The sequence below is a fragment of the Micromonospora sp. NPDC048830 genome (assembly GCF_043198215.1).
Taxonomy (GTDB): Bacteria; Actinomycetota; Actinomycetes; order Mycobacteriales; family Micromonosporaceae; genus Micromonospora.
In genome coordinates this window covers 1-57671 of the sequence record NZ_JBICUP010000012.1, presented here as the reverse complement: position 1 = coordinate 57671, position 57671 = coordinate 1, and the positions used below count along the sequence as shown (strand labels likewise).

Below are 57671 nucleotides of genomic sequence, written 5' to 3'. Positions count from 1 at the left end.
CTGCTCGACGACGCGTACGAGCGGCTGCGGTCGAGCATGGGGCCGGCGAACCCGGAGACCATGTTCAGCCGGCTGAGCCGCAGCGCCAACCTGATGCTCCAGGGGCGGGCGGAGCTGGCCCGGGCGGAGCTGGCCGAGGTCGAGCAGGCGCTCGCCCAGGTGTTCGGCCGCGAGCACCCGTACACGCTGGTCTGCCGGGTCAACATGGGCGTGGCCTGGTGGGACGCCGGGAACACGGGCCCGGCGTACGAGCTCACCGCGGCCGCGGCCGGGGCGCTGCGGGCGGCCCTGGGTGACCGGCACCCGTTCACCCTGGCCGCGGCCAACAACGAGGCGGTCTTCACCGCGCTCGGCGGCGACCCGGCCGCCGGCCGGGACCAGTTACGGGCCGTCGTCGACGGGCTGATCGACGTGTTCGGCCCGGACCACCCGGACACGCTGCGCAGCCGGGGCAACCTGGAGATCGCCGACCAGGCGGCGTCCGGGGGGTTGGTCAGCATCGGCTGGACGCGCGTCGCCGACCGGCTCGCCGACCGGGTCGGCCAGGAACACCCGAGCGTCGTCCTGCTGCGCGCCGGCCGGTACGTGCGTCGCGTCCTCGATCCGCACCCCTACTGACCGGGACGGGCGCCGATGAGCAGGTTCCCGCTCACCGGCGCCTCCGCTCCGGTGAGCCAGCGCAGGATGCGCGGCAGTTGCTGCATGGCGTCGAAGTGGGCCGCGCCGGGCTGCACCTCGATCTCGGCGCCGGGGATGCGGGCGGCCAGCCACTGGCCGTGGCTGGCCGGGGCGAAGGTGTCCTCCGCACCGTGCCACAGCCGCACCGGCGTCACCCGGGTGTCGATCGCGCCGAGGTCGAACTTCCAGCTCCGCCGCAGCGCCAGCACGTCGTCGATCCACCCGTACGGCCCGGCCCGCAGCGCCTCCTGGTAGGTGTCGAAGATGATCCCCCGCAGCGCGGCGTCGTTGATGGCCCGGCGATCCGGCAGGCCCATCTGCGTCATCAGGTCGCGCAGCAGGAACCGGGGATCCTCCGCGGCCCGGGCGGCCCGCTGGCGGATCTCCTCGATCACGGCGTCGGTGTCGGGGCTGCCGGCACCGAACCCGCGCACGTTGTCGTTGTTCATGCCGTCGAACCAGTCCAGTTCCATGGCGTCCGACGGGGCGAGGCTGACCAGCACCGCCACCCGGCTGATCCGACCCCGCAGCCGCTCGTCGGCGGCGCAGGCGAGCGCGTGCGGGCCGCCGCCGGAGCGGCCGGCCACGGCGAACCGGGTCAGCCCCAGATCGTCGGCGATCGTCTCGACGTCCCGGGCGGCGTCCGCCACGTCCCGGCCCTCGAAGCGCTCGGAGTCGCCGTATCCGGGACGGTCGTAGGTGACGAGCCGGACACCCATCCGGTACAGCACGATGCCGCGGGGCTTCGGCCCCCGCCGGCTGCCGGGCGTGCCGTGCATCAGGAAGACGGGGAACCCGTCGGGAGCACCGGTCACCTCGTACGCCACCCGCTTGCTGTCCGCGCGGTGGGCGAATCGCGGCCCTGGCCTGCCGTCTCGGGTCACTCCAGCCTGCCTTCCGGTGCCGTAACCAGCCGATACGCGTAACTCGGCATAGAGCGAAGGCGATGGTTCGGTGGCTCCGCCCAATGATTCGAGCCTAACGGTCCGGACCGGGGCGCCGCTATGCGGCGTCGGGACAAGCGGCCGATTCCTGTCGGAAAAGACACCCGCGGTGGTGGTGAGGGTGCAACTTCCACCGGTCCGGGTTCACGATAGTGATAATTTCCGGCCGGCGGCGGTGCGGTCGGCCGTGGGACAATCCGCCTATGGCCGACCAGCCGTTCACCGATGCCGGGTTCGCCTTCCTGCGCCATGTTCGTTTCGGTGAGCTGCCGGCACGGGTGAGGCCCGACGAGACCGTGGAACTGGTCGAGACCGAGCCCCGCCGAGGCCGACCGGAGCCGGCCGGCGGCGAGGAACAGGCGCTGGCTCTTCACGCGGGCGGCTGAACCAGCGGCTCGCCGCCCCGGCGTTTCGTCCGCAATGGACCGAGCGGCCAGGGTCGGGAGGCACTTCGCGTCGTACGACTGGCGGGTTTCCCCCTTCCGTAGCAAGATCTTCGCGCATAGGCTCTCGGCGACCGTGGGTCGGATGGACCCGCGGCGGCCGAGCGGCTCCACCCGCCGCCGCCGAACTGCACCCCCCTCGGCGGCGCACCGGCTGCCTCGGCCACGTCATCGGGCACAGGAGGCAACCGCTCGTGTCGTTACCACAACCAGCCGGGCGTCGGCGCCCGGCGAGGAAACTGTTCACCGCGACGGTGCTGACAGCACTGGCGGTGGCCACCGTCCCCGGTTCGGGCGCCGCGCAGGCCGCCACCGAGCCGGCCCACACCAATCTGTACCTCGTCCAGCTCGCCGACGCGCCGGTCGCCTCGTACGCCGGCGGCGTCGCCGGGCTGGCGGCCACGAAGCCGGCCCGCGGCGGCAAGGTGGATCTCGACTCCTCGTCGACGCGCGCCTACCGCGGCCACCTCGCCGCCAGGAAGGGCGACGTCCGGCGCAAGGGCGGCGTGAGCGCCACCCAGACCGTCCGCGACTTCGACGTGACCTTCAACGGCTTCGCGGCCAACCTCACCGAGGCGCAGGCCGGCAAGCTGCGGCACACCGCCGGCGTGCTCAACGTGTGGAAGAACGAGATCCGCCAGGCGGACACCGTCGGCACGCCGCAGATGCTCGGCCTCGAGGGCCGCAAGGGCGTCTGGGAGAAGCAGTTCAAGGGCGACGAGCACGCCGGTGAGGGCGTCATCGTCGGCATCATCGACAGCGGCATCTGGCCGGACAACCCGAGCTTCGCCGCGCTGCCCGAGCCGCGGCCGGACGCCGCGACCGTCGCCGGCAAGTGGCGGGGCGTCTGCGACCAGGGCGTCACCGGCACCGTCAGCTGCAACAACAAGCTGATCGGCGCCCGTTACTACAACGCGAGCGGGCTCGGCGACCGGTGGCCCGGCGAGTTCAAGTCGCCGCGCGACTACAACGGCCACGGCTCGCACACCGCGTCCACCTCGGCCGGCAACCACGGCGTGGCCGCCACCATCAACGGCCTGTCGGTCGGCGAGCTGTCCGGCATGGCGCCGGCCGCCCGGATCGCCGCCTACAAGGCGCTGTGGCACCAGCCGGGCGGCGGCGCGAGCGGCGGCACCGTCGACCTGGTCGCCGCGGTCGACGACGCGGTCGCCGACGGCGTCGACGTCATCAACTACTCCATCTCCGGCTCGCAGACCTCCTTCGTGGACCCGGTGGAGCTGGCGTTCCTGAGCGCCGCCGACGCCGGCGTCTTCGTCGCCGCGTCCGCCGGCAACAGCGGCCCGGGGGCGAGCACCGTCGCCCACAACTCGCCCTGGATCACCACGGTCGCCGCGAGCACCCACGACCGCGCCTCCACCAAGACCGCGACCCTGGGCAACGGCGCGAGCTACACCGGCGTCGGCGTCGGCGCGGCGGTCCCCGCCACCGGCCTGGTCGACGCGGCCACCGCCGGCAGGTCGGGCGTTCCGGCCGGCGACGCGGAGCTGTGCCTGCTGAACTCGCTCGACCCGGCCAAGGTGACCGGCAAGATCGTGCTGTGCAAGCGCGGCGTCAACGCCCGCACGGAGAAGAGCCTGACCGTCCGCGACGCCGGCGGCGTCGGCATGATCCAGTACAACGACCCGGACAACTCGCTCAACGCCGACTTCCACTTCGTACCGTCGGTGCACGTGGACCGGGCCGCCGGCCTGGCCATCAAGGCGTACGCGGCGACGGCCGGCGCCACCGCGTCCCTGTCCGCCGGCGTCGCGGTGACCGCCCGCGCGCCGGAGATGGCGGCGTTCTCGTCGGCCGGCCCCGCCCGGGCGGGCAACGGCAACCTGCTCAAGCCGGACATCACCGCCCCGGGCGTCGACGTCATCGCGGCGGTCGCGCCGCCGGGCAACAACAACAACCGGTGGGACGCGCTCTCCGGCACGTCGATGTCCAGCCCGCACATCGCCGGCCTGGCCGCGCTGCTGATCGGCAAGAACCCCACATGGTCGCCGATCTGGGTCAAGTCGGCCCTGATGACCACCGCCGGGCAGACGGACAACAGCGGCGCGCCGATCCAGCGCGCCGGCCGCGCCGCGAACCCGCTGGACTTCGGCGCCGGGCACGTGCGGCCGGCCGCCTCGTTCAAGCCGGGCCTGGTGTACGACAGCGGGTACGCCGACTGGGTCCGGTTCCTCTGCGGCACCGGCCAGGTGTCCGGGCAGGCCTGCGCCACGTACGGCACTCTCGACCCGAGCGACCTGAACTACCCGTCGATCAGCGTCGGCGCCCTGCCGGGCCGGCAGACGGTGACCCGTACCGTGACCAACATCGGCAAGGAGGACGGCGAGTACACCGCGAAGGTGGAGGCGCCCGCCGGCTACACCGCGACCGTCTCCCCGTCCCGGATCAAGGTCAAGAAGGGGCAATCGGCGACCTTCACGGTGACCCTCACCCGCACCACCGCGGCGCTGGGCCAGTGGTCGTTCGGCTCGCTGACCTGGGTGCCGGAGGACCGCGACGAGTTCACCGACGTCCGCAGCCCGATCGCGGTGCGTGCCACGGCCGTCTCCGCGCCGGCCTCGATCAACGGCACCGGCGGCACCGGCACGGCGGCGCTGAAGGTGCGCCCCGGCTTCACCGGCACGCTGACCGCGAACGTCAGCGGCGCCGTCCCGGCGCACGTCACCGCGCTCGACCTGGTCGGCACCAACACCTCGTTCAACACGGCCGCGCCGGCCACCGGCCCGGCGGCCGGCAGGATCGACGTGGCCGTGCCGGCCGGCAGCAAGCTGGTCCGGTTCGCCACCTCCGACGCGGACTACGCGGCCGGGACGGACATCGACCTGTTCGCCTACGACGCGGCGGGCCGGCTGGTCGGCACCAGCGCCGGCGGCACCGCCGAGGAGACGATCACCCTCACCGCGGCCGGCACGTACGCCGTGTACGTGGTGCAGTTCGCGCTCCCGGCGGGCCAGACCCAGGCGACCGTCAGGCACTACGACTGGGTGCTCGGCCCGGCCGCCGGCAACCTGACCGCGACGCCGGCGAGTCAGTCGGTGACGACCGGCGTCGACGCGACGGTGACGCTCGACTGGACCGGCCTCACCGCCGGCACCCGCTACCTCGGGCTGGTCGCGCTTGGCGACGGCACCGCTGAGATCGCCCGGACGGTCGTCTCGCTGCGGCCCTGACCGTCCCCGGAACCTGGCCGGCAGCCCCCGCATCGCGGAGACTGCCGGCCAGGCCCTTTCACGGGGCTACCCGATCGGCCGCCGGTCCGGTCAGCGGATCGCGGCCAGGATGCCGTCCCAGAGGCGGACCCGCACGTCCAGCGCGTCGATGATGGTCGCGCCGCACTGCTCCCACTTGGCCTCGTCGTCCTGGCACAGGTCGGCGAGCATCTGCATGGCCATCGGGGTGTGCTCCTCGCCGTCCACCTCGATGTGCCGGGCCAGGTAGTCCACGAAGGTGTCCAGCTTGCCGCCGGCGTTGGCGTTGACCTTCACGACCTGCTCGAACATGTCCGGGATGAGGTCCTCGCGGCCGAACGCGAACGCGGCCGCCTGGCAGTGCACGGGTGCGGAGGTGATGAACCGCCAGGTGGTGTCGACGAACTCCACGGACGGCGCCGGGACGCCCGCGGCGACCAGCGCCTCCGACACCCCCGTGCCACCGCGCAGCAGGCCGATGAAGGCGTCGACGGCGGTCCGATCGGCGCCCGCCTCGGTCATGCCCTCCAGGTACAGCTCGAAGTGGCTGATGAAGCCGCCGCGCAGCTCGTCGCTCTCCTCGACCAGCGTGATGTCGTTGATCAGCCGGCGGCTGCCGGTCGGCCCGGTCGGCACCCACGGCAGCTCGACGCAGGTGAGCTGGCGCTGGAGGGACTTCAGCAGCGACATGAAGTCCCAGACCGCGTAGACGTGGTGGGTCATGAACGTGGTGATCGCCTCGTGCGAGTCCAGCGCCGCGTACAGCGGGTGGGTGACCACCCGGTCGCGGGCCGGGGTGATGCGCCTCTTGAGCCGCTCGATGCCGGGGTGCGTGTCGCCCCAGTCGTACCGTGACATGTGCTCTCCCTCGGTTCGTCGTCGCTCCTGCCACCGGGCCCCACCCGCCGTCGGGCGGGCCCGGTGGCCAGGTCGTGATGGGTGTGGCGGGCCCGCCGGTAGGCGGGCTCAGGCCGCCGCGGGCGCGTCGGCGAGCAGCCCCGCGTGGCGGGTCCGCAGCTCGCGCTTGAGCACCTTGCCGGTGGGGCCGAGCGGGAGGTCCGCCGGCTCCCGGGCGATGACCACCGCCGCCAGCCGGGCCAGCCCGGCCGTGGCCAGCTCCTTGTTGGCCTTCTCGAGGATCGCCGCCTCGCTCCAGTCCTCGGCGTCGGCCTGGAGCTGGACCACCGCGATCGGCGCCTGGCCGCCGTCGGGCGCCGGCACGCCCACCACCGAGCAGTCGCGGACGACGTCCGCGCAGTCGGCGATCAGCACCTCCTCCAGGGGCAGGCTGTAGACCGGCCCGGCGCTGGTGTCGATGACGTCCACCGTGCGGTCCAGGTGGTAGAAGTTGCCGTCCGCGTCGCGGCGGGCCACGTCGCCGGTCAGCCAGTAGCCGTTCAGCTCGAAGCTGCTGGTCAGCCGCGAGTTCTTCCAGTACCCCGGGGTCCGCGACGGGGTGATCACGCCGAGCAGGCCGACGGTCCCGTCCGGCACCTCCTCGCCGCTCTCGTCGAGTACGGCCGCCCTGATGACCGCCTCCTGCGGCCTGCCCACGCAGCGGTCGTTGCGCGGCGTCTCCGGGGTGGTCAGCCCGCCGAACAGGGCCATGCCCATCTCGGACGAGCCGAGCCCGTCGACGAACTGGGAGCCGGGCAGCGACTCGCCGGCCGACTGGTCCGGCGGGAGCAGCCACGCGGCGACCAGCCCGGCCGGGCGCTCGCCCAGCCGGACCAGCCGGCGGATGTGGCCGTAGTGCGCCGAGTCGCCGGTGTTGAACCAGGAGTGCACCTTCGCCGCGCCCCTGACCGGCAGCTCGCCGGTGGCCAGCTCCACGAACGTGCGCGGGAACGAGGCCAGCATGGTCGGCTGGAACGCCTCCATGACCGGCTCGACCACCACCCGGCGCCAGTCCGACATCACCACGGTCGGCAGGCCGAGCAGGACCGCGGTGAGGAAGTAGCTGAGCCCACCGGCGTGGGTGTGCGGCATCAGCGACATCAGCCGGTCGTACGGCTCGGCCGGGAAGCGCACCATGCGGGGCTGCTTGCCGTCCCAGAAGCTGCGGTGGCCGAGGATCGTCGACTTCGGGGTGCCGGTGGTGCCGCTGGAATGGATCAGCGCGCACACGTCGTCGGGCGCGTGCTGGTACGGGTACTTCTGCGGTGGCAGGGGCGCGCCGGCCGCGTCGAACGCCTGCACCTCGGCGGTCAGCGCGAGGAACCGGGGCCGCCGGGCCGGGTCCGCCCGGTACGCGGAGGCCAGCCGGGTGGTGTCGTCGGCGACGATGCCGACCACGCCCACGTGGTCCAGGTAACGCTTCAGCACGTCCGGGCGCATCGCGTCGTTGACCATCGCGGGGATCGCGCCGAGCGCGGTCAGCGCCAGGTAGTGCAGCAGCGGCTCCAGGCCCTCGGCCACCACGATGCCGACCGGCTCGCCGGGGCGCACCCCGTTGGCCCAGTACCACTTGGCGTACCGGTCCCGCAGGTCGGCCAGGTCCTGCAGGCTGTATCCGCGCAGCACCACCTCGCCCCGGTGGTCGGTGCCGTGGGTGTGGACGAACGGCACGCTCCGGTTGGGGTTCATCCGTACCGCGTAGTCGAGGAAGTTGCCGGCGCCGAGGCCCGGCTCGGTCATGAACCGCTGCCGCACGGGCAACGGCGCGAGGGACGTGACGGTCATCGTGTTCTCCCAACGGCTGGAACGGACAGGATCTGGTTGGCCACCCGGTGGCCGGCGCGGATGGCGCCCTCCATGAGCCCGAAGAACTCCGTGCTCGTCTCGGTGCCGGCCCAGTGCACCCGGTGGTGCGCGGCGATCAGGTGCGGGCCGTTGCGGACCCAGTCGCCGGGCCCGGCCAGCGCCGCGTAGCAGCCGCGGCTGTACGGCGCGGACACCCAGTCGGTCACGTGCACGCCGATGGGCGCCGGCAGGTCGGGGAAGAGCGCCGCCACCTGGTCCACCGCCTCGGCCCGCTGGGCGGCGGGGTCGAGCGCGGCGAAGCGGAGCGCCTCGGCGCCGGTGACGAATCCGGTTAGCACGCCCACCGCGCCGTCGGCGGGGGAGTCGTCGACCGTGGACAGCAGCGGGCCGCGGGCGCTGACGGACCAGCCGGACAGGCCGGCGTCCCGCCACAGCGGCGCGGCGTAGACCAGGTGGACCTTGACCGCGCAGCCGGGCCGGGTCCGCCGCCCGGCCCGGGGCGCCGGCAGGCCGGGCCGGTACTCGATGGCGTCGGCGAGCAGCGGCGGCACCGCCACCACGACCGCGTCGCCCCGGTACGCGGCGTCGTCGGTGTGGACCACCGCGGCGTCGGAGTCCTGGTGGATGGCCTGGACCGGGCTGCGCGGCCGCAGCCGGTCGCCGAGGCCCGCGGCGAGCGCCTCGCAGAGCTGGTGCGCGCCGCAGTCCACCCGGTCCTGCTGCGCGCCGCCCTCGAACGCGTTGAGGTAGTTCAGCCCGCCGCCGGAGCGCAGGTAGAACGCCATGTGCAGGACGGAGACGGCGGCCGGGTCGGCGGCCATCATCTCGCCGAGGAACAGCGGGAAGAACAGCCGGGCGTCCGGGTGCCGCAGCGTCCGCTCCGCCCACTCGGCCGCGGTGAGCGCGTCCAGGTCCGCCGCGCCCGGCGTCAGCCACGGCGCGTCCGGCCGGACCCGGGCGGTCACCGCGTCCAGCTCGTCGAACAGCTCACCGAGCGCGACCGCGTTCAGCGGCGGGAAACGCCCGTCGCGGGTCCGCGTCCCGCCGCCCAGCGAGAAGCGGCTGGCGCCGAGCATGGTGGTCGACGTGGTCTTCAGGCCGAGCCGGTCCAGCATGGCGTGCAGCGCGGTGTGCCGGTCGCCGAGGTAGGCGGCCCCGGCGTCCACCCAGCTGCCCGGCGCCACCTCGATGCCGCGGGTCCGGCCGCCGACCCGGTCCCGGGCCTCCAGCACGGTCACGTCGGCGCCCGCGGCGGCCAGGTCGGCCGCGGCGGTCAGCCCGGACAGGCCGGCCCCGACGACGATGACCCTCATCGGCCCGCACCCGCGATCGTCCGCGCGAGCCCGGCCGGGGTGGGCGCGAGCAGGAAGTCGTCGATGGTCAGCTCCACCCCGGTCTCCCGGGCGATGGCGCTGAGCACCCGGGTGGCCAGCAGTGAGTCCCCGCCCTGGTCGAAGAAGTCGGTCTCCGGACCCACCTGCGGTGCGTCCAGGACCCGGCTGAAGATGCGCTCGACGGTGTCGACGGTCATGTCATGCTCTCCCTGGTTCGGCGGCGGTCGATCTTGCCGCTGGGCGTGTGTACGAGGCCCGGGACGACGCGGATCCGGCTCGGCACCAGGTGCGCGGGAACCCGGCCGCGCAGGTGCTCGGCGATGCCGGCGGCCAGCCCGGCGGTGTCGGTCGGGGAGCGGGGCACCACCCAGGCGGCCAGCACGGTGTGGTCGGCGACCGCGAGCCCGGTCACCATCACCGCGGCGACGCCGGGATGGCCGGCGATGTGCGCCTCCACCTCGGCCGGGTGCACCCGGATCCCCCGGATCTTGATCTCGTCGTCGGTCCGGCCCTCGTGCCGCAGGACGCCGGCCGCGTCGCGGCTGACCCGGTCGCCGCTGCGGAAGAACCGCCGGCCGTCCACCGTGGTGAAGCGTTCCGCGGTGGCCTCGGGAAGGCCCCGGTACCCGGCGGCGAGCGACGGCCCGCCGACGAGCAGCTCGCCGTCGGCGGTGACGTGCTCGACCACGTGCGGCAGCGGCCGCCCGATCGGCACCGGCGACGCCGGTTCCCGCAGTTCGACCGCGTGCGTGATCAGCGTCGTCTCGGTGCAGCCGTACGTGTTGAGCAGCCGGGCGTGACCGGTGCGCAGCGCGAACCAGTCGGCCAGGCGGGCGGGGTTGGCCGCCTCCCCGCCGATCACCACCAGGCGGACGCTCGCCGGCAGCGCCGCGTCCTCCTCGGCCAGGTAGGTGACCAGCTCGTGCCAGAACGCGGTCGGCAGGTCCAGCACGGTGATCCCCTGCCGCTCGACGGCGCGCAGGAAGCGCGGGAACGAGCCGGTGTACGCCTCGTCGTCGAAGACCAGCCGGGCGCCGCCGGTGAGGGCCGGCAGGATCTCCTCGAAGCAGGTGTCCCAGTTGAGCGAGGCGAACTGGAGGACGCGGTCGGTGGGGGTGATGCCGAACAGCGCCCGCAGGGCGTCGACGGTCGCCGCGATGGCGTTCCTGGGCGTCAGCACGGGCTTGGGCTCGCCCGTGGAGCCCGAGGTGAACAGCACGTACGCGAGGTCGTCCGCCGGCTGGTTCCCGTACAGGCGCCGGGGCACCGGGTCCGCCGGCTGCGGCGGCAGGTCGAGGAGGACGCCGCAGCCGGCGGCGGTCAGCATCGCGTCCCGGCGCTCGGCGGGGAACCTCGGGTCGACCGGGCAGTACGCCCCGCCGGCCGCCCAGGCGCCCAGCAGGCCGACGACCGTCGTGGGCGTGTGGGTCGCCTCGACGGCCACGACGCCGGGGCGCGGGCCGAGCCGCCGGGCCGTCGCCAGGGCCGCTGCCTCCAGCTCCGCGTACGTCACGTGGTGTCCGTTGTGGACGAGAGCGGGACGGTCGGCGTACCGGCCGGCGGCGACCCGGAACCGGTCGAGGACTCCGGCGCTCCAGTGCGGGTCGCGGCCGAGGAAGGCCAGGAGCCGCTGGGCCTGGGATGCCTCGGCGCCGGCCGGCAGCGGCGGCGCGAACGTGGCGCCGGGGCGGTGCCGGCGTGGCCCGTGGGGCACGTCCCGCGCCGCGATGTCCCGGACGGCGGCCAGCACGTCCTCGTCGAAGGAGAACGGCTGGCCGGTGGCGACCGCCAGGTCCCAGCCGTGCACCAGGTAGTCGAGCAGGTGGAAGCCCACCGCCTGCCCGCCCGGGTACGTCACGGCGTCGTTGAGCTGCGGCAGCCAGAACTCCCGGTCGGGCACGCCGCCGGCGTTGAACGCGGCGACCGCGAGGTGCGCGGAGGCGGCGTAGTCGGCGCGCGGGTCGGGCCCGATGGGCGACGTCCACGGCGACCGGTCGGCGGTCTCGCCGCCGGCCGCCGCCGCGAAGCCCCGGTTCTCCCGGATCATGTGGGCGAGCAGGTCCCGGACGGTCCAGCCGGCGCAGGGCGTCGGGGCGTCCCACTGGTCGTCGCGGATCGCGGCGACGATCTCCACGCTGCGGCGCATCGTCCGCCGGTGCAGCTCCAACATGGTCAGCCCTCCACCCACGAGCGGGTCATCGCCGCGACCGCCCGGCCGTCGGGCGCGACGAGCTTGTGCCGCGCGTACTGCTCGCCCCACTGGCTCGTCATCACCCGGAACGGCGGGTCCGGGTCGTCGAGCGTCTGCACGACCACCTCGGCGACCTCACCGGCGGTCTGCGCGCCGGGCCACCGGCCGCGCGCCACCCAGTCCAGGTACCGCTCCAGCACCTCGGCGTACGGGCCGGCCTCGGCGAGCAGCGACTCCCGGGTCACCCCGGAGTTCGCGCCGAACGAGGTGTTCAGCACCGGGCCGGGCGCGACGAGGACGACGGTGACCCCCATGGCGGCCGCGGTGGGCGCCAGGCTCTCCAGGAACCCCTCGACCGCGAACTTGGCCGCCGAGTACGCCTCGTTGAACGGCTGGCCGACGATGCCCCGGGTACTGCCGATCGTCACGACCCGGCCCCGGCTGGCCCGCAGGTGCGGCAGCGCCGCCCGGGTGGTGGCGACCACGCCGAGGAAGTTGACCTCGATGTTCGCCCGGTACGTCGCCATCGGGCAGGTCTCGATCGTGGCGAACGTGTTGGCGATGCCCGCGTTGTTGACCAGCACGTCGAGCCGCCCGTGGTCGGCGACCACCCCGGTCACGCAGTCCGCGATGGACGCCTCGTCGGTGACGTCCAGGCGCCGGACGTCCAGCGCGACGCCCGCCTCGTCGGCGGCGGCCCGCAGCCCGTCGGCCCGTCGGGGGTCGCGGACGGTCGCCACGACGGTGTATCCGGCCCGCGCGGCGGCGACCGCGGTCTCCTGACCCAGCCCCGAGGACGCTCCGGTGACCAGCAGCACCCGGCTCATGACGGGCTCCCCACCGGCGCGCCGGCGGCCTCGGCGGCGGCCCGCTCCCGGTCCAGCCGGGCCTGCGTCGGCGCCAGCGGGATCCAGGCGACCAGGGCCCCGATGAGCGTCGCGCCGACCATGGTGGTCCGGGCGGCGTCCAGGATGCCGAGGCGCGGCACGAACAGCTCGACGATCACCCCGCCCAGCAGCGCCGAGACCGGGATGATGCCCCACGTCACGGTGCGGAAGTAGGCGTGCGAGACGGCCTGGTCGGCCGGGTCGACCCGGGCCTGGCGGATCGCCGCCGTGCTGACGTTGTACCAGACCATGAACAGGCCGTAGAGGGACAACGTCGCGCCCAGCACGACCGGCGCGGGCAGCGCCGGCGCGGCCAGGACGCCCAGGCCGACCAGGCTGTGCAGGAAGGCGGACCAGGGCATCAGCCGGGCCGCCCCGACGAGCCGGCTCACCCGCGGCGCGACGACCGCGCCGATCACGGCGGCCACCGCGGCCACCGACATCACCGTGCCGAGCGCGCCCACGGACATGCCCAGCCCCCGGTACGCGAGGATCGGCATCACCGTGACGAACACCGGGCCGCCCACGTTCAGCAGGGTGGTGCCGAGCACGGTGCCGCGCAGGACCGGATCGTTCCAGTTCAACCGCGCGCCCGCCTTGAGCCGGGTCCACATCGGGTCCCTGCGGGCCGGCGCGCCGCCGTACGGGCGCATCGCGCGGATGCTGCCCGCGGAGAACAGGTAGGTGGCGGCGTCCACCAGCAGCGATGCCACGCCCATGAGCTGGTACAGGCCGCCGGCCAGGGCCGGCCCGACGACCTCGGAGGCCGTGCGGCTGCCCTCCATGTTCGCGTACGCCTTGACCCGGCCCTCGCCGGGCACGATCGCCGCGATGGTGGCGGTGTAGCCGATGTTGAAGAACACCGACGTCGCGTTCGCGACCGCCACGCAGACGAACACCAGCGGGATCGACAGCGCGTCCAGCCAGTAGGCGATCGGCAGCACCGCGATCACCGCGCACCGGATCAGGTCGCACCAGATCAGCGTCCGCCGCAGCGTCCACCGGTCCACGAGCACGCCGGCGACCAGGCTGAGCAGCGGGATCGCCAGGTACTGGGCCATGCCCACCAGGCCGACCTGGAACGGGGAGGCGTGCAGCAGGAGGATCATGACCGTCGGCACGACGAAGACGTTGATCTTGTCGCCGATGTTGCTGACGCTCTGCCCGAGCCACAGCCGGTTGAAGTCCCGGCCGAGTCCGCGGCCCTCCGCGGCCGGGGCGGCCGCCGGGGCGGTCAGGCCGGCGCTCACGGCTCGTACCGCTCGACGAGGTCGGGCACCTTGCCGGTGCGCTCGTTGTGCACCAGCGCGTCCACCAGCCGCACCACCAGCGCGTCGGGGTCGCGGTGGAACATCGTGTTGGGGCCGCCGATCTCGGTGCCGAGGATGTGCTCGCGGACCCGCCCCGCCAGGTCCGGCGCCGCGTCCCGGCGCGGCACGATGAGGACCTCCATCAGGCTCGGCCGGTCCGCGTACTCGGTGATCACGAGCTGGACCTGTGCCACGCCGGGCTGGCCGGTGATCGTGCCGATCAGGGCGTCGACGTTGACGAAGTGGACGCCGCGGAACTTCACCTCGCCGTTGCGGCGGCCGAGGACGCGCAGCGCCCGGCTGGGCACCCCGCAGGTGCAGCGCACCCACTCGCCGGCGTCGCCGGTCTGGTAGCGCAGCGCCGGGTTCAGGCCGTGCGGCTTGAGCGAGGTGACGTCGATGAGCTGGTCCGGGCCGACGTGCACCAACTGGGACGGCAGTGGGTGCCAGACGTCGACGGCGCACTGCGGCGTGTTGGTGCCCACGACCCACGTCTCCGTGCTGCCGTACAGGCCCCAGCGGCGCGCGTTCGGCGCGACCGCCGGCAGGTCGTCGTCCAGGCCCGGGTTCCAGCCCTCGCCGAGCCAGAGCACGGCGCGCAGGTCGGGCAGCTTCAGGCCGACGGCCCGGGCGTGGGCGAAGATCGGCCGCAGCACGCTGGGCGTGCCGCCGATCGCGGTGACCCGGCGGTCGGCGAACAGTTCCAGCCAGAAGTCGTACTCGCCCTTGGTGATCGAGCCCAGCCCGAGCCCGGTGCAGCCGGCCAGGTCGGCGTACGCGGCCATCAGGTAGTGGGCGCCCCACAGCTTGCCCGCGCCCCACCCGTTGACGAACACGTCGTCCGGGCCGAGCGCCTTCCACTGCTCGAACACCTCGTCCATGTACAGGCCGGTCGGCGCGTAGCCGAGCTTCGGCATGCCGGTGCTGCCGCCGCTCTGGAACGTCCAGGTGGCGCCCTGCAGCGCCCGCGGCCGCAGGTGCTCCAGCGCCACGTTCATGTCGTCCTTGCGCATGACCGGCACGTGCACCAGGTCCCCGAGGCTGTCCAGGGCCAGCACGTCGGCGTACCGCTCGGCCAGCGCGGGCACCGACCGCAGCTGGGCCAGCATGCGCCGGGCCGTGTCCTGGGCGAGGGGCATGGCGGAGAAGAAGTCAGACATCGCTGGGCGCTCCCTGTGCTCGGGCTCCGTGTCGGGCGTGCGCCTCCCGGTAGGCCAGGAAGCGCGCCCTGATCAGGTCTCGCTGCGCCCGGACGACCTCCGGCGAGGTCGGGTCCGGGCAGATGATGCCGCCGTCCAGCTCGATCTCGGACAGCCAGAAGCGTTCCCCGTCGTGCAGGAAGTCCGCGCAGACGTACGGGGCCGGCACCTTCCGGGCGAGGTACGCGACGGCCGGCGCCAGCTCCGGCGGCATGGGCGTGTAGTACAGGCGGGCGCCGGTGGAGTACTGCGGGTAGAGGGCGCCGTCGCCCGGGGCGCGGACGAGCGTGGTGTGCGGCTCGCCGTCGATCAGGTGCACCCGGTAGTCGATCGTGCGTCGACCCAGGTCCGGCTGGAAGACCAGCGTGGTGTCGCCGCCCTGCGCCAGGCTGAGCAGGCCCCGCACCTCGTGGGTGTCGCGGGCCTGGTTGATGCCGCGGGAGGCGCACCAACCGGCGGGCTTGACGATCGCCGGGTAGGTCAGGTCGTCGAGGGTGCTCAGGAACTCGTCGAACAGCAGGTCCCGGCCCGCCGAGATGCGCGCGGTGGGGATGGGCGGCACCGGGCAGTCCCTGAGGAACAGCAGGGTCGCCAGCTTGTCGCTGCCGATCACGGCCATGCTGGGCGGGGCCGGCAGGTAGAAGCCGGCGTGCTCCAGCACCGCGTAGAGGGTGAACTGGTTGAACACGTCGACGGACTGGTACGGCAGGGTGTACGGCGAGGTGACGAAGAGGGTCTCGTCGGGGGTGACCCACTCGCCGTTGACGAACACCCTGGGGTGGCGCGGGTCGAGCGCGTCCACGGTGACCGCCTCGGGGGCGGTGCGCTCCCAGGTGAGGTCGAGCTCCTTGGCGACCTCCTGGTAGGTGTGCCAGAAGGCCGCGTTCCACTTGGCGGAGGTTCGGGTGGACTCCCGGTCGGGAAAGATCCAGCACATTCGCTGCAACATGGCGCCGAGCGTGCCGGCGGGCGGTGCGGATTCGCTGCGTGTCGGCTGCGCGTCCGCTGCGGCCCGGCGCCGCCCCACCCGCCGGGCAGCGGTGCGCGCGGCGTTCCCGCGGAGAGCTTTCGCAGCGGATCTGAAGCGCGCCCGGTCAGGCTGGCCGCCGAATACCCCTACCTTTCGGAAGCGGTGAGAGATGGCAGTCCAGCCGAACGTGGTCATCGTCGACGCGTATGCGCCGACCCGCCGGCTCGCGCCGGAGTTCCACCGGGCCGGCTACGAGGTGGTGCGGGTGCAGAGCACGCCCGAGCCGCCGCTGGTCTACGCCAGCAGCTTCGACCTCTCGCCGTACGCGGCGAACATCGTGCACACCGGGGACCTGTCGGCCACGGTGGACACCGTCGCCGCGTACCGGCCGGCCGCGGTCGTCGCCGGCGGCGAGCTGGGCGTGGAGCTGGCCGACCAGCTCAGCGAGGCGCTCGGCCTGCTCACCAACGGCACCGCCCTCAGCCCCGCGCGGCGGGACAAGTACCGCCAGATCGAGACCGTCCGGGCCGCCGGCCTGCGCGCGGCCCACCAGCTCCTCGTCCGGGACGCCGACCAGCTCGCCCGGTGGCACCGGGAGCTGGGCGGCCGGGTGGTGGTCAAGCCGATCCGCAGCGCGGCCGGCGACGGCGTCTCGTTCTGCGCCACCCCCGAGGAGTCGGTGGCCGGGTACCGGGCGGCGCTCGGGGCGGAGAACGTCTTCTCCGCCCGCAACGAGGCGGTCGTGGCGCAGGAGTACCTCGTCGGCCCGGAGTACGTGGTGGACACGGTGAGCCGGGACGGGCAGCACCACGTCACCGACATCTGGAAGTACGAGAAGCTCACCGCCAACGGCATCCTTGACCTGACCACGGGGCTGCGCCTGCTGCCCCGGCACGGCGAGGCGCAGGAGGCGCTGGTCCCGTACGCGTTCGAGGTGCTGGACGCGCTGGGCATCGCGCACGGCGCCGCCCACCTGGAGATCAAGCTGACCCCGGACGGCCCGTGCCTGGTCGAGGTCGGCGCGCGCATGGCGGGCCTGGACATGCCGCACTACAGCCGGGAGTGCGCCAGCGAGGCCCAGCTGGAGTGGATCGTCGACGCGTACGTGCGCCCGGAGCGGTTCGCCGCCCGCTGGAAGGAGTCGTACCGGCTGCGCCGCCACTTCGTCAGCGCGATGACCGTCTCGCCGGCCGACGGGCGGCTGCGTGGCTACCCGCTGCTGCCGGTGGTCGAGCAGCTGGAGAGCCTGGTCGAGATCCGGCCGGTGGTCGCCCCCGGCGGGCGGCTGCGCCGCACCGTCGACGACATGACCTGCCCGCTGATCGTCAACCTGCGCCACGAGGTCGCCGAGGTGGTCGAGCGGGACTTCGGCACCGTCCGGTACCTGGACGGCCCGTCCTTCTACGACGTGGAGGAATGATGGGCGACCGGCCGCACGTCGTCGTCATCCACCGTTGGCGGGCCCGGTACGCCGAGTACGCCCGGTACGTCGACCACCGCCGTACGGCGGTCACCTACGTCAGCACGGAGGTGGGCGCCTCCGCCGTCCCCGCCGACGCCGCCGGCGTCGCCCTGGTGCCGGCCACGGACGACCTGCCCTCGGTCGCGGACCGGGTCAAGCAGTTGGCGGTCGAGCACGGGCAGCCCTCGGCGATCGTGGCGCTGAAGGAGGACGACCTGCTGGTCGCGGCCCAGCTGCGGCGGGAGTGGGGCTGCCCGGGCCCGCGCCCGGAGCAGGTGCTGCCGTTCCGGGACAAGCTCGCGATGACGCGGGCGGTCGCGGGCGCGGGCCTGGCGGTTCCGGCGTTCGTCGCCGCGCGGGACGCCGACGAGATCCGGGCGTTCGCGGACCGACACGGCTGGCCGGTGGTCGTGAAGCCGCGGCTGGGCAGCTCCAGCGCCGGCGTGGCCCGGCTGGACGGCCCGGCGGACGCCGAGCGCGTGGAGTTCGCCGGCGAGACGCTGATGGTGCAGGCGTTCGACCCCCGGCAGATCTACCACGTCGACGGGTACTTCGACGGCGCGCGCCTCGGCCCGTACCGGGCGTCCCGGTACGTCAACGACTGCCTCGGCTTCCGCACCGGCACCGCGCTCGGTTCGGTCGAGGAGGACGATCCGGACCTGGTGGCCGCGATCGGCGCGTTCACGGCCCGGGTGATGGCGGCGCTGACCGGCGACCCGTCCGTGTTCCACCTGGAGGTGTTCGTCGACCCGCGGCGGCGGGAGTGCGCGTTCCTGGAGGTGGGGGCGCGGGTCGGCGGGGCGGAGATCCCGTTCCTGTGGCGGGAGGTGCACGGCTACGACCTGATGGAGACGGCGTTCCGGCTCCAGCTCGGCCGGCACCCCCGCCCGTGGCCGGCCGCCGCCGGCGTCCCGCGCGGCGAGGTGGCCGGCTGGCTGCTCGCGCCCGCGCCGGCCGCCCGCCCGTGCCGGATCACCGAGGCCACCTCGATGCTCGGCCGCGACCCCGGCCCGTACGCCGAGGCGCTGCTGCGGCCCGGCGAGGTGCTGCCCGCCGCGGACGCCTACTACGAGCACGTCGGCGGTCGGTTCCGCTTCCGCGGTGCGTGTTCCGCCGACGTGGCGGCGGCCATCGCGGTCACCGCCCGGGACTTCCGGGTCGCCGCCGAGCCGCTCTGACCCGCGTCGCTCCGGCCCGAGCCGCTCTGGCCCGCGTCGCTCCGGCCCGCGTCGCTCCGGCCCGCGTCGCTCCGGCCCGCGTCGCTCCGGCCCGTGTCGTTCCGATCCGTGTCGCCCCCGCCGCCCGGCTGAGGGATCGAGGCCCGCCGGACGACCGCCTCGCGCAGGTCGAGCAGGGCGCGGGCCAGCGCGCGGTCCGCCGGGGTGACCCGGGGCGCGTCCAGGCCCTCGGTGAGCCGGCGGAGGAACTCCTCGCCCGGGCGGGCCCGCCGGGCCAGCCAGCCCTGGGCGAACGGGCGACCCAGGGTCGCCCCGGCGAGGATCAGCGACTGCGCGAGGCGTTCCTGCCCGCGCTCGTCCGCTCCGGAGCGGGTCAGCAGCTCCGCGTAGCAGTACAGGGCGACCGCGCAGGCCAGCGGCTCGCGGCTGGGGTCGAGCAGGCCCAGGCCCCGCTCGACCAGCAGTCGCGCCTCGGCCGGCCGGCCCTGCCCGGTCAGCGCCGCGCCGAGGCCGATCATCGCGATCGGTGCCAACCGGTCCCGGCCCGGCTCGAGCAGCTCGACCGCGAGGGCCAGGTGGCCGCCGGCCTCGTCCAGCCGGGCGGACTCGCGCAGCAGGGCCAGGCCCAGCCGGGCATGCGCCGCACCGGTCGCGCGGGGGTCGTCCAGCCGCCGGGCCGCCGCCAGCGCGAGCGCGCAGCAGTCCGCGGGCAGCCGCACCCCGGCCGCCTGGGCCAGCGCCACGAACTGCGCGGTCAGGGCCGGGTCGCCGCGGCCGGCCAGCCAGCGGGCGACGGCCGGCAGGTGCGTCGACTCGGCGGCCAGGAAGGCGGCCGGATCGCCGTCGCGGAACGGCAGCCACTCGGCCGGCCCGGCGACCGGCGGGCCCGGCCGGTCCGGGTCGACCAGCCGGGCGGCGTGGTCCAGGGTGGCCAGGTACCAGCGGATGGTCCGCTCCTCGACCACCGGCCGGTCGGTCAGCTGCGCGGCGCGATGGCGGGCGTACCGGCCGATCAGCTCGTGGAACCCGTACCGGTCGGGGCCGGTCTCCAGCACCAGGTTCGCCGAGATCAGCTCGTCGAGCAGCCGGCGGGCCCGGATCACGGAGGTGCCCGCCGCGGCGGCCGCCAGGTGCAGGCTGACCGACCCGGCCGGGCTGCCGGCCGCCTCGCCCGGGACGGTTGTCTCCATCGGAATCAGGCCGAGCTGGTCGAACAGGCGGGCGGCGGCCGGGTCCACGCCCGCGTGCGTCTCGGCCAGCGCCCGCCCGACGGTCCGCCGGTCGCCGGGGACGGACAGCGCGTCCACCCGCTCCCGCAGCTCGTCGGCGAACGAGACGAGCGACTGGGTGGCCCGGGCGGCGAGCGTCGCGCCGGCCAGCCGCAGGGCCAGCGGCCAGCCCCCGCAGAGCGCGACCACCTCGGCCGCGCCCTCCCCGCGCAGCCGGTCCGGGCCGGCGATCTCGCGGAGCAGGTCCCGGGCGGCGGCCGGCGGCAGCGGCCGGAGGGTGAGCACCCGGGTCGCGTGGTGCGCGGCGAGCGCGGTCAGCCGGCGCCGGCTGGTCGCCACGATCAGGCTGCCGGCGGTCGGCGGAACCAGGGGCAGCAGATGGTCCACCGTGCCGGCGTCGTCGGCAACCACCAGCAGGCACCGGCCGTGCAGCCGCGTCCGGTACAGCGCGGCCCGCTCCTCGACGCCGGTCGGGAGTTGCGCCGCGGGCACCCCCAGCGCCAGCAGCACGGCACCCAGCGCCGCGACGGGGGAGGAGGCACTGGTGCCGTCCGAGCCGTGTAGGTCCACGAAGATCTGGCCGTCGGGGAAGCGGCCGGCCACCGCGTGCGCCCAGCGCACCGCGAGCGCCGTCTTGCCGATCCCGCCCGCGCCGGACACCATCAGCACCCGCGGTTCGTCGGCCGGGTCGGGCAGCGCGGCGGTCAGCGCCGCCAGGTCGTCCCCCCGGCCGAGGAAGTGGCCGACGCTCGCCGGCATCTGCGCGGGCGGGAGCGCGGCCGCCGGAGCGGAATCCGGTCGCGGCGGCTGCCCCGGCGGCGCGGTCCGGCCGGGTGCGGAGCTGCCCCCGAGCGCCGGGGCGTGGCCGGGTGGCTGCCCCGGGCCGGCCGCCTGCGGCGGGCCCTCCCCCCGGAGGATCATCGCGTGCAGCTCCCGCAGGTCCGCGCACGGGTCGCTGCCCAGCTCCTCGACCAGCCGGTCGCGCAGCGCGTGGTACGTCCGCAGCGCCTCGGCCTGCCGGTTGGACCGGTACAGCGCCGTCATCAGCTGCCCGGTCAGCCGCTCCCGCAGCGGGTTCGCGGCGACCGCGGCGACCAGCTCCGGCACCAGCTCGGCGTGGCGGCCCAGCCGCAGCTCCGCCTCGAAGCACTCCTCCAGCAGCGCGGCGCGCAGCTCGGCCAGGCGTACCCGGTCCGTCTCGACGCCGGGCACGGCGACGCCCTCCAGCGGCTGGCCGCGCCACAGCCGCAGCGCGTCCCGCAGCCGCTCGGCGGTCTCGGCGGTGCTGTCCGCGTGGCCGGCCTGCCGCATCAGCTCCTCGCAGCGCGCCAGGTCGCAGGCGTCGTCGGGCAGCCCCAGCAGGTACCCGGGGCCCCGGGTGACCACCGCGCTGCCGGTCTTGCGCCGCAGCGACGAGACCAGCCCCTGCACCCGTGAGCGCGGGTTGGCCGGCAGCCGCCCGCCCCACAGGTCGTCGATCAGCCGCTCGGTGGACAGCACCGTTCCCCTGGCCAGCGCCAGCAGGGCGAGCAGGCTGCGTTCCAGCGGCGCCAGCGGGACGTGCGCCCCGTCCAACCGCGCCTCGACCGGCCCGAGCAGGACCAGCTCCAACACCGCGCACCTCCCGGACCGGCTGACTTCGGCGACGTGTTTCCCTCGCGGGGTGACCTCAGGAGGCTCAGCCGCCCCCGGCGGCCGGCGGGCGGCCGGCGAGCGCGACGCTGTGCCCCCGGAACTCCGCGACGACCGTGCCGTCCTGCCGGCGCACCGTGACGTCGTAGACGCCGTTGCGGCCGTACCGGTGCCGTACGACCGCCTCGGCGGACAGCTCGTCGTCCACGGCGACCGGGTGCAGGAAGCTGATCTGGGCGCTGTGCGCGACCGTGACCGGCCCGTACCCGTTGCAGGCGTACGCGAACGCGGTGTCGGCCAGCAGGAACAGGTAGCCACCATGCGCGATGCCGTGCCCGTTGAGCATCTCGGGGGTGATCCGCAGCCGGACGGTGGCCCGGCCGGCGTCGACCCGTTCGAGGCGCACGCCGAGCGCCTGGCTGGTGGCGTCACGGGCGTACAGCTGCGCGGCCCAGCCCGGCAGCTCGCCCGGTGACCCGGTCGGTACGGTGGCGGAACCCGAATCCGTCGGCATGTCTCACTCATTCCTGCTGTTCGGCGTGCCGGGCGATGGGGCGCGTCACGAAGCCGTAAGCTCCGATCGCCCGGCAACCGTCCTGCTTGTTGCCCGTGCAGCCTGACGGTACGAGCAACGAGGCGGGCGGCGCATCGTCCCCGGTGTCCGAATAGGTGGCCGTAGACCGTCGGCGGCGGACAACCGGCATGGGCTCGAACGAAGCGCCGGGGCAGCGCGGAGAACGCGGGGAGGGCGGGGGCTTCCCGCCCCTCCCGGTCTCCCGTACGTCGGTGCGCGCTGGTGATTGCGTCGCCGGCCCGCGGGCGGGAACCGCCCCGGCGCCGCAGGGTGGCCGGTTACGCCTGCGACAGGGAGAACTCCGGTGCGGACACCGTCGAGTTGCCCTGGTGCCGCCGCAGGTCCGCACCGGCACAGGCGGCGAGCGCCTCCTGGGACCGTCGGGTGTCGGGGTGCTCGACGCCCAGCACGTGCCGGCGAGCCGCGACGGTCTCGACCAGGAGCCGCTGCGCCTCCGCGACCCGGCCCGTCGCCCGGTACGCCAGCGCCAGGTTGTGCTGGGACGTCAACGTGTCGGGGTGGTCGTCACCGAGGATCTGCCGACGGGTCCGAAGTGTTGCCTCGTACAGGGTTATGGCCTCCTCGATCCGCTGCACGGCCCGGAGACAGCCGGCAAGGTCGTTGCGTGAGTGCAGCGTCTCCGGATGGTGCGGACCGAGCACCCGCATCCGGGCGCGGAGGGTCTCCTCGGTCAACGCGATCGCCTCGTCGTGCCGGCCGAGCTCGCGGTACCCGATGGCCACGCTGCTCGCCGTCCGCAGCGTGTCGGGGTGGTCGGCGCCGAGCAGCCGCCGTCGGTCCGCGAGCACCTCGTCGCTGAGCCGCGCGGCTTCCGGCAGCCTGCCCACGGACCAGTAGCAGCCCGCCAGCACGTAGCGCGCACCGAGCACATCGGGGTGTTCGGTGCCGAACAGTCGCTGCCGCAGCTCCACGGCCAGCTCCGCCATCCCCGCCGACGTCGCGTAGCGGCCCTGGCCGCGGTGATAGGCCGCGCACGCGAGCAGCAACGTCGCGCCGACCGCGGCCAGACCCGCGTCGCGCCCGAGGGGGCCGGCCAGGTGCGCCGCGAGGGCGTCGACGTGCGGGGCGAGCAGGGCCCAGCGCTCCCAGTCGCCCACCGCGGTCTCCGGGTCGCCCTCCGGCAGTGCCGCCCGCAACAGTTCGGCCGCCGCCCGGCACGCGGTGGCGTCGACGTGCGCCGCGCGGATCACGGCCTGCACCAGGCGGTGTACGTTGAGCACCGCGCCGGCCCTGGTGACGAGGCTGTAGGACGCGCCGAGGGTGAGTGCGTCCTCGATCACGAGCGGGTCCCGGCCCGCGCACAGCAGTTCGACCGGGATGCGATCCGGCGCCAGGTACGCGATGACGTCGAAGAGTTCAGCCGCGACGGGGTCCTCGTCGGCGACGGCGGTGATGGACACCTGCCAGGTGCGGGCCACCGAGTGCTCCCACGGGCGGGATCGGGGTGTCACGTCCAGGATCCGGCCGGACTGTTCGGCGCACCGCCGCCGGTACTCGCCGACGGTCACGTGCCTGCGCTCCATCAGGTACGCGGCCGCGTGGCATATCGCGAGCGGCAGGTCACCGAGGTCCGCAGCGAGTTCACGGGCCTCCGCCAGTTCACCCTCCCGGCCGGCCCGGCGGACCAGCAGGTCCACGCTCGCCTCGCGGGCGAGGACCGGAACCCGCACCGGGGCCAACCCCAGCCCGGCCCAGTCCATGTCCCGGCGGCTGGTCACCACGACCCGGCCGGAGCCCTCGCTTCTGCTGGCGGCGGCCAGCACCGGCTCGATGACGGCCGGATCGGTGACGTTGTCGAGGACCACGAGCCAGCCGCCATGCCCGGCGAGCCACCGCAGCGCCCACGCGGCCGCGTCGTCGACCCCCGCCGACCGTGGCCACGTGGGCGCCAGGCTCCGGGTCAGCGCGGCGAGACCGGCCGCGACGCTGTCGGCGGTGTCCGCGTCGACCCACCACAACGGCCGGTACCGGCCGCGGTGCGCGTGCGCGTACTGGAGCGCGAGCTCGGTCTTGCCCACTCCGCCGAGCCCGAACACCGCGGCCCCGAGGACAATTCCACCGGCGTCGACATTGACCTGTTCCGCCAGGCTCCGCAGCGTTTCCTGCCGGCCGAGGAAAATGGGCGTCGGGCGACGCGGCAGATTTGACAACTGCGCGAACTCGCCACCGACCGACGGGTCGCCCTCGCGCAGCGCCCGCAGTTGCGCCCAGGCGCGGCGAAAATAGGCCGGATCGCCACCACAGCAGGACACGTAGGCCGCCACCGTTTCCCACTTCGGCAGCTGGGCGCCGCCGGCCGCGTCGGCGAGCGCGGTACGAGAGCGGCCGCTCTGCCGCGCCATCCGCTGGTAGGTGGGATTGCCTGCGGAGTACCGCAATTGGCGCAATTGATCGGCGAACGCGTGCAGTGGATTGAGGTCAGGTTGAAGAGGACGTTCAGGGCGAGGCATGTCTGCGTATCGTAGCTACGGTGTAACGGCTGGTAGGAGAGCGATCCAGCCATCAAGCGCCCGCCTTTCGGGGGAGCCGTTCTCATCGTTGTCGATGTCCGGTGGTCCCGCGCCTCCCTGGCGCCTGATGATCTACCGGCAGGTCGCCGGGATTGGCGCGTTCTGAATTCCGCGCTCGACCGACTGTTTCGCCGATGACGTTTAGTGGCTATACGGTTGCCGTAAGCGATGGGCGACCGTCCCGGTCGTCGGGCCGCATCGCCTCGGTCGCCCTTGCGTCGCGGCGCGCATCCGATCAGGACACGGCCGCGGCGCCGCCTGTGCCATGCCCGAGCCACGGGTCGGTGCGGCCGGCCGCGCGGCACGAAAAACGCCCCGCCGCGTCGCGCCTCGCCCTATTCCGGAATCAATTTCTCGACAATGGACGGGCGGAAGAACCGTAGCGCGGTGGGGCCCGCGGAACCGGGCCCCACCGCTTCCCGATCAGACGTGCGGGATCACCCCGGCGCCGTACGAGGTGAGCGTCTTCTCCCTGTCGTCGTGCATCAGATAGAGGGCGAAGTTGTCGACCCCGATCTCCTTCAACTCCTGCAACCGGTCGACGTGCGCCGACTCGGGACCGAGCAGGCAGAATCGGTCGACGATCTCGTCCGGGACGAAGTCGGTCGACGGGTTGCCGGCGCGGCCGTGGTGCGCGTAGTCGTAGCCCTCCCGCCCCTTGATGTAGTCGGTCAACGCCCTCGGTACGACCCCCGAGTCGCCGTAGCGGGCGACCAGGTCGGCGACGTGGTTGCCGACCATCCCGCCGAACCAGCGCAGCTGCTCGCGCTGGTGGGCGAGGTCCGTGCCCACGTACGCGGGCGCGGCCACGCACATGGTGATCGCGTCGGGGTCCCGGCCGGCGGCGGTGGCCGCCTCCCGTACCGAGCCGATCGTCCAGCGGGCGATGTCCGGGTCGGCGGTCTGCAGGATGAAGCCGTCGGCCTGCTCGCCGACCAGCTTCAGCGCCTTCGGCCCGTACGCGGCCATCCAGATCTCCAGCCGGCCGTCGCGCACCCACGGGATGCGCACCGGCGTGCCGTGGTGCTCGACCTCGCGCCCCTCGGCCAGCCCCTTGATCACGTGCATGGCCCGCCCCAGCTCGGCCAGGCTGGCCGGCCGCTGACCGATGACCCGCCGGGCGGAGTCGCCCCGGCCGATCCCGCACACCGTACGGTTGCCGAACATCTCGTTGAGCGTGGCGAACAGCGAGGCGGTGACCGACCAGTCGCGGGTGCTCGGATTGGTCACCATCGGCCCGACGACCAGGTGCTTCGTCGCGGCGAGGACCTGCGAGTAGATGACGAACGGCTCCTGCCACAGCACGCACGAGTCGAACGTCCACCCGTACCGGAACCCGTTGTCCTCGGCGGCGGCGAGGCCCGCCACGACGTCACGGGCGGGCGGGTCGGTCTGCAGTACGACACCGAAGTCCACGTTGCTCCTCCGTCAGACCAGGTACTGGCACAGGTCGCGCTTCAGGAACCGGCCGTGCCCGGCGGCGCCGTGGAAGGCGTCGGCGTCGACCACGACCCGGCCGCGCGACAGCACGGTCGAGACCTTCCCGGTCAGCTTTATGCCCTCGTACGCCGAGTAGTCCACGTTCATGTGGTGGGTACGGGCGGAGATCGTCTGCCGGGCCGTCGGGTCGTACACGGTGATGTCCGCGTCCGCGCCCGGCGCGATGACGCCCTTGCGCGGGTACAGGCCGAACATCCGGGCGGGCGTGGTCGAGCTGATCTCCACCCACCGGGCGAGGCTGATCTCGCCCTTCACCACGCCCTGGTAGAGCAGGTCCATCCGGTGCTCCACGCCCGGCATCCCGTTCGGGATCTTGGAGAAGTCGCCCCGGCCCAGCTCCTTCTGGTCCTTGAAGCAGAACGGGCAGTGGTCGGTGGACACCAGCGACAGGTCGTTGGTACGCAATCCCCGCCACAGCTCCGCCTGGTGCTCCTTCGGCCGCAGCGGGGGAGAGGCGACGTACTTCGCGCCCTCGAAGTCGGGCCCGGCCATGTCGTCCAGCGACAGGAACAGGTACTGCGGGCAGGTCTCGGCGAACACGTTCTGGCCGGTGTCACGGGCCCGCGTCACCGCGTCGAGCGCGTGCGCGGCCGACAGGTGCACGATGTACAGCGGCGCTCCGGTGACCCTGGCCAGGGTGATCGCCCGGGAGGTGGCCTCACCCTCCAGCTCCGGCGGCCGGGTCAGCCCGTGCTGCACCGGCTCCACCTGCCCATTCGCGAGGGCCTGCGCGACGAGCTGGTCGATCGCGATGCCGTTCTCGGCGTGCATGAGGATCATCGACCCGGTGTCCCAGGCCTTCTGCATCGCCCGCAGGATCTCCCCGTCGGTCGCGTAGAAGACTCCCGGGTACGCCATGAACATCTTGAACGTGTTGACGCCCGCGTCGATGCAGGCCTCCATCTCCTTGAGGGCGGTGTCGTTGACGTCCGAGACGATCATGTGGAACGCGTAGTCGATCGCGCAGTTCCCGTCGGCCTTGCCGTGCCAGGAGTCCAGCGCGGCCAGCAGCGACGTCCCCTTGGCCTGCACGGCGAAGTCCACGATGGTCGTCGTGCCGCCCCAGGCCGCCGCGATCGTCCCCGTCTCGAAGGTGTCCGCCGAGAATGTGCCGCCGAACGGCATCTCCATGTGGGTGTGGCCGTCGATGCCGCCCGGCACCACGTACTTGCCGGCCGCGTCGACGACGCGCTCGGCGCCGGCGGCCCACTGCTGCGCCAGGCCCGACTCGGGGGCGGCGAGCGCGGCGATCCGCTCGCCGGACACCAGCACGTCCGCCGGGTACGCCCCGGTGGCGTTGACGACCGTCCCGTTCCGGATGACTATTGTCACGGCGTCACCAGCGATCCGTAGCTCTCCGGCCGGCGGTCGCGGTAGAACGCCCACAGGTCGCGCACCTCGGCCAGCTTGTCCATGTCCAGGTCGCGGACCACGACCTCCTCCTCGGTGTCCGACGCCGCGTCGCCCACCAGTTGCCCGCGCGGGTCCACGAAGTACGACTGGCCGTAGAAGTCGTTGTCGCCCAACGGCTCCACCCCGACCCGGTTGATCGTGCCGACGTAGTACTCGTTGGCCACCGCCGCGGCGGGCTGCTCCAGCCGCCACAGGTACTCCGACAGGCCCCGGCTCGTCGCCGACGGGTTGAACACGATCTTCGCGCCGGCCAGCCCCAGCGCCCGCCAGCCCTCCGGGAAGTGCCGCTCGTAGCAGATGTAGACGCCGATGCGGCCCACGGCCGTGTCGAACACGGGATAGCCGAGGTTCCCCGGCCGGAAGTAGAACTTCTCCCAGAACCCCTTCACCTGCGGGATGTGGTTCTTGCGGTGCTTGCCCAGGTACGTGCCGTCGGCGTCGATCACCGCCGCCGTGTTGTAGTAGACGCCCGGCTGCTCCTGCTCGTACATCGGCACGACCAGCACCACGCCGAGCTGCTCGGCCAGCTCGCACATCAGCGCGGTCGTCGGCCCGTCCGGGATCGCCTCGGTGTACGAGTAGTAGTCGGCGTCCTGCACCTGGCAGAAGTACGGGCCGTAGAACAGCTCCTGCAGGCAGACGACCTGCGCGCCCTGCGACGCGGCGCCGCGGATCGCCTCGACCGCGCCTGCGATCATCGACTCCTTGTCACCGGTCCACTTCTGCTGCACCAGTCCGGCCCGGACGATGTTGCTCACTCGTTCTCCTCCTTGGGGTGGGCGGCACGCTTCGCGCGACCGCCCGGTAGCGTCAGCGCCAGGTAGATGACGAACGCGCCGACGAGACCGGCGGCCCAGCTGTAGTCGTAGAGCGGCTTGAGGAACGGGATCAGCCCGTCCGCCGGGAACGGTCCCTTGCCGGGCGCCGAGTACGCCCCGCCCACCGCCAGGACCGCGCCGACGACGGTCGCGACGATCGCCGCCCAGTTCCAGCCGCCGGAGAACCAGTACCTGCCCTCGGGGCGGTAGAGGGCCGGCAGGTGCAGGCGGGTGCGGCTGCGGACCCAGTAGCCGGCGACGAGCACGCCGGCGACGGCGCCCAGCAGGCCGCCGTAGAACCCGAGCCAGACGAAGATGTAGATGTTCGGGTCCTGCACCAGGCGCCACGGCTGGATCAGGATGCCCAGCACGCCGGTGATCAGCCCGCCGGTGCGGAAGCTGACCAGCCGGGGCGCGGCGTTGGAGAAGTCGTACGCCGGGCTGACCGTGTTCGCGGCGACGTTCACCGACAGCGTCGCCACCACCACTGTGAACAGGCCCAGCGCCACCACGAGGGGGTTGTCGAACTTCGCCGCCAACTGGATCGGGTCCCAGATCGCCTCGCCGTAGATCGCCGCGGTGCCCGAGGTGATGACGATCGACAGGATCGCGAAGAACGACATCGTCGTCGGCAGGCCCAGCACCTGCCCGTACGCCTGCTGCCGCTGGCTGCCGCCGAAGCGGGTGAAGTCCGGGATGTTCAGCGACAGCGTCGCCCAGAACGCCACCATCGCCATCAGCGACGGCGCGAACAGCCGCCAGAAGTCACCGCCCCAGCCCAGCGTCGACGGCTGGGACAGGATCGGGCCGAGCCCGCCCGCCTCCACCAGCACCCAGACCAGCAGGGCGACGGCGACGACGATGACGAACGGCGCGGCCCAGTTCTCGAAGCGCCGCAGCGTCTCCATGCCCCGCCAGATGATCGCCATCTCGATCGCCCAGAACAGCAGGAACGACGCCCACAGCGTCCACGGGTAGTCCCAGAAGGTGGCCGCGTCGACCCACCACGAGCCCAGCAGCTTGCCGGTGATGGCGTAGATCGCCTCGCCGCCGATCCACGTCTGGATGCCGAACCAGCCGCAGGCGATGAACGCCCGCAGCAGGGCCGCGAGGTTGGCGCCCCGGACCCCGTAGAACGCGCGGGCGAACACCGGGAACGGGATGCCGTACTTGGTGCCCGCGTGGCTGTTCAGCAGCATCGGGATCAGCACCAGCAGGTTCCCCAACGTGATCGTCAGGAACGCCTGCACCCAGTTCATGCCGAGCTGGATCAGCCCGGCGGCGAGCAGGTAGCTGGGGATGTTGTGCGCCATGCCGATCCACAGCGCCGCGAAGTTGTACGTGGTCCAGGTGCGCTTCTCGATCGGCACCGGGGCCAGCTCTTCGTTGAAGTACGGGCTGCCGGCGATCGTGGAGAAGTCCCGCAGTTCGACCCGGCCGTCCCGGTGCGTGATCTGGGTGCCGGGCTCGACCGCGCCGGTCTCGGCGGGGGGCAGAGGTTCGACGGCCATGGCTCACCTCCCTGGTACGCTGCCGCAACAGTGGCCGACCAGCCGGCGTGCGCTGCGGGTGAGGGCGGATCAGCTTCGATCTTTATCTCGGAATGGTGGATCTCGCGGGCCCGCCCAGGGCAGCGGCAAAGTGTCCACGCTTGCCGTGATCGACGGGCACTGTGTCCACCGGCACGCCCACGCCGGGGCTGCCAATCGGTGGGCGAGGTCGCTGACCGGGCGGACGGTGAGGATGTTGATCAGGCGGCGGACTTCGTTGCCGGTCAGGTTGATCAGCCCGATGTCCTTGCCGCAGCCCAGCACCCCGGCCAACACTCGTTTCCGTCGAGCAACGGCTACGCTGTGGCACGCGGCCACCGCAAGATCTGATGTTGTGTCCACAACGCACAGACGATCACACGGTGGCCGCCTTCCGTCCAGTCCTGCCCACCAGCAAGATCTCAAACGCGCGGCTTCACGCAGCTCACCCTGGCCGGCGAGGTGGAACCGGAGATTTACTCTGGCCTTTGCTTGATCAGCCAATTAATGTGAACAAACTTCCCGGCGGGAACGTAGCAGCTGGTCAGCAGGAGTCGAGGGGGGCACGTTGCCGCACGATCATTCGTTCCACAATTCGGCCCCTGATCAGGTACGGACAACCGCGGAGATCCAGCCCCTGCCGGCGACCGCCGTCGGCGCCGGGCCGGGCCAGGCCGAGGTCCCGCCGAACCTGATCCCGGCCGACTGCGCCCGGATCACCCCGGACATGCTGCCGCTGGTCGACCTGAGCCAGCGGGAGATCGACGCGGTCGTCGCCACGGTCCCCGGCGGGGCGCCGAACGTCCAGGACATCTATCCCCTGGCCCCGATGCAGGAAGGGATCCTGTTCCACCACCTGATGGCCCGCGACGGTGACCCGTACCTGGTCACCAGCCTGATCGGCTTCGCCGACCGGGACCGGCTCGACCGCTACCGGGCCGCGCTGGAGGCCGTGATCGCCCGGCACGACATCCTGCGCACCGGGATCGTCTGGCAGGGCGTCAACGAGCCGGTCCAGGTGGTGTGGCGGCGGGCGCCCCTGCTGGTGGAGGAGGTCACGCTCGACCCGGCGGGCGGCGACCCGGGCCGGCAGCTGCGCGAACACTTCGATCGGCGGTACGGCCGCCTGCCCCTGGACCATGCCCCCCTGCTGCTGCTGGTCGCCCGCGACCCGCGCGACGGCAGGTGGCTGGCCCTGGAGCTGATCCACCACATCATCGACGACAACACCTCGCTCAAGCAGCTCAACGCCGAGATCCAGGCCCACCTGGCCGGTCAGGCCGACCGGTTGCCGCCACCGCTGCCGTTCCGCGACTTCGTCGCCCGGATCCGGCGCGGCGTCGACCGGGCGGCGCAGGAGGCGTTCTTCCGCGGGATGCTCGTCGACGTCGACGCACCGACCGCGCCCTTCGGCCTGCTCGACATCCACGGCGACGGCCGCGCCATGCGCGACGCCCGGGTACGCGTCGACGCCGGCCTGTCGCGGCGGCTGCGCGACCGGGCGCAGGCCCTCCAGGTCAGCGTGACCAGCCTCTTCCACGTCGCCTGGGCGCAGGTGCTGGCCCGGGCCAGCGGCCGCCGGGACGTGGTGTTCGGCACCGTGCTGTTCGGCCGGATGCAGGGCGGCGTCGGCAGCGACCGGATGCTCGGGCCGTTCATCAACACCCTCCCGGTGCGGGTCACCCTCGGCGGGACCGGCGCCGCGGACGCCGTGCGGCGCACCCACGAGACGCTGACCGAGCTGATCCGGCACGAGAACGCGCCGCTGGCGCTGGCCCAGTCGTGCAGCGGGGTGGCGCCGCCCGCGCCGCTGTTCACCGCCCTGCTGAACTACCGGCACGCCGCGGTGCTGGCCAAGCCCGAGACCACGGCGACGGTCGGCGCGGACGACCTGACCTACCTGGCCGCCGAGGTGCGCGGCAACTACCCCCTCGCCCTGGACGTCGACGACCTGGGCGACGACTTCGTCCTGACGGTCGCCGCCACGGCCGAGATTCCGGCCGACCGCGTCTGCGCGATGGTCGAGCGGGCGCTGGAGACCCTGGCCGAGGCGCTGGAGCGGGCACCGGGCGCGGCGGCGGGCCGGCTCGACGTCCTGCCGCCCGCCGAGCGGCGCCGGCTGCTGGCGGACGGCAACGATTCGGCCGTGGCGTACCCGCCGGGGCGGTGCGTGCACCACCTCGTCGAGGCCCAGGCGGCGCGGGACCCGTACGCGGTGGCGCTCGTCCTCGACGACGAAGAGCTGACGTACGGCGAGTTGAACGCGCGGGCCAACCGGCTGGCGCACCACCTGCGCGACCGCGGCGTCGGCCCCGACCGGGTGGTCGCGATCTGCGTCGAGCGCTCGCTGGACACGGTGGTGGCCCTGCTCGCGGTCCTCAAGGCCGGCGGCGCGTACCTGCCGTTGGACCCGGCCTACCCGGTCGACCGGCTCGCCCACATGCTGGCCGACAGCGCGCCCGTCGCGGCGCTGACCCACGGCCTGGCCCGCGACCGGCTGCACGCCGCGCTGGCCGGGACCGACACCCCCGTCGTCGACCTCGGCCTCGACGCGGCGGCCTGGGCGGACCTGCCGGCGACCGGCCCGGTCGTCGCCGACCTGGCCCCGCACCACCTGGCGTACGTGATCTACACGTCCGGCACCTCCGGCGCCGCCAACGGGGTACTGGTGGAGCACCGACAGTTGGTGGCGGTCGCCGCCGCCTGGGAGCGCCTGTTCGACCTGCGCCCCGGCCTGACGCACCTGCAGATGGCCAGCTTCTCCTTCGACGTGTTCACCGCCGACGTGGTGCGCGCGCTGGGCTTCGGCGGGCGGCTCGTGCTCTGCCCGCGCCCGCTGCTGCTGGACAGCCCGGGCCTGTACGCGCTGCTGCGCCAGCACGACGTGGACTTCGCCGACTTCGTGCCGGCGGTGCTCAACCCGCTGATGGCGTACCTGGACGCCGTCGGCGGAACCCTCGCCGGCCTGGAGACGGTGGTCTGCGGCTCCGACGTGTGGACGGCGGCGAACGCCGTCCAGCTGCGGACGCTGTGCGGCCCGCGGGTGCGGATCGTCAACGCGTACGGCGTGACCGAGGCCGCCATCGACAGCACCTGCCACCTGCTCCCCGCCGATGCGGCCGACGTGGTGCGCCTGCCGATCGGCCGGCCGCTGCCCAACGTGCGGGTCTACCTGCTCGACGCGGCCGGCGAGCCGGTGCCGGTCGGGGTGGTCGGCGAGATCTGGATCGGCGGCGCGGGCGTGGCGCGCGGCTACCTGAACCGGCCCGAACTTACCGCACAGCGCTTCACCGCCAGCCCGTTCGTGCCGGGTGACCGGCTCTACCGGACCGGCGACCTGGGCCGCCGGCTGCCGGACGGGCAGGTCGAGTTCCTCGGCCGGGACGACTTCCAGGTGAAGATCCGCGGCTTCCGGGTGGAACTCGGCGAGATCGAGGCCCGGCTGGCCGCCTGCCCGGGCGTCCGCGAGGCCGTCGTCGTCGCCCGGCCCGACACCAGCGGCCACCAGCGGCTCATCGCCTACCACCTGGCCGCCGCCGGGCAGCCGCCGACCGCCGCCGCGCTGCGCGACCGGCTCGCCGCCGAGCTGCCCGAGTACATGGTGCCCGCGGCGTACGTCCGCCTCGCCGCGTGGCCGCTGACGCCCAACGGCAAGCTCGACCGGGCGGCCCTGCCGGCGCCGGACGGGGAGGCGTTCGGCCAGCGCGGCTACGCCGAACCGGTGGGCCTGTTGGAGACGATGGTCGCCGGGATCTGGGCGGAGGTGCTGGGCGTCGAGCGGGTCGGCCGCCACGACGACTTCTTCGCCCTGGGCGGCCACTCGCTGCTCGCCATGCGCCTGGTGTCGAAAATCCGGCAGGCGCTGGGCTGGGAGGTGTCGCCGGCGGCGGTCTTCGCGGCGCCGGTGCTGTCCACGTTCGTCGCTCGGCTGACGCCGGACGGCCGGGACGTGCTGCCGCCGATCCGCCCGGTCGACCGCGCCGGGGCGCTGGAGCTGTCGTTCGCGCAGCAGCGGTTGTGGTTCCTGGAACGCCTGGGCAGGGTCAGCCTGGCCTACCACCTGCCACTGACACTCCAACTGGACGGCTGGCTCGACCGCGACGCCCTCACCTCCGCCCTGGACGCCCTCGTCGCCCGCCACGAAGCCCTCCGCACCCGCTTCGTCACCAACGGCGCCGACGCCCACCAACACATCGACCCACCCGACGTCGGCCTCACCCTCCACACCGACGAGCTCACCGGCCACACCGACGCCGGCAGCCGTCTGGCCCAGATCCGGGACGAAGAAGCCACCACCCCGTTCGACCTCACCACCGGCCCCCTCATCCGCGGCCGACTCGTCACCCTCGCCCCCGACCGACACATCCTCCTACTCACGATGCACCACATCGCTGCCGACGGCTGGTCCATGGGCGTCCTCACCCGCGACCTCAGCACCCTCTACACCGCATTCCACCAGCACCAGCCCAACCCACTGCCACCACTGGCCGTCCAATACGCCGACTACGCCACCTGGCAACGCCAATGGCTCACCGACACCACCCTCACCCGCCAGAAAACCTACTGGCGCCACACCCTCACCGACGCGCCCACACTCCTGGAACTACCCACCGACCGGCCCCGACCCGCCGAACAGGACCACCACGGCGCCCTCCTGCCCGTCGACCTCGACACCGACCTCACCGCCGCCCTGCACACCCTCACCCACCACACCGGCGGCACCCTGTTCATGACCCTCCTCACCGGCTGGGCCATCGTCCTGTCCCGCCTCGCCGCACAGCACGACCTCGTCATCGGCACCCCCACCGCCAACCGACGCCGCACCGAACTCGAAGACCTCATCGGCTTCTTCGTCAACACCCTCGCCCTCCGCATCAACCTCGACGGCGACCCCACCGTCACCCAACTGCTCCACCGCGTCCGCGACCTGTCACTGACCGCCCTCGAACACCAGGACCTGCCCTTCGAACAGGTCGTCGAAATCGTCAACCCCACCCGCAACCTCGCCCACGCACCCCTGTTCCAGGTCATGTTCGCCTGGCAGAACACCGAGGAAACCGACCTCGACCTGCCGGGCATCGACGTCACCACCCTGCCCACCCCCCACCCCAGCGCCATGTTCGACCTCAACCTCTCCCTCACCGAACACGACGGCCGGATCACCGGCACCCTCGAATACGCCACCGCCCTGTTCGACCCCACCACCGCCCACCAACACACCCGCTACCTCCACCACGTCCTCACCCAGATGGCGGAGCATCCCGACCGGCCCATCAGCGAACTGTCCCTGATGGACGCGCGGCAGCGGCAGCGGCTGGTGCGCCAGGGCTCCACGTCGCCGGTGGCGCAGGGCGTCCGGGCGCGCTTCGAGGAGCGGGCGGCGGCCAACCCCGAGGCGATCGCGGTGACGTTCGAGGGACGGTCGCTGCGCTACGGCGATCTGAACACCCGCGCCAACCAACTCGCACACCACCTACGCGACCTCGGCGTCGGCCCCGACTCGCTGGTCGCGATCTGCCTGCGCCGGTCGCCGGACCTGATCGTCGCGTTGCTGGCCATCCTCAAGGCCGGCGGCGCGTACCTGCCCCTCGACCCGGCCTACCCCGCCCCGCGGCTCGCGTACATGCTGGACGACAGCGCCCCGGTGCTCCTGCTCACCGGCGCCGACACCGCGACCGTCACCGAGGTCGCCAGCGCGCCGCCTGCCGTCAACCTCGCCACGGACGGCGAACGCTGGGCCGGGCAGCCCACCGACGGCCCCAGCCCGGTCGCCGGGCCCGACCACCTCGCGTACGTCCTCTACACCTCCGGCTCCACGGGCCGGCCGAAGGGCGTGGCGCAGACCTGGCGTTGCCTCGACAACCTGATCGACTGGCAGCTCCGGTACGCCGCGCCCGGCAGCCCGGCGCCGGAGCGGGTGCTGCAGTTCGCCTCGATCAGCTTCGACATGTCCGCCCACGAGATCTGGAGCACCCTGTGCCGGGGCGGCACGCTGGTGCTGATCGACGAGGAACGCGCCAGGGACCTCGGCGAGCTGCGCCGCCTCATCGCCGAACAGGGCGTACGGCGCGCGTTCCTGCCGACGGCGGTGCTGCACCAGATGGCGAGCCTGACCACGGACGAACCCCCGCTCGCGTCCGGCTGCGAGATCGTCACCTCCGGCGAGGCGCTGCGGATCGACGACGGCGTCCGCGCCCTGCTCGTGGGCCTCGGCGGCGGATACCTCTACAACCACTACGGCCCGACCGAGACGCACGTGGTCAGCCAGTACGCCCTGGCCACCGCCGACGCGGCCAGCTGGCCGGCGCTGCCGCCGATCGGCCGGCCGATCGCCAACGCGCGGTTCTACGTGCTCGACGACCGGCTCGACCCGGTGCCGGACGGGGTGCTCGGCGAGCTGTGGATCGGCGGCACCTGTCTGGCTCGGGGCTACCTGCACCGGCCCGCGCTGACGGCGGAACGGTTCCGCCCCGACCCGTACGCGGGGCCGGGCGAGCGGATGTACCGCAGCGGCGACCTGGTCCGCCGCCGGGCCGACGGCGTGATCGACTTCGTCGGCCGCGCCGACGACCAGGTCAAGGTACGCGGCTTCCGGGTCGAGCCGGGCGAGATCGAGAGCGCCCTGCGGGACGTCCCCGGCGTACGCGAGGCGGCCGTCCTGTTGCGCGAGGACTCGCCCGGCGACCCGCACCTGGTCGGCTACCTGGCCGGCGACGCCACCGCCGAGGCGGCCCGCGACCACCTGCGGCTGCGGCTGCCCCAGCACATGGTGCCGACCCGCTGGACGGTGCTGGACCGGCTGCCGCTGACCGCCAACGGCAAGCTCGACCGCCGCGCCCTGCCGGCGCCGGGCCAGGCGGACGACGCCGCCTACGTCGCGCCGCGCGACGGGCGGGAGGCCGAGCTGGCCGCCATCTGGGCGGAGGTGCTGCGCCGCGACCGCGTCGGGGCGTACGACAACTTCTTCGCCCTCGGCGGGCACTCGCTGCTGGCCACGCGGCTCGTCCACGCCGTCAACCAGCGCATGTCGGCGCAGCTGTCGCTGCGTACCCTGTTCCGCAAGCCGGTCCTGGCCGACCTGGCGGCCGAGCTGGCGCGGCACGACGCCCCCGCCGCCGTGGCCTTCGCGCCGCTCACCCCCGACCCCGCCGCCCGCCACGAGCCGTTCCCGCTCACCGACATCTAGCTAGCGGCGGTTGCCCGTCACGCCTCGTCGAGCTCGTGCACCAGCAGCGCGACGTACAACGACAGCATCGACTCCGGGTCCTCCAGCGACACCCCGAGCACCTGCGTGATCCGCGACAGCTGCTGGTAGTACGCCGTACGCGACAGGTGCGCGGCGGCCGCCGCCGCCGACTTGTTGCCGCCCTGCTCGCAGAAGCAGCGCAGCAGCTCCAGCAGCCGCCCCCGCTGGCCGGCGTCGCGCGCCAGCAGCGGGCCCAGCTCGCGGTCGGCGAACGCCCGCACCCGCTCGTCCTCCCGCAGCAGGTGCAGCAGGCCGCGCAGGCGCACGTTGTCCAGCCGGTGGTACAGCTGCGTACCGGCCGAACGCAGCGCCGCCCCCGCCACGTGCGCGGCTTCGCCCAGGCTGCGGCGCACCTCCGCGACGTGCGACACGGTCGTGCCGACCGCCACCACCACCGGGCCCGCCGCCGACCGGTGCACCTCCCGGGCCAGCCGGCGCAGCACCGCGTCGACCTCCGCCTGCGCGGGCAGCGACAGCAGCGCGCGCACGCTCGTGTCGTCCACCACCCCCACCAGGGCGGGCACGGCCACCCGCCGGGCCGCCAACGCGGCCACCTCCGCCAGGTCCCGCAGCACCTCCTGCGTGGCCAGCGCCGGGGCGCGCGGCGTCACCGTCGCCGGCCGCACGGCCACGCCGACCAGCTGCCGCCGGTGCAGGCCGACGCCCAGCGCCGCCGCCCGGGCGGCCAGGTCCGCCGGGGGCACCGCCTGGCCGACCAGCTGCGCCAGCAGCATCCGGTGCGTCTGCCGCTCCAGGCTCTCCCGGTCCCGCGCGACGAGGCGGTGCACCGCCAGGGCCGACGCCGCCCGCTCCGCCACCACCACGTGCCGGTGCGGCGGCGGGTCCGGCGACAGCAGCACCAGCCGCCCCCAGTCGGCGCCCTGCGCGCCGACCATCGTGACCAGCCAGCCGGCCTCCTCGTCGTACGCGGTCCGCTCCGGCGCGGCCACCGACCGGGACCGCGACGCCCAGTCGCCCAGCAGTTCGCTGGGGTCCTGCCCCGCCGCGTCGTACGCGAGCACCTCGTGCCCCAGCGTCTCCAGCACCACCGGCAGCCCGGAGATCCGGGCGACCTCGCGCAGCACCTCGGCCGGCTCCGCCCCCGCCACGGTCAGCGACGTGAACGTCTCGTGCACCTGCTCGGCCGCCCGCAGCTCGGCCAGCTGCGCGTCGACGATCAGCGCCACCACCGCCTCGGTGACCGACACGAACCGCGTCTCCTCGGCGAGCGTGATCAGCGGCAGCCGGTGCCGGTCCGCCGCCGCCACCAGCGCCTCCGGCACCCGGTCGCTCCACCGCCGCACCAGCTCGACCACCAGCCCCGCCGCGCGCACCGCCGCCAGGTCGTCGACGTACCTGGTCAGCGCCGCCGCCTCGTCCGGCAGCGCGATCCCCGTGGTCAGCACCAGCTCGCCACCGCGCAGCAGGTGCCCGATGTCGGCGACCTCCGCCACGTGCACCCAGCGGACCCGGCCCTGCATCCCGGCCGCGCCGGCCACCACCCGCGGCTTCGCGCGCCGGATCACCGGCAGCGCGAGGGCCTCGGCGACGGAGGGATACATCGCGATCTCCCCTCGAACGGGAATGCACACAACGTAATGCTCCTGGGACGGAAGCGGTACAGGTTGTCCGTAGCGGTTGAACAACGAAAGCCGCGACACTCGCCCTACTACGCCGATCAGGGGGAGGACGCGATGGCGCACCGCGAGCTGCTGGCCAGACACCGGTCAGTGATGCCACGATGGCTGGCCCTGTACTACGAGCAGCCCATCGAGTTCGCCAGCGCCTCCGGGCGCCGGGTGACCGACCGCGAGGGGCGCAGCTACCTCGACTTCTTCGCCGGCATCCTCACCAACGCCGTCGGCTACGACGTCGCCGAGATCAGCGACGCCGTCCGGGCGCAGCTCGACACCGGCGTGCTGCACTCGTCCACGCTGTACCTGATCCGGTCGCAGATCGAGCTGGCCGAGAAGATCGCCGAGCTGTCCGGCATCCCCGACGCCAAGGTGTTCTTCACCAACTCGGGCACCGAGGCGAACGAGGCCGCGCTGATGCTCGCCACCCAGTACCGCCGCAGCGAGCAGGTCCTCGCCCTGCGCAACTCGTACCACGGCCGCGCGTTCGCCACCGTCGGCATCACCGGCATCCGCGGCTGGTCGGCCAGCTCGCTCAGCCCCGTCAAGGTGAGCTGGGTGCACGGCGGCTACCGCTACCGCAGCCCGTTCCGCGACCTGTCCGACGCCGGCTACATCGCCGCCTGCGTCGCCGACCTGCGCGAGATCATCGAGACCACCACGGCGGGGGACGTCGCCTGCATGGTCGTCGAGCCGATCCAGGGCGTCGGCGGCTTCGCCACCCCGCCCGACGGGCTGTTCGGCGAGTTCAAGAAGGTGCTCGACGAGTACGGCATCCTCCTCGTCTCCGACGAGGTGCAGACCGGCTGGGGCCGCACCGGCGAGCACTTCTGGGGCATCCAGGCCCACGGCGTCGTACCCGACGCGATCACCTTCGCCAAGGGCCTCGGCAACGGCCTCGCCATCGGCGGCGTCGTCGCCCGCGGCGACCTGATGGACTGTCTCGGCGCCAACTCCATCTCCACCTTCGGCGGCAACCCGCTCTCCACCGCCGGCGCCCTGGCGTCCCTGAACTACCTGCTGGAACACGACCTGCAGGCCAACGCGGCGGCGCTGGGCGACCGGCTGCTCGACGGCCTGCGCGCGGTGGCCGCCGCGCAGCCCGTCGTCGGCGACGTCCGCGGCAAGGGCCTGATGCTCGCGCTGGAGCTGGTCGGCCCCGACGGCGCGCCCGACCCGGCCGCCGCCACCGCGCTGCTGGAGGAGACGCGCGAGCGCGGGCTGCTCGTCGGCAAGGGCGGCCTGCACGGCAACGTCATCCGCCTGGCCCCGCCGATGACGCTGACCCGGGACGAGGCCGACGAGGCCCTGGAGATCCTCACTCAGTCGATCGAGGCCGTAGCCAAGGAGGCGCAGCACCGATGAGGAGGACCACCCACTGGATCGGCGGCAAGCCGTACAACGGCGTCGCCGAGCGCACCGGCGACATCTACGACCCCGCCACCGGCCGCGTCGCCGGGCAGGTCGACTTCGCGAGCGCCGCCGTCGTCGACGAGGCCGTCGCCGCCGCGCAGGGGGCGTTCGCCCGCTGGCGTACGGCGTCCCTCGCCCAGCGCACGAGCGTCCTGTTCGCGTTCCGGCACCTGCTGCACGCCCGCCGCTCCGACCTCGCCGAGATCCTCACCGCCGAGCACGGCAAGGTGCTCTCCGACGCGGCGGGGGAGATCCAGCGCGGCCTGGAGAACGTCGAGTTCGCCTGCGGCATCCCGCAACTGCTCAAGGGCGGTTTCAGCGAGAACGCCTCCACGAACGTGGACGTGTACTCCCTCCGGCAGCCGCTCGGCGTCGTCGGCGTGATCACCCCGTTCAACTTCCCGGCCATGGTGCCGCTGTGGTTCGTGCCCAACGCCATCGCCTGCGGCAACACGGTGGTGCTCAAGCCGAGCGAGAAGGACCCGTCCGCCGCGAACTTCCTCGCCGAACTGTTCGCGGAGGCCGGGCTGCCCGAGGGCGTCCTCAACGTCGTGCACGGCGACAGGGAGGCCGTCGACCGGATCCTCGAACACCCGACGATCAAGGCCGTCTCGTTCGTCGGCTCCACCCCGATCGCCCGGTACGTCTACGAGACCGGCACCCGCCACGGCAAGCGGGTGCAGGCGCTCGGCGGCGCCAAGAACCACATGGTCGTACTCCCCGACGCCGACCTCGACCTCGCCGCCGACGCCGCCGTCTCGGCGGGCTTCGGCTCGGCCGGCGAGCGCTGCATGGCCGTCTCCGTGGTCGTGGCCGTCGACCCGGTCGGCGACGAACTGGTCGACAAGATCCGCGAGCGGATCGCCGCCCTGCGCGTCGGCGACGGCCGCCGCCCCGGCTGCGAGATGGGCCCGCTGGTCACCGGCGCCCACCGCGACCGGGTGACGTCCTACCTGGACGCCGGCCGGGACGCGGGAGCGAAGCTCGTCGTCGACGGGCGCCACCACCCGATCGACGGCGAGCAGACCGGGTTCTGGCTCGGGCCGACCCTGTTCGACCACGTCGAGACCGACATGTCCGTCTACACCGACGAGATCTTCGGGCCGGTGCTGTCCGTGGTGCGGGTGCCCAGCTACGACGCCGCGGTCGAACTGGTCAACGCCAACCCGTGGGGCAACGGCACGGCGATCTTCACCAACGACGGCGGCGCGGCCCGGCGGTACCAGAACGAGATCGAGGTCGGCATGATCGGGGTGAACGTCCCGATCCCCGTCCCGATGTCGTACTACTCGTTCGGCGGGTGGAAGGAGTCGCTGTTCGGGGGTGCGCACGCGTACGGGCCGGAGGGGGTGAACTTCTTCGTCAGGTCGAAGGTGGTCACCAGCCGGTGGCTCGACCCGTCGCACGGCGGGGTGAACCTCGGCTTCCCACAGGCCACCTGAGCCTGGCCGTATCCAGGGCTGGGGGCACGTCACTTGGTCGAGTGAGTTTGCGCTGTTCGGCGGGCGTCCGGCCGGCGGCGGGGCGAGTCTGGTCGGGCCTGGGCGACCGTCTCGACCAACCGACGTACCGGAGCGCACGGATGCGCATAGCCGCCACCGACTACATCGACCACGCCGTGTCCCACCCCTCGACGCTCGACGCGAACAAGGGGGAACTGGTCAACCTCTTCGTGCGGGAGCGCGACGGCACGGCCGATGGTCAGCAGCGCCGGGCCGTCCTGATGCTGCACGGCAGGAGCGTGCCGGCCCTCGCGGGCTTCGACCTCGGGACCGGTGACTACAACTGGTCCCTGTTCCTCGCCCAGGCGGGGTTCGACGTGTTCGTCATGGATCTGCAGGGGTCGGGCCGTTCGACGCGTCCCCAGGTCATGGACGACCCCCGCAACGTCAACCCGGTCCAGCAGAGCCCGCTGGTCCCGAAGACGCTGTCCGCGCTGTCGCCCGCGACCTACCCGAAGTCGTTGAACGACTCGGCCAGCGACTGGGCCGAGGTCGACCGCGTCGTGAGGTACATCAGGAGGCTGCGCGGCGTGGACAAGGTCGCGCTCGTCGGCTGGTCCGCGGCCGCCTTCCAGTTGGGGCCGTACGCGATGCAGAACCCGGACCTGGTGTCCAACCTCCTCCTGCTCGCCCCGATGTTTCCGCCCAAGCGCAGGACCCCGGTGCCGCAGACGTTGCCGGTTTCCACCCCGTGCCCCGTGTACGGGTTTCCCATGAGCGTGATCACGCAGGAGTCGTTCCGGGAAGCGTGGGAGAAGGAACAGCGGTGCCGGAGCCAACGGGACGACGGGATCGTTGACACGGTGTGGAGAGCCATCCTGGACGAGGATCCGGTCGGCCGTACCTGGGGTCCCGGGGTGTCGCGGTGGCGGAACGCGTACTGGTGGGGCTGGAACGAGCAGGTGGTGGGGGCGGACACGAAGCTCGGCGCCGAGGTGCCGGTGTTCCTCGTGTACGGCGAACACGACACGGCCGCGAACACGCCGGAGTCGGCGGGCGAACTGCTTCATTTCTCCGTCCCCAAGCTGTACGGGGCCATCCAGGGCCGTCGGAAGCTGATGTACCGGGTGCAGTGCACCGGGCACTTCATGGTCTGGGAGCGGCAGTTCAAGGAACTGCGGAAGCTGTCCAGGGAGTGGCTCGAGCAGAACAAGATCGACGGAAACGAGACGGGCACGTTCTTCGTGGACGTGAACGGAAACCGTACGCCCATGGACTTTCCCGCGGCCTGAGAGGCGGGCCTGGCAGGGCGGAACGGAACACCCGCCGCGGTGCGGCACGGACGGCGTTAGGTCTATCGGGGAGTTTGCATGGCGCTCGTAGTCAGCTTCGTGGGGATCTCGTCGCACGCGGCCGTGGGGGCGTACAGGATCTGGTCTTACAAGATCAATGGCACGGGCGCTGAGCTTCCGCAGGGGCAGCGGGTCGCCCTGGCCTTCCCCAGCAACGTCAACGTGCAGGATCCGGCCCTGTTTCCGAGCGTGGCCCAGCTCGACGGCACGTTCGTGTGGCAGGATCCCGGGTCCGGCCGTCAGCGGGTCGCGAGCGCGGCCTCCTCGCAGGCCGGTCAGGTGACCGTCTCCTTCGTCGCCCCGGCCCAGGCGTCCGACGGCAACCTGCAGCTCTACACGAGTGCGAGCGGCGCCGCGTGGACCCAGGTGCCGTTCGCCACCGCCTCCGGTGGGGCCACGGGCACGACCCAGACCCTGATCCTGCCCGCGCCGGTCGCACCGTCGGTCACCGGGCGCCCGGTGTACGACTTCGAGGGAGCACTGCCGTACGCCACCGAACTCTTCGGTGTCTACCAGCCGGTCATCGGGTGGATCAGCCAGCACCCCGCGCAGTCGGCGGCCCTGGCGCTACCCGGTGCCGGAGCCGGCGGGCCGCACCCCGGCCAGGCCGCAGGAGCCGGCAGGGGCACCCTGAGCGACGAGGCCCTGGCCGCGGTGGCCGGGCACTACAGTTCACCGGCCGCGGCGGGTGGATTGTCACCGGTCGGGCTGATGAATCTGTTCCGGCAGTACTTCTTCGAGTTCGACACCTTCCTCGGCGCGCCCGCGGGTCACATCTGGGTCAGCCCGGGCGGGACCGTCGAGGTGATCGAGTCGAGCACCCGTCGCACCCTCGTCGAGAGGCTGTCCGAGATATCCGAGGAAATCTCCCGGAAAACCGAGGAGAGCCTCACGGACCAGGACGACATCGCGGAGGCCGTCAAGGAGGACAACGCCACGGACACCAAACTCGGCGTCAGCGCCACCGGTGGCGTCAATGCCAAGATCTTCCACGCCGACGCGAGCGCCAACTTCAGCGTCGAGAACACCGTCAAGCGCGGTGCGGAGGCCACCCACAAGCACACGCGTACGCAGACCGCGAAGGTGACCAGCGAGATCAAGCGCAACTACAGGACCAGCTTCCGGACCGTGACGGAGACGGTGGACACCTCCAGCCGCCGGTACGTCCTGCAGAACAACGGCATGGAGCTGGCCAACTACGAGCTGCGGCGGAAGATGCGCAAGGTCGGCGTGCAGCTCCAGCACGTCGGTTCGCGGCTGTGCTGGCAGTTGTACCTGGGCGAGCCGGGGGCGGACCTGGGGCTGGGGGATCTGGTCCATGTCGTGGAGGCGCCCGACCTCACCTCGATCAACCGGCCCGAGAAGCTGCCGCCGTTGGAGGCCAAGCAGGTCCCCTTCCACTTCGACATCCCGTTCCTCCACGACGCGGGACCGGACGACGACGCGGAGGAGACCTACACGCCGCACCCCGACAACCGCTGCCGGGGGCTCAACGAGTCCACCGCCGGCACTGACGACACCATCCAGTTCTGCTTCGAGGTACCGCTGCCTCCCGTGCCGAAGGGGTACGAACTGGACTGCGTCGCCTCGTTGGACAAGCACGGAGCGCAGGTGGAGTTCGCCCCGTTCGACGCCGACGACCTGCGGCCCAACCCCGACACGGCGAAGAACACCCTCAAGCTGCGGCTGACCTACGCGAACTTCCAGGGCAGGAAGTCCCTCCCGTTCGACGCCGTGCTGCTGTACAGGCCGACCGAGGAGGCGAACAGGGAGATCGAAAAGATCAACGCAGACGCGGAGGCCGCCTATCGGAACGAGGTCGCGCGGCTGCAACGCGAGGCGTACGGGAAGGCCGTGCGTGAGCGCCTGCGTCTGGTCAGCTCGCTGCGCGCCAGACCCGCCGAGGACCTACGCCGCGAGGAGCGCCGCTGGGTGTTCCGGAGCATCATCCGGCTGCTGGAGAAGTGGGGGCAGTACCCGACGAGTCCCGAGCCGGCGCAAGGGGTGTACCTGGAGGCGGAGAAGATCCAGCGGCTCTTCGACGTCGACGAGATGCTGTACTTCGTCGCCCCCGACTTCTGGCGGCCGGGGCCGGTGAACCCCCCTGCCGTCGACCGGGACAGCGTCGGCAGATATCCCGTGCCACCGGAGGAGTCGTCCCTGGCCGACGGCACGGCCACCCCGTCGCGGCCCCAGGCCGGTAGCGTGGTCGAAGTCGTCCCCCGGCCGCTGCCGCTGTCCGGGCAGACCGTGGCAGGGTGGTACTCCCGGGTGGACGAGTACCAGGCGGCCGGCGGGCAGCCCAGCCCCGAGTGGCGGGTGAACTACCTCATCACCGAGCAGACCCAGCCCGCGCCCCTGGGTAGTTCCCTCGGCTGGCTGATCCAGATCGACGCCGACGCGCGGCGGAACGAGTTCCTCAACGCCGCCTGGGTGAAGGTGGTGATGCCGGTCCGGCCGGGTCAGGAGGCCCTGGCGCTGGAGTGGCTCATCCAGCTCGAAGGCGACGGTGGCCACAGCACGCCCTACGACTTCCGGCCGGGCGACCCGGACGCCTTCCGTGGGAAGACCGTGGGCGAGGTCCTGAAGCTGCTCGCGAAGCAGCTCCAGGATTCGAACACCGACGTCGACAAGACGTTGGCCGCGGAGAAGGTCTTCGAGACCGGCTTCGACCCCCTCGTCGGCGGCTTTCGGAAGGATCCCAAGCCGTTCGAGGTCTTCGACCAGTGGATCGAGGTGCTGCCGACCGACCAGATCGCCGCCGTGATGGTGCGCTACGACCCCAGGACGGGCCAGCAGGTGTGAACGGGAACGCGGCGGGGCGAGCGGGTGGCCGCCGCGGAGGGTGCTACACGTAGAGGCTGCGGGCGGCCGCATCCGTCAGGCACAACGCCGGGATCGCGTGGTGGACGAAGTCGAAGTTGCTGACCGTCAGTCGACCGCCCGGCAGGATGTCGCGGTACGTCCGCTGCCACACGTCGTTCCCCTGGCGGTCGAAGGGAAGGTACGCCGCCGAGACGTTCCTGGTCGCCGACTCCCAGAACCCGTTCTTGCCGCTGGTGAACGGATTCGCCTTCGTGCCGGTGAGCGTCGTCATGTTTCGGGCGAAGCTGTGGGTGTAGAAGCGTACGGACTTACCCCTGCCGCCGCCTGCCGGAAGCTTGAGCCACCCCCGAAGCGAGTCGATCATCGCCTCGTTGAAGGCTTCGGGAGGGTCGAGCACGAAGAGTTCGTTCAGCTCGTCGTTCAGAAACGCAGCGACCGCCTTGTCGCCCTTCATCGCGGACACATTCGAGGTCAGGAACTGGCTCACCACCTGGCAGCCGCTGCTGTTGACCGAGATCGCGACGTGGGAGAGGTGGTCGTCCTTGATCGGCAGAATGTCCTTCTGGATCTCTATCAGGATGTCCCGCAGCATCGCCGACGAATACAGTTGATAGTCGCGCAGGCGTCCGGTCGCCATGTCGAAGACGCGACTGATGTGCGGCAGCACGAGCACCCACTGCTTGTTGGCCTGCCGGAGTTGGTAGGGGAGGCCGAACGAGAACTGTTGCGGCGCCAGGAAGGGCATGTCGGCCACGTGACTGGCGTCGGGCAGCCGGCGGGCGTTGTACACCAGCCAGTTCCATATCTCGAACGCGAGCCAGTCGTACCCCAACGGGTCGAAGTGCTTGAACAGGGGCCGCTTACCCTGCCCGGGTTGGTGCTTGAAGTGCACGAGGAACGGCGGGGGTTTCGAGATGTCCAGGTCCATCGGATAGGCGACGGCGATGAACTGGGGCGGCAGGTTGACGCCGGCCCGGTAGGTCACGCTGTAGATCTTGACCGTGAAACCGGCTGGGGGTTCCGGGACGAAGGTCAGGTTCAGGATGTCGGAACTCGAACCGGGCGGCGTCCTGAAGATGGGTTGCTGCAGGAACGGCCAGGAGATCGGCTTGACGAGCCTCGGCAGCGGGCGCGGGTTCCAGTCGCTGTTGCGCGCGTACAGCGGCTTGTCGTTGATTCGGTCTGCCGTCTCCTTGCGGCAGGTGGCCACGTCGAGCAGGCACACCGAACTGGCGTTGGGCGGCGTGATGAGCCCGTCGGGCGGGTTGCTCAACGTCCTCCACGTTTCGGCCGTGACGTCTTTGAGCGTGAACCTGGTGCCCACTAGACCCGCCGGCCGATGCTCATGCGCCCCCCGAACCTCACATAGCGTGCTGACAAGGTAACCCATCGCCGGGCTGTCGGGTGCGGAACGAACGGGCTGACACGGCACCCGGCACGTGGCAGCCGCGAAGGGCGTGTCCAGGTCGATCGGCGGTCCGGCGCGGCGGCGGCCGACGACGTGGTGCCGTCGCCCGTCGTCGCGGCGACCACCTGACCCGCCTGCGACAACCGCTGAGTCAGGTCCCCTCCGCCGCCGACAAGTCGGTGATCAGGTCGTCGAGCACCAGTTCCTCCTCGACCCGGACCCCGGCGGTGAGCATCGCCGCAGCGAGCCCCGCATCCCAGGCCGCGTCGGTCGGCGCGCCTCCCAGCGGCCCCCCGGTAGTCGCCCGGGCGGCGCGGGCCGCGACCCCGGCCAGGTAGTCGGCGGTTCCGTAGCGCCACGGCTGCCAGGGCACCCTGCCGCGCAGCAGGTTGGCGATCCGCAGGCCACCCCAGTCGAAGTCGCCGTGATACCGCAGGCGGGCGCCGGCCTGGACCAGGCCGGCCAGCAGGCGCAGCGCGGCGGTGCTGGGCTGGCCGCCGACGCAGACCAACGGGGGGCAGGTCGGGCCGAGCCGGTCGGCCGCGGCGGCCAGCACAGTGGGGTTCTCGCAGACGTGGACAGTCCGGGCAGCGAACCGCGGCTCCCCGCGAGCGAGCTGGCGCAGGGTCACCACGACCGGCTCCCCGAGCGCGGCGGCGGGGGCGACGAGGTCGTGCAGCCGGCATCCGGCAACCGTGGGCAGGTTGACGGCGAGCACGGTCGACGAGAGATCGTCGAGGAACACCCCGGCGGCGTACCAGAGCATCCGGCGTTGCTCGGCCGCCGACTCGGGCAGTGGTGCGTCCCCCCACCAGGTGGCCCGGATGGCCGAGCGGGCCGCTGTCTCCAGCGCCCGGCCGGCGTCGAGCGCGTGCGCGTCGCCGGTGGTGCGCGCCGCGATCCGGGCCAGCGGCTCCCCGTCCGCCGGCAGCGCGGCGAGGACGGCGACCAGATCGGTCACGAGCCGCGCCGCCGCCGGTGGCGTGCCCGCCAGTCGCCGTAGCAGCGCGGCCGTGCCCGAGGCGGCGCACCATTCGGCCAACTCGACGCGTACGCCGCCGAGTGCGGCGACCGGCGCCAGCGAGGTCTGCCAGGCGGCGGCCTCGGCGGCTCGTACCTCGGCGAGCACCGCGACGCTTCCGGTCAGCGCCTCGACCGCCCCGGCCAGGCCGTCGGGGTGCATCCCACTACGCCGGATGATCCGATCCAGCTCGTCGAGGTTGACGGTCAGGGTGCTGCCGCGACCGGGCGGGCGGCCCAGGACCCGCTCCACCGCCCGCCGCTCGTCCGGGCTGGGCCCGTCCAGGGTCAGGGTGCCGGTCAGCGGCTGCCCCCGGGCGATGCGGCGGCGTAGCCGCTGGAACAGCCGTTCGGTCTCCGCCCCGCCGAGCTGCCGGCGCAGCCGTTCCAGATCGGTCACGGCACATCCCACAGGCCCGGTGCCGTCACCGGCTCCGGTTGATGATCGTCGGGCTGCGGGTTCCGCTGCCGGGGCGCCCGCCGCTCCGGCGTGGACAACAGGTGCCGTTCGCGCCCGTCCCAGCGCCACGGGGTGACCAGCACCGCGTCGATGCCGTCGTGCCGGGCCAGATGGGCGATCCCGAGGCCGGGCACCTGCGGATAACAGCCCCACTCCCGCTCGCTGGTCAGCACCACGTCGAGGTCGAAGGTGGCCAGCAGCCCCAGGCACTTCGCGCGGGAGTCGTCGTCCACCCCCGCGAACGCCTCGTCCAACGCGATCAGCCGCGGCGCGTACGGGTTGCCGGCCGAGCCGTAGTAGGACGACGCGGCGGCGAACAGCGGAACGCTCGCCGCCAGCACCCGCTCACCGCCGGACGCCGGCCCGGTCGCCGGGCGCCACTGCCCGTCCTGGTGCCGCTGGATCGTGAACTCGTGCCACGCCCGGTAGTCCAGCGCGCGGGTGAGCTGCTCCGACCAGGTCGCCGCGTCGTCGCGCAGCCGCTCCCGGTTGATCTGCTCCTGTAGGAAGGAGCCCACGGCGCGGCGGTCCTCCTCGTCCCACACGTCCGTGCTCTGCCGCAGCTGCCGGCCGCGCAGCTCGGCCAGTCCGGCAGGGGCGTCGCGGGTCGGCCGCCACAGCAGCCGCAGCCGCATCCCCGTCGAGGTGGGCCGGGCCTCCAACTCCTCGTTCATCCCGGCGACCTGCCGCTCGGCGCCGACGATCAACTCCTGGAGCGCCCCGGCCACCTCGTTGACCAGGTGCGTCTCCAGCACCTCCCGCTCGTGCGCGGAGAGCATGCGCTGCCGTTCGTCGATCTCGTCGACCAGCGCGGCGGACAGGTCGGCGACGGTGCGGGTCCGCCCCTGGAAGCTGACCTCGACGACCATCGCTTCCTCCCGGATGGTCGTCACCACCTGGTGACCCTGCCGGGAGAGGCCGTCGGTCAGCGCCTTCACGTCCATGCTGACCTGCTGCTGCAGCCGGTCCCAGCGGCGGTCGTCGTCGTCGGTGTCGGCCAGTTCCCGATCGACGGCCCGGGCCAGCGTGACCGCCCGGGTCGCCACCCACGGCTGCGCCACGTCCGGCACCTCCAGGCCCGGGCAGGCCAGCTCGACCAGGCCGGTGCCGGCGAAGGCGCGCAGTCCCTCGACGGCGGCGTCCCGGGCCCCGGTCGCCTCGTGCAACTCCTGCTCCAGCCGGCTGCGCCGCCCGCCGGCGTCACCCCGGGCGTCCCGGGCCGCCGCCTCCTGCCCCCGGGCCTCCTCCCGGTCGCGCTCGCAGTCCGTCAGCAGCCCGGTCGCCTCCGCGATGCGGCGCTGCAGGTCCGCTACCGACGCGCCGGCAGTGGCGTCCAGCGTCTCGAACTCCACCCGGGCCGCCCGCGCCGCGTCCCGCGCCTCGGCCGCCTCGGCCGCCGCCGGCGCCAGCCGCTCCAGCCGTTCGGAGTGCAGCCCGGCCGCCTCGTCCCGGCGGACGTGCGCCGCACGCACGCCCGCCACGGTCGGCCACCAGGCGGCCAGGGCCACCCGGTACGACTGCAACCCGTCCCGCACCGCGGCCAGCTCCTCGACGCCGTACGGCAGGTCGACGTCGTCGGCGAACTCGGTCGCCTCGGCCAGCGCGGTCGTCGCCTCGGCGAGTCGCCGGCTGAGCGCCTCACCCGCCTCGTCGCGCCGGTCGACGACGTCGCGGCGGGCCTCGTACGCGCCGCGTACCCGGGTGTGGGCCTCCCGCAGCGGCTGGTCCGACGGCAGCGCCCGCGCCTCCGTGGCGACCCGCTCCCGCCGCCGGCGCAGCTCGCCGCGCCGGCCCGCGACGGCCGCCAGCCGCGCCGACAGCTCCGCGGCCTCCCGCCGCAACTGGTCGATCCGCGCCCGACGGGCCGCCTCCCGGGCGCTGTCGCCGATGTGCTCCGCCGCCGGCTTGGCCCACCGTCCGGCGAGGACCCCGTTGCCGAACGCGCCGGTCGCGTCGACCCACGTCACCGCCGAGCCGGCGCCCAGGCCGATCGCGGCGAGCACGCCCGCCACGGCCTCGTCCGACAGCGCCGCGCAGGCCGGGTCCGTCCGGTCGACCGCCGGGCGGAGCAGCCGCCCCAGGTGCGCCGCCACCGCCCCGCCGGGCCGCAGCACAGTGTCCCCGCTGACCGGGTCGCGCAGCGCCCCGTCGGGGTCGAGCCAGGCGTCGAGGACCCCCGCCGCCTCCAGGGCAGCCTCGATGCCGGCCCGCTGCGCCGCCGGCACCTCCGGGGCGAAGTCCACCACCCGCCACAGCGGCGCGCCCGGCCGCTCCCGGCGCACCTCGTCGACGCGCGTGTGCGGCACAGGCGGCGGCTGATGCGTTCCCGCCTCCAGCCGGCGCAGCTCCGCCTCGGCCCGTTGCAGACCGTCGCGTACCTCGCGTTCCTCGGCCTCCAACGCGGCGTCGGCGCGGGCGAGGGCCTCCGTCGCGGCCGTGGCGGCGCGCGCCGTCTCCCGCACCGCCGGGTTCTCCCCGGCCAGCGTGCCGACCCACTGCTCCAGTTCCGCGAGGACGCCGTCGAGGTCGCCGACCGGCAGCTCGACCACGCCGCCGAGGTGCTCCCGGGTCCGCTGGACCAGCAGCTCACCCGCCTCGGTCGCGGCCGACTCGGCCTCCTCGACCCGTAGGTCCGCGGCGGCCATCTCGGCGTCGAGCCGGTCCGCCTCGTCGCGGGCCCGGTCCGCCCGATCCCGGGCCGCGTCGGCGGCGGCGCGGAGCCGGTCCAGCGTCCGCAGCGAACCCGACCGCGAGGCGACCAACTCGTCCGCGGCCCGGGTCGCCTCGGCCAGCCCGACCGGCAGCGCGGCCAGCACCCGCGCCGCGTGCCGGTCGGCCAGCCGCGCCGCCGCGGCGTCCCGCTCGACCTGCCCGCGCGCCGCGTCCTCGGCGTCCTGCGCCTGCCCCAGCTCCCGGGCCGCGTCCTCGGCGGCCCGCCCGGCGCGGGCCACGTCGGCCTCCAGGTCGCGCAGTCGCTCCTCCTGCCGGACGGCGAACTGGTCCCGCTCGTCGGCGATGCCCCGCAGCCGGCGCAGATGCTCCGCGGTACGCGCCTCCGGGCTGTCCCGCAGCGCCTGCAGCCGCGTGGCCAGCTCCCGGGACCGCTCCGTCAACTCGTCGATGCGCGTCAACGCCCGGGTCAGGTCGGCGTCGGCCTGGTCGTAGGCCCGCTGCGCCTCGGCCAGCTCCCGACCGAGCTGTTCGTAGCGGCTGTGCTGCTGGCGCAGCAGCCCGGCCCGGCGGCGCGTCGCGACCCGCGCGTACTGCCGGTAGCGGGTGAGGAAGTCGTCGGCGGCCCGTTTCGTCTCGGCCAGCTCCCGCAGCGTCACCCGCTCGTCGTCCAGGCTGCGGAACGCCTCCGCGACCTGGGTGATCAGGTTCTCGTCGAGTGGCGGCAGCGCGTCGGTGAGCGCCCGGGACAGGCTCTTCTCGTCCGGCCGCTTCGACAGCTGCGGCTGGCGCAGCCGGATGAGCAGGGAGACCAGCGCGTCGTACCGGCTGCCGAGCCCGAACAGCGCCTCGTCCACGGCCCGCCGGTAGTCCGCCGCCCGGTCGTGGACCATCCCGGCGGACCCGACCGCGTCGCGCAGCCGCTCCCGGGTCAACGCCGTGCCGGTCGCGTTCACCAGCGCCAGGTCGACGCCGACCCGCTGGCTGGTGACGAAGAACCAGTGCCGGGCGATGCCCCGCCCGGCGACCGCCTTCAGCCCGCACCCGATGGTGAGGTAACGCTCCCCGTCGCGGTCCCGGCGGCCGAACTCCAACCACGTGTAGCCGAGCCGCTCCGGGTGCGGGTACCGGCCGCCGAGCAGCAGGTTCCACTCCATCCGCTTGTGCGGGTCGCCGTCCGGCTCCACCCGGTACGGCGCCAGGTCCCCGTCGAGCAGGAACGGCAGCATCAGCGCCAGCACCTTCGACTTGCCGGTGCCGTTGTTGCCCCGCAGCAGCAGACTCCCGCCGTGGAAGTGGAACTCCTCCTGGTCGTAGTAGAAGATGTCGACCAGCCCGGCGCGCAACGGCTGCCAGCGCTCCTTCGCCGGGAGCGGCAGCTGGTCGGCCAGCGGTACGGTCATCGCACGGGTTCCCTCGATCGTTCGGACTTGTCGGTGCCGGCCCCCCGGGCGGCCGGCTCGCGGATCGTCGGCTCGGCCAGGGCGTACCGGGCGATCGCCGGCCGGGGCAGCACGAGCGGGTCCGCGCCCGGCCCGACCCGGATCAGCTTCAGCGCGCGCAGCGCCTCCAGCGCCGTGGCCACGAGCTCCACCTCGGCGCCCGGGTCGGTGGCGTGCTTGCGCCAGTACGACCGATGCTCGACGGCCAACTCCCGGGTGCGCCGGTGCAGTTCGCTGACCCGTACCCCGCCGTCACCGGCGGCGATGTGCTCCGCCAACAGCAGCGTCAGGTGGCTCTGCATCCCCTCGGCGGGCATCCGCACGTCGGTGAGCTCGTCCTCGGGATCGACCATCGCGATCCCCTCCGCGCGCACCTCGGCGACCAGGCCGGTGAACTGGGTGATCCGGGTCAGCAGCGCGTGCCGCTGGCTGGTCAGGTAGGCGCGCTCGGCCTCGGTGAGCTCGTCGTGGTAGACCACCGGCTGCTCCAGCAGCAGCCGGGTCAGCCGCTGCCGCAGCGCCCGGTTCCGGGCGTCCTCCACATCGGGTACGACCTCCAGCGTCAACGCCGCGAGCCGGCCCGGCCCGGTCGACTCGTCGATCATCGACGGCCCCCGGGACGCGGCGAGCAGGCCGGCGATCACGTGCCGGTCCACGTCGTACAGGACGTCCCCGCCGGCGCCCAGGTACGCCTCCTCGTCCCCGGCCACCCGGCGCAGCACCCCCCAGTGCAGCAGTAACCGGACCACGGCCACCATGTCGGCCCGCCGCTCCCGCCGGTCCAGCGCGAACGAGAACCCGGCCGCCGCCAGCGCCGGCTCGGCGGCCCCCGTCACGACCTCCTCGGCCAGCCGGCCCAACGTGATCTGCCCGTCGGCGCGCTCCAGGGCCGCCAGCGCCAGGCAGGCCAGCACGTACCGCTGCCGCGAGAACGGGGTCCGCGACCGCGGATCCCGCGCCGGATGCGTGCCGTCGTACGGGTCGGCGGTCAGCTTCACCAGCCGTACCGTGTGGGCGTCGGCGACCACCTGCCAGGCGGTCTCCCGGTCGAACCACTCCCGCAGCTCCGCCGCGTACGCCCGAACCAGCCGGAAGGTCTCCGCGTCGGTGAGCCCGGCCACCAGCAGCGGGCGGGCCAGCAGCAGCCGCGCGGCCCTGCGCCGCCGCGCCTCCGGGACGTCGTCGGCCGCAGCGCGCCCCCTCACCGGTCCGCCCCGACCAGGTCGGTGATCTCGATGAGATGCTCTGGCCCGGTCAGCACCCCGTCCTCGGTGACGACCCGCGCCGGCGGGGCCCCGTCGACCCGCCGCAGCCGGACCGCCATCGTGCCGTCCGACGTCGTGGTCGTCACCTCCGACTGGTCCGGCCGGCGGGCGGCCAGGGCGTCACCGAGCAGCTGGAGGAACAGCCGGAACTCCGCCGAGTCCAGCCGCGCCAGCTCGGAGAGGTGGATCGGACCCGGGGTGGCCAGCGCGGCCCGGGCGCGGGCGGTCTGTTCCGCCTCGCGGCGCATCCGCTCGGCGAGCACGCGACGCTGCTCCGACCGGTCGATCACCCGGTTCGGCGCGCCCCGCCGCTCGTACGAGCCGGTCCGGCGCAGCCGAGGGCTGATCTCCAACCGGGGCGCCCGCGCCCACGGCGTGGCCGCCGGCACCGGCCGCTCCTCGGCGGCGGCGAGGGTCGCCGCCGTGGTGGTGAGGTGCCGCGCGGGGGAGAGCCCGAACGCGGTGTGCCAGAGCCGGTGCGCCGCCTCGTCGTCCGGTGCCTCGGCGAACCAGAGCGCCAGCCGGCGGAAGTCGGCCGAGCGGTCCGACCGGCCGGCCCGCCGCTCGTTGATCGCCGCGACCGTGCTCAGCAACTGTCGGATCCCACCGATGGCCGCCGTACGCAGCAGCCGCGCCTGGGCAGGGCGGCTGCTGTCGGCGCTGACGAACCAGTCGCGCAGCCCCGCCCAGCGCAGGCGCCAGGTGTCCAGGGCCTGCCGCATGGCGGCGTCGTGCCCGCCCCAGGCGTCCCGGTCCAGGCCGTCCCGCCCGTCCGCGTCGCCGTGTTCCTCGGGGGGAGCGGCGTCGGCGGCCTCGCGGCGCGCCGCGACCTCCAGCAGCGGCGTCACGCCGACCGCCTCGATCCGCCGGGCGAGCGCCGCGATCTCGGCGCCCCGGTTGGCGAGGTCGGCGATGAACCGCTCCAGGTAGGCGATCAACTGCTCCTTGTACGCCAGGAACGCCGCGACGTCGGCGTCGGAGAAGTCGATCGCCCGGCGCAGTGACGCCATGAAGGCCTGCGCGTTGTCGGCCAGGCCGGTGAACCGGTCGACGAGGCTCAGCAACAGCAGGTGTGTCTTCGCCGCGTCCGGCGGCTCGCCGGCCGCCGCCGCTTCGGCGACGGCCAGCAGCCCGCGCAGCTGTTCCGCGATGTCGGACAGCGCCACCGACTGCAGGGCGCCCCGCCGCCCGATCGCCTCCTCGTACCTGGCGATCGCGTCCTCCGCCGCGTGTCCCTCGCGGGTGAGCTGGTAAAGGTATCGAGCTCGGTGGAAGTCCTCGACCGTTGTCACCCGGCCGGTGTCGGGGTCGGCGCGCAGGTTGCCCCACCCGGCGAGCTGATCCAGGGCGGCGCGCACGGTCTCCAGCGACGGCCCCACCCCGGTGGGGGTCTCCGTCGTCGTGTCCCGCGCTGCGGCCAAGATCTCGATCAGCACGTCCTCCGGTCGTAGGTGCACGGTGAAGCGCTGCTTCGCCCGAACGAAGGCATCCAGGATCTGCCGGTACAGGGCCGAATTCTGTGCCTGGAGATGGGCGAACGGTTGCGCGGGCGACCCGGTCCCGAGAGGCATGGTGCCCATCCTCGCATTCTCGAAAGCCGGCTCTGCGGGTGACTCACCGTGTCGCCGGCTGACCTACGGCGCGCGGCCGGCGGCGCGCAGGTGGATGATCAACGTGTCCACGGGAACGCCGAGCACGCTGGCCAGCAACGTCAACGGATCGGACGGATTGTGCCCGCCTCTCGGCCCGCCACCATACGCCGGCGACCGGCTCCGCCTATGAGGGAGTCATTCCCGTTACAGGCCTGTGAGTCCCCTCGACCCCGTCAGCATCGCCGCCGAGGGTCCACCCCGGTACCGGCCAGGCGTGGTCCGTGCGGCCGGCCGCGTCGGTCCATGGATGGCCATGTCTGGCAGCGTGGAACGCGAAGAATTGGCGCGACCGGCGACTGAATGCCGTGCACCGGCGGCCGGCCAACGACCGTGTACATTCGCCGATGTCGCCGAGAGTCCGGCCGGATGCTCTGATCACTCCGCTCGAATCGACATAGATATAGCCGTTTTCGAACAAAGCATCGCAGCCAAGGAGGCACGCCGCCATCACGTTTCCTGGCGTGAGTCGCTCCTTCGGAGACGCCTGCGGCAACAGGGACGCCTCGGGTGTTCCCGGATCGTTGCAGTGCCTGCATCGCCACCACGCCAAGTCTCTGCCCGCCAACCGGCCCCACGCTCTCAATGACGGTGAGGCCCACTCGCTCAGGGTAAACGTCGTCGGGCCAGATCCAACGGTCCGATCTGTGGAGCGGCTTGCTGATTCGCGTAACGATGATTTCCGAGAGGGTGCCTGCACCGAACTCCTCTGGAGGCGTACGGGGGCCAGGGGAGCCGCCAGACCCCAGGATGAGGAAGTCCCCCACCGCCATGCTTCGGGCCACGTCCCGGCTGCTCCGCGGATCGGGCCTGCTGCGCAGGTTCAGCGCATCCGACCGCCATCCCCAGACGCCCAGGGACCTTCCGATCTCCAGATTGTTCCTGGATTTTCTAGCCACATAGACGTAGAAGTAGCCCGCCACGACCGCTTGCCCCCAAAGCACGAAGATCTCGTGCGGTGGAGGCATATTCAGGATCGAAAGCCTGTCGGACCGCCTGGCTGATCCCGAGACTTTAGCGATTACCTGCATGCGATGCAAACCCGGACGGGGGGTAGTCCTAGTTAGCTGTTTTCTTCGGGGAGGCTGGCCTCATACACCGTTTCCAGGCCACGCTGAACACGGACCAGCGTTGCCAACCATTCACGCGTCTCCGGGTCGGTCGAGTAGAGCATCGTGCCGCGCATGCCGCGCGTCATCAGCACCTTGTACGTGTTGCGGATCAGGCGGTCCGCCTCGAAGTCACTGAGCGCCTTGCGGCTGCGGAACGCCGGATCTTTCGACTCGGACCGCTGGGTGACCAGTCGGCCGTCGCGAGCGACCAGATCCGGGCCGATGATGACGCCCGACCACTCGTACTCGAAGCCCTGTGCGGTGTAGACGCAACCCACCTGGCCGAAGCCGTTCGGGTCCGTGGCCCAGTAGGCGCTGCCCGGTGCCTCGCCCACGCTACGGTCGCTCTTGACGTTCCACGGCCGGGCCCAGCCGCCGATCTGTACGTCCGGCACCAGCGACTCGTCCGGTCGCGGCTCGCTCCACGGCCAGCAGTAACCGGCCGACATGCGGGCAGTTTCCCCCGCGGCCTGCTTTGTCGCCAGGAACGCCTCCATTTCCTCCGGAGACTCCGCCAATCGTAGGTCGAACCGGCCATCGCCGTGCCAGACCGACGGCTTCCCGCCGTCGAGGCCGAGCAGGTCGAGGACCCATTGTTCGTACGCCTCGCTGCCGCCACACCGGAACTGGTCGTGCAGCGACACGACCTCGACCTCCAGGCCGAGCTGCTCGGCGTACCGGGAGATGACCTCCACGCTGCCCAATTCGGGGTCTACTGCCGTTCTCGTGGGTCGGGTTCATGATCGTCCGGGTAGTGGTGGGCAGAGGCCGCCGCGGCGGAGGTTGGCCATGGTGATCAGCGCTTTGGCGCTGTGGTAGCCGTAGGCCTGGCGGGTCAGCACGCGCAGGTGGACGTTGTTGGCCTCGATGCGGGCGTTGGACAGTCCGCTGTCGAGCATGTTGTGGATCGCGGGCAGGTGACGGCGGATCGTCTTGGCCAGCTTGACGAACGGGGCCAGCTTCGACCGGCTCGCCCAGCGTAGCCACGCCTGCAGCAGGAG

General features: G+C 73.0%; 36 protein-coding genes (1 of these 36 running past the window's edge). 10 read left to right on the top strand and 26 right to left on the bottom strand.

Annotated elements, in window-relative coordinates; translation table 11 throughout:
• Nucleotides 1-618, top strand: the final stretch of a protein-coding gene (fxsT, locus tag ACGFIZ_RS13205) for an FxSxx-COOH system tetratricopeptide repeat protein (RefSeq protein WP_393418875.1). The gene continues 3282 nt to the left of window position 1, outside the view; 618 of the gene's 3900 nt are visible here — the last part of the coding sequence; its start codon lies off the left edge, out of view; its stop codon occupies nt 616-618.
• On the opposite strand, the gene ACGFIZ_RS13200 is transcribed toward fxsT (ACGFIZ_RS13205), so the two are convergent.
• The gene (locus ACGFIZ_RS13200; RefSeq protein WP_393418874.1) at nt 612-1562 is read right to left on the bottom strand and encodes an alpha/beta fold hydrolase; all 951 of its coding nucleotides are present in this window, start codon (nt 1560-1562) and stop codon (nt 612-614) included. The two genes, fxsT (ACGFIZ_RS13205) and ACGFIZ_RS13200, sit on opposite strands and share 7 nt — an antisense overlap.
• Before the next feature lie 263 nt (nt 1563-1825).
• On the opposite strand from ACGFIZ_RS13200, the gene ACGFIZ_RS13195 reads away from it, so the two are divergent.
• A complete protein-coding gene (locus tag ACGFIZ_RS13195) occupies nt 1826-2008 on the top strand; it encodes a hypothetical protein (protein ID WP_393418872.1) in 183 nt (60 codons plus the stop codon).
• A 311-nt stretch (nt 2009-2319) separates the two neighbouring features.
• Nucleotides 2320-5253, top strand: coding sequence for a S8 family serine peptidase (locus tag ACGFIZ_RS13190; RefSeq protein WP_393418870.1), 2934 nt, complete (start codon nt 2320-2322; stop codon nt 5251-5253).
• A 90-nt stretch (nt 5254-5343) separates the two neighbouring features.
• Here ACGFIZ_RS13190 and ACGFIZ_RS13185 read toward each other — a convergent pair whose 3' ends face one another.
• The 9 genes from ACGFIZ_RS13185 to ACGFIZ_RS13145 form a co-directional block, all read right to left on the bottom strand.
• Nucleotides 5344-6129 carry a DUF3050 domain-containing protein gene (locus tag ACGFIZ_RS13185; RefSeq protein WP_393418869.1) on the bottom strand — a complete coding sequence of 262 codons (786 nt, stop codon included), beginning with the start codon at nt 6127-6129 and terminating at the stop codon, nt 5344-5346.
• A 108-nt stretch (nt 6130-6237) separates the two neighbouring features.
• Complete coding sequence (locus ACGFIZ_RS13180; protein ID WP_393418867.1) at nt 6238-7953, bottom strand: class I adenylate-forming enzyme family protein; 1716 nt, start codon at nt 7951-7953, stop codon at nt 6238-6240.
• On the bottom strand, nt 7950-9287 hold the full coding sequence (locus tag ACGFIZ_RS13175) for a flavin monoamine oxidase family protein (protein ID WP_393418865.1): 1338 nt from the start codon (nt 9285-9287) through the stop codon (nt 7950-7952). The genes ACGFIZ_RS13180 and ACGFIZ_RS13175 overlap by 4 nt, the downstream gene beginning before the upstream one ends.
• Nucleotides 9284-9505 (bottom strand): acyl carrier protein, encoded by a 222-nt coding sequence (locus tag ACGFIZ_RS13170; protein WP_347668552.1) that lies wholly within the window; start codon nt 9503-9505, stop codon nt 9284-9286. The genes ACGFIZ_RS13175 and ACGFIZ_RS13170 overlap by 4 nt, the downstream gene beginning before the upstream one ends.
• Nucleotides 9502-11478, bottom strand: a complete 1977-nt coding sequence (locus ACGFIZ_RS13165; RefSeq protein ID WP_393418863.1) for a TIGR03086 family metal-binding protein — start codon at nt 11476-11478, stop codon at nt 9502-9504. Before ACGFIZ_RS13165 ends, ACGFIZ_RS13170 begins: the two co-directional genes overlap by 4 nt.
• A gap of 2 nt (nt 11479-11480) precedes the next feature.
• Entirely contained in the window at nt 11481-12326 is an 846-nt protein-coding gene (locus ACGFIZ_RS13160; protein ID WP_393418861.1) for an SDR family oxidoreductase, read from the bottom strand.
• On the bottom strand, nt 12323-13636 hold the full coding sequence (locus ACGFIZ_RS13155) for an MFS transporter (RefSeq protein WP_393418859.1): 1314 nt from the start codon (nt 13634-13636) through the stop codon (nt 12323-12325). Before ACGFIZ_RS13155 ends, ACGFIZ_RS13160 begins: the two co-directional genes overlap by 4 nt.
• Nucleotides 13633-14856: an AMP-binding protein gene (locus ACGFIZ_RS13150; protein ID WP_393418857.1), complete on the bottom strand. Its 1224-nt coding sequence runs from the start codon at nt 14854-14856 to the stop codon at nt 13633-13635. The genes ACGFIZ_RS13155 and ACGFIZ_RS13150 overlap by 4 nt, the downstream gene beginning before the upstream one ends.
• Nucleotides 14849-15844 (bottom strand): RimK family alpha-L-glutamate ligase, encoded by a 996-nt coding sequence (locus ACGFIZ_RS13145; RefSeq protein ID WP_393418856.1) that lies wholly within the window; start codon nt 15842-15844, stop codon nt 14849-14851. Before ACGFIZ_RS13145 ends, ACGFIZ_RS13150 begins: the two co-directional genes overlap by 8 nt.
• A gap of 190 nt (nt 15845-16034) precedes the next feature.
• Here ACGFIZ_RS13145 and ACGFIZ_RS13140 point away from each other — a divergent pair, with 190 nt between their 5' ends.
• A complete protein-coding gene (locus ACGFIZ_RS13140) occupies nt 16035-17285 on the top strand; it encodes an ATP-grasp domain-containing protein (RefSeq protein ID WP_393418854.1) in 1251 nt (416 codons plus the stop codon).
• A complete protein-coding gene (locus ACGFIZ_RS13135) occupies nt 17282-18505 on the top strand; it encodes an acetyl-CoA carboxylase biotin carboxylase subunit family protein (protein WP_393418852.1) in 1224 nt (407 codons plus the stop codon). The genes ACGFIZ_RS13140 and ACGFIZ_RS13135 overlap by 4 nt, the downstream gene beginning before the upstream one ends.
• Here ACGFIZ_RS13135 and ACGFIZ_RS13130 read toward each other — a convergent pair.
• The 8 genes from ACGFIZ_RS13130 to ACGFIZ_RS13095 form a co-directional block, all read right to left on the bottom strand.
• A complete protein-coding gene (locus ACGFIZ_RS13130; RefSeq protein ID WP_393418850.1) occupies nt 18394-21348 on the bottom strand; it encodes a BTAD domain-containing putative transcriptional regulator in 2955 nt (984 codons plus the stop codon). The two genes, ACGFIZ_RS13135 and ACGFIZ_RS13130, sit on opposite strands and share 112 nt — an antisense overlap.
• A 64-nt stretch (nt 21349-21412) precedes the next feature.
• Nucleotides 21413-21880 (bottom strand): hydroxyphenylacetyl-CoA thioesterase PaaI, encoded by a 468-nt coding sequence (gene paaI / locus ACGFIZ_RS13125; protein ID WP_393418848.1) that lies wholly within the window; start codon nt 21878-21880, stop codon nt 21413-21415.
• Nucleotides 21881-22218: 338 nt separating this feature from the next.
• On the bottom strand, nt 22219-24339 hold the full coding sequence (gene fxsT, locus ACGFIZ_RS13120) for an FxSxx-COOH system tetratricopeptide repeat protein (protein ID WP_393418846.1): 2121 nt from the start codon (nt 24337-24339) through the stop codon (nt 22219-22221).
• 555 nt (nt 24340-24894) lie between these two features.
• Complete coding sequence (locus ACGFIZ_RS13115; protein WP_393418844.1) at nt 24895-25887, bottom strand: TIGR03842 family LLM class F420-dependent oxidoreductase; 993 nt, start codon at nt 25885-25887, stop codon at nt 24895-24897.
• A gap of 12 nt (nt 25888-25899) precedes the next feature.
• The gene (gene hydA / locus ACGFIZ_RS13110) at nt 25900-27303 is read right to left on the bottom strand and encodes a dihydropyrimidinase (RefSeq protein WP_393418842.1); all 1404 of its coding nucleotides are present in this window, start codon (nt 27301-27303) and stop codon (nt 25900-25902) included.
• On the bottom strand, nt 27300-28142 hold the full coding sequence (locus ACGFIZ_RS13105; RefSeq protein WP_393418840.1) for a nitrilase-related carbon-nitrogen hydrolase: 843 nt from the start codon (nt 28140-28142) through the stop codon (nt 27300-27302). The genes hydA and ACGFIZ_RS13105 overlap by 4 nt, the downstream gene beginning before the upstream one ends.
• Nucleotides 28139-29713, bottom strand: a complete 1575-nt coding sequence (locus ACGFIZ_RS13100) for an NCS1 family nucleobase:cation symporter-1 (RefSeq protein ID WP_393418838.1) — start codon at nt 29711-29713, stop codon at nt 28139-28141. The genes ACGFIZ_RS13105 and ACGFIZ_RS13100 overlap by 4 nt, the downstream gene beginning before the upstream one ends.
• Before the next feature lie 69 nt (nt 29714-29782).
• Nucleotides 29783-30025: a hypothetical protein gene (locus ACGFIZ_RS13095; RefSeq protein ID WP_393418836.1), complete on the bottom strand. Its 243-nt coding sequence runs from the start codon at nt 30023-30025 to the stop codon at nt 29783-29785.
• Between the two features lie 274 nt (nt 30026-30299).
• Here ACGFIZ_RS13095 and ACGFIZ_RS13090 point away from each other — a divergent pair, with 274 nt between their 5' ends.
• A complete protein-coding gene (locus ACGFIZ_RS13090) occupies nt 30300-36917 on the top strand; it encodes an amino acid adenylation domain-containing protein (protein WP_393418834.1) in 6618 nt (2205 codons plus the stop codon).
• A 17-nt stretch (nt 36918-36934) separates the two neighbouring features.
• On the opposite strand, the gene ACGFIZ_RS13085 is transcribed toward ACGFIZ_RS13090, so the two are convergent.
• The gene (locus ACGFIZ_RS13085; RefSeq protein ID WP_393418832.1) at nt 36935-38539 is read right to left on the bottom strand and encodes a PucR family transcriptional regulator; all 1605 of its coding nucleotides are present in this window, start codon (nt 38537-38539) and stop codon (nt 36935-36937) included.
• Nucleotides 38540-38671: 132 nt separating this feature from the next.
• Between ACGFIZ_RS13085 and ACGFIZ_RS13080 the strand changes: the two genes are divergently transcribed.
• The 4 genes from ACGFIZ_RS13080 (at nt 38672) to ACGFIZ_RS13065 (ending at nt 45623) form a co-directional block, all read left to right on the top strand.
• Nucleotides 38672-39976 (top strand): aspartate aminotransferase family protein, encoded by a 1305-nt coding sequence (locus ACGFIZ_RS13080; protein ID WP_393418830.1) that lies wholly within the window; start codon nt 38672-38674, stop codon nt 39974-39976.
• Nucleotides 39973-41466 (top strand): CoA-acylating methylmalonate-semialdehyde dehydrogenase, encoded by a 1494-nt coding sequence (locus ACGFIZ_RS13075; RefSeq protein ID WP_393418828.1) that lies wholly within the window; start codon nt 39973-39975, stop codon nt 41464-41466. The genes ACGFIZ_RS13080 and ACGFIZ_RS13075 overlap by 4 nt, the downstream gene beginning before the upstream one ends.
• Nucleotides 41467-41606: 140 nt before the next feature.
• Entirely contained in the window at nt 41607-42758 is a 1152-nt protein-coding gene (locus tag ACGFIZ_RS13070) for an alpha/beta fold hydrolase (protein ID WP_393418826.1), read from the top strand.
• A gap of 78 nt (nt 42759-42836) precedes the next feature.
• Nucleotides 42837-45623 carry a hypothetical protein gene (locus tag ACGFIZ_RS13065; protein ID WP_393418824.1) on the top strand — a complete coding sequence of 929 codons (2787 nt, stop codon included), beginning with the start codon at nt 42837-42839 and terminating at the stop codon, nt 45621-45623.
• A gap of 43 nt (nt 45624-45666) precedes the next feature.
• On the opposite strand, the gene ACGFIZ_RS13060 is transcribed toward ACGFIZ_RS13065, so the two are convergent.
• From ACGFIZ_RS13060 to ACGFIZ_RS13030, 7 genes are all read right to left on the bottom strand, one after another.
• Nucleotides 45667-47034, bottom strand: a complete 1368-nt coding sequence (locus ACGFIZ_RS13060) for a hypothetical protein (protein WP_393418822.1) — start codon at nt 47032-47034, stop codon at nt 45667-45669.
• A gap of 169 nt (nt 47035-47203) precedes the next feature.
• Nucleotides 47204-48472 carry a TIGR02679 family protein gene (locus ACGFIZ_RS13055; RefSeq protein WP_393418820.1) on the bottom strand — a complete coding sequence of 423 codons (1269 nt, stop codon included), beginning with the start codon at nt 48470-48472 and terminating at the stop codon, nt 47204-47206.
• Nucleotides 48469-52605, bottom strand: coding sequence for a TIGR02680 family protein (locus ACGFIZ_RS13050; protein ID WP_393418818.1), 4137 nt, complete (start codon nt 52603-52605; stop codon nt 48469-48471). Before ACGFIZ_RS13050 ends, ACGFIZ_RS13055 begins: the two co-directional genes overlap by 4 nt.
• Nucleotides 52602-53849, bottom strand: a complete 1248-nt coding sequence (locus ACGFIZ_RS13045) for a TIGR02678 family protein (protein WP_393418816.1) — start codon at nt 53847-53849, stop codon at nt 52602-52604. The genes ACGFIZ_RS13050 and ACGFIZ_RS13045 overlap by 4 nt, the downstream gene beginning before the upstream one ends.
• Entirely contained in the window at nt 53846-55480 is a 1635-nt protein-coding gene (locus ACGFIZ_RS13040) for a TIGR02677 family protein (RefSeq protein WP_393418814.1), read from the bottom strand. Before ACGFIZ_RS13040 ends, ACGFIZ_RS13045 begins: the two co-directional genes overlap by 4 nt.
• A 1141-nt stretch (nt 55481-56621) precedes the next feature.
• A complete protein-coding gene (locus ACGFIZ_RS13035) occupies nt 56622-57365 on the bottom strand; it encodes a DNA/RNA helicase domain-containing protein (protein ID WP_393418812.1) in 744 nt (247 codons plus the stop codon).
• 42 nt (nt 57366-57407) lie between these two features.
• A partial coding sequence (locus ACGFIZ_RS13030; protein WP_393418810.1) for a transposase occupies nt 57408-57671 on the bottom strand: 264 nt, incomplete at its 5' end.

Excerpts from the sequence above, each read along its gene's own strand:
- ACGFIZ_RS13050 (WP_393418818.1), bottom strand. The coding sequence starts at position 52,605 with ATGACCGTACCGCTGGCCGACCAGCTGCCGCTCCCGGCGAAGGAGCGC.
- ACGFIZ_RS13170 (WP_347668552.1), bottom strand. The coding sequence starts at position 9,505 with ATGACCGTCGACACCGTCGAGCGCATCTTCAGCCGGGTCCTGGACGCA.
- ACGFIZ_RS13135 (WP_393418852.1), top strand. The coding sequence starts at position 17,282 with ATGATGGGCGACCGGCCGCACGTCGTCGTCATCCACCGTTGGCGGGCC.
- ACGFIZ_RS13145 (WP_393418856.1), bottom strand. The coding sequence starts at position 15,844 with ATGTTGCAGCGAATGTGCTGGATCTTTCCCGACCGGGAGTCCACCCGA.
- ACGFIZ_RS13075 (WP_393418828.1), top strand. The coding sequence starts at position 39,973 with ATGAGGAGGACCACCCACTGGATCGGCGGCAAGCCGTACAACGGCGTC.
- ACGFIZ_RS13065 (WP_393418824.1), top strand. The coding sequence starts at position 42,837 with ATGGCGCTCGTAGTCAGCTTCGTGGGGATCTCGTCGCACGCGGCCGTG.
- ACGFIZ_RS13070 (WP_393418826.1), top strand. The coding sequence starts at position 41,607 with ATGCGCATAGCCGCCACCGACTACATCGACCACGCCGTGTCCCACCCC.
- ACGFIZ_RS13160 (WP_393418861.1), bottom strand. The coding sequence starts at position 12,326 with ATGAGCCGGGTGCTGCTGGTCACCGGAGCGTCCTCGGGGCTGGGTCAG.
- ACGFIZ_RS13140 (WP_393418854.1), top strand. The coding sequence starts at position 16,035 with ATGGCAGTCCAGCCGAACGTGGTCATCGTCGACGCGTATGCGCCGACC.
- ACGFIZ_RS13185 (WP_393418869.1), bottom strand. The coding sequence starts at position 6,129 with ATGTCACGGTACGACTGGGGCGACACGCACCCCGGCATCGAGCGGCTC.
- ACGFIZ_RS13150 (WP_393418857.1), bottom strand. The coding sequence starts at position 14,856 with ATGTCTGACTTCTTCTCCGCCATGCCCCTCGCCCAGGACACGGCCCGG.
- ACGFIZ_RS13165 (WP_393418863.1), bottom strand. The coding sequence starts at position 11,478 with ATGTTGGAGCTGCACCGGCGGACGATGCGCCGCAGCGTGGAGATCGTC.
- paaI (WP_393418848.1), bottom strand. The coding sequence starts at position 21,880 with ATGCCGACGGATTCGGGTTCCGCCACCGTACCGACCGGGTCACCGGGC.
- ACGFIZ_RS13085 (WP_393418832.1), bottom strand. The coding sequence starts at position 38,539 with ATGTATCCCTCCGTCGCCGAGGCCCTCGCGCTGCCGGTGATCCGGCGC.
- ACGFIZ_RS13080 (WP_393418830.1), top strand. The coding sequence starts at position 38,672 with ATGGCGCACCGCGAGCTGCTGGCCAGACACCGGTCAGTGATGCCACGA.
- ACGFIZ_RS13175 (WP_393418865.1), bottom strand. The coding sequence starts at position 9,287 with ATGAGGGTCATCGTCGTCGGGGCCGGCCTGTCCGGGCTGACCGCCGCG.
- ACGFIZ_RS13060 (WP_393418822.1), bottom strand. The coding sequence starts at position 47,034 with ATGGGTTACCTTGTCAGCACGCTATGTGAGGTTCGGGGGGCGCATGAG.
- ACGFIZ_RS13180 (WP_393418867.1), bottom strand. The coding sequence starts at position 7,953 with ATGACCGTCACGTCCCTCGCGCCGTTGCCCGTGCGGCAGCGGTTCATG.
- ACGFIZ_RS13040 (WP_393418814.1), bottom strand. The coding sequence starts at position 55,480 with ATGCCTCTCGGGACCGGGTCGCCCGCGCAACCGTTCGCCCATCTCCAG.
- ACGFIZ_RS13195 (WP_393418872.1), top strand. The coding sequence starts at position 1,826 with ATGGCCGACCAGCCGTTCACCGATGCCGGGTTCGCCTTCCTGCGCCAT.
- ACGFIZ_RS13100 (WP_393418838.1), bottom strand. The coding sequence starts at position 29,713 with ATGGCCGTCGAACCTCTGCCCCCCGCCGAGACCGGCGCGGTCGAGCCC.